Origin of the sequence: Bacillus sp. FSL R5-0416, from assembly GCF_037975425.1 — a bacterium.
Classification (GTDB): Bacteria; Bacillota; Bacilli; order Bacillales; family Bacillaceae; genus Bacillus; species Bacillus subtilis.
On record NZ_CP150252.1, the window covers coordinates 2874245 to 2929302 of the forward strand.

Sequence of the window (55058 nt, forward strand, 5' to 3'; positions counted from 1 at the left end):
TTACCCTCCTACTCCTCGGCTGTTTCTTTGGCGTCAGACTCTTGTGTGTCCTCGGCTTCTTTTTTATTTGTGCCCTTGTCCAGCTTATATCCAAGTCCCTTATAAATTACCTCGAAAGCACGTTCCGTCACTTCCAAAGAGTCTCTCCCTTTCTTGATCCTAACCATTAGGCAGTGGCACCTCCATCAACAGCAGGGACTAAGGCTGCAAAGGCATCCTCTGCAAGAGTAGTGAATCCGACTTCCATAGTCGCTCGAAGTGCAAACATGTCACGCTCGAATAAGTTTAGAGGTTCGCCGGCTTCATCTACAGTTGTTGTCAACGTTGCGTCCTGAGAAATGGTATATTCAATGTCCTGAAGAATACCATAACGCGCATAGTCCCAAGCCCCTGTAATAAGGTCAGCTTTTGTTTTATCCCATGATTTGCTGTCAACAAACCCAATAGGCAACCCAAGAGCTTGAGGTGTTGCATCTGCTGTCACTTGGTTAAATAGTGGCAACCCGTTATTATCTTTTGCAGCGCGTAACTTTTGACGGAAACGTCTAATAGTTGTAAATGCATCAGGATCTTTGTCTGCATCTTCTACAAGCGCCATTACTGCAGCGAGATCGTCATAAACAGTTGCCCCTGAACCCGCGCCAGTACCAGATGTGATCTTTTGGCCGGACTTGTTGACTCTTTCCATGATTGATACACCTGTCTCAAAAGGCGATCCCACCCCAAACAGTGCGGCTTGGTCAAACTTGATTGCAAAAGCTTCTCTAATAGCTGATTGCATTTGAGTAAAGAAGTCAGCAACTGTGTATCGTAAGAATTCCTTTGAAACTGGAATGATAACCGCAAGTTTCTTCGATGTCATTTTTGCTGTGAGCCATTTGGCGCTGCTTGTTTGAATGCGTTCACCTTCACCAACCCAGTAAGCGCCAGGTCCTTCTGCTAAGTACGTGAACGTCTTTACCGGTTTTGTCATCGGTTCATATTTAGCAAGCTGTGTGATTGCAGATGTCTGCATAAATTCTTTCAACACAATTTCTGCTTGTTCTTCTGGGATTTTCCCAGTTACCGCATCTTGTAGTAATACTGTTTTGGGATTAAATGTTGGCATAATAGCCCTCCTTATTTTCTGATATTTGCTTGGTTAGCGAGTGCCCCAATATCAACCGCCCCGCTAGTTGGTGATGGATCACCTTTTTCGAAGTTAGTGCCGCTCTCTTTGAATTTGATATCTACAGCATTTTGAACTGCTGCATTGAATGTCTCTTCAAACTTACTGAGATTGGCAAGTGTTGTTTCCTCGTCTTCGCCAATAAAATAGTCAATAACTCCTTTAGGCAGCTTCTTTTCATCCGCTACATTCAAGGCTTTATTGACCAATGCTTCACGATTTCTTGCTTTTTCTGCATCTTCTATTTGTTTTTTGAGCTTCTCAATTTCTAATTCAGCCGGAGATTTATCCGGATTGCGTTCACGGATTTTCTCTTCAACGATGCTATCCAAATTGTTTGCCTTCCATGTTGCAAGACCTTTTGTGAAGTAGGAATCCAGGCGTGGCTGAATGAATCGTTTTCCCTCTTCAGTTTCAAGGAACCCTTCCACCTTATCTGCTGATACGGCCGAAAGTTCTCCCACAAATGCTTTTACTTGTTCATTGTCTTTATTATCTTCGAGAAATTTTTTCACTTCTTCTAAAGTTGGCATTACGTTTCTTCCTCCTTCGCCCTCTACAGTGCGCGCCTGTTATGAGTGCATGAAAAATAAGCCTTTTTAAAGTCATGCTCAGGACAAATACAGATGATCACTTTGCAACCTCTTTGAAGTCATCATCATGTCGATTCTTATGCCAGTTTCTCGTTGTATTGTATTCATTTTTCGCTAATTCCCATTGCCATATATCTATTTCAGCAGGCGGATTCTCTCCATTTGACAACGCAATTGCTTTCTCCATAGCTTTTTCGAATGTAGGGTAGATTCCTACCTTATGGGGATAACAGTCATAATAATCATCACTCGTGTACTCAACTTCAAAGAACGTCATTACTTACACCTCGAATGTCATCATTGTCCTTTTCATCCTCAAAATCATAAGCATCTTGTTCAGCTTTCATTCTCTCAATCTCGTATTGCACATCATCGACAATAGAGAGTGTTGAAAGGCGTGTCTCTTCGCTTACCTGGCCTTTAAGTTGTCCGGATGTCTGAGCCTCTTCCAAGAGATTTGACGGCAGATTGCGCTTGAATGAGAACCATACCTTTAAATAATCACCTGCTGACACAAGACCTTTTTTCGCCCATGCTGAGCAAAGCAATTTGTACTGATACCGAAGGGCAGCAGTCGTTTTCCTCTCCATCGTAATGCACTTATTTTCAAGGGCCATCAGCTTGTATTTCATTGCAACGCCTGTCACATTCCCGCCGAATGATTCATCAGAGAAATTGACCGACTTTGCAAAACGAAGAATGTTTTCTTCAAGCCTGTTCAGATGGTTTTCGATCATGGTGTCATTAATGTCTTTTGTCAGGAATTTGGCATCATCATCTTTCCCAAACATTTCAAGCACACCGGTCTTTTTCAGTTCTTGGATGTCTTCATCATCCATACCAGCGCCCTTTAAAATCAAATAAGCTAGCCGTAGCTGTTCAATCTCGTTTGATGCATCTGAAAGTGTGCGATCGTATGCATCTATAAGTTTAATTACCTTTTCTACGTCGCCCATCTGTTCATCATTGTTAGGCAACCCGAATAAAGGACAATAATCAAACAAGTGGAGCTTCTTCTCTAATAAAGTCCAGCCACCTTTTTGTTTTTCAAAAAAATAGGCCATCTTGTCATCGTAAAAAGTGGCTTTTTCACGCTCTATGCTTTGATTATTAACCCAATCAAATACCTTATAATATCTAAGTGCGAAAGAAGGCTCTGTGATGTCATTCTCAGCAATAATGACAACTTCCCATGGATTTACATTCGCAACTCTTACCAAGCCGTCAGGAGCGATATACACAAGTCTAGCACCATATCCACAAATAGCTGCTTTCTTACCCCATTCGCTATCAGCATCAGCAATGTTATTTATGGTGTTAAAGTTATTGATTTGCTCTGCCAAGGCCGTATTTTTGTTTTCCCCGTCTTTCTCCGTCTCGTATGAGATTGGATGGCCGAACATATACCCAACCTTTGTATCCACTATCTCAGCATCAAAAGCATTATTCAGGCGATTGTTTACCAGATGGTCAATACGCCGAACCTTTCCTGTTTCAAAATCATCGAATTGAGCTGCCTCCCGCTGTAAGATCGGCACACCGGCAACACTAGCCATATATCGTTCATACTGAGCTATGGCTTTATCTTTGATCGGCTTATGCTCTTCAATAATCTGTTCAATGATTGGACCGTCTATCTCATTATTTCGAAGATAATTTAAAAACTTGTTCATGTTCTCACCCCTTTCCTTTGCGTCTCATAGGTTTGTTGTGTGTATAAATGGCATATCGGATAGAGTCGAGCACATCGTCCCACTCTTTAACTGGCTCGCCTGTATTTGGATTCCAAACATACATAAAGATCTCTTTTTTAAAGCGACTAACTTTATCTTCAACAATAAAAAGCAGATCCCGTTTGAACAGTCGCGCCACTTCTTCAATACCTGAAACAACTGCTTTATCAGCATCTAACGCACGAAGCTTCTCTCTACGAAAACGCACGATGTGTTCAGGCCGAGCTGTATCACAATAGAAATTAATGTTGCCATACCGCTCTTTGATGTCCTTTGCTACCTTCACCCAGTAATCTATCTCTTCGTGCTGCTTAGAATGTTCTTCGAGCAAATAAAAACACCCTTGGTCATCTTGTCCGATTACGACAATAGAACCCGGGTGCTCATATCCCCAGTCAACGCCAGCAAAGTATTTAGTGAAGTTGACTTGTTTATTTTCCATCTCTTTAGAACTGATATAGTGCTTGTCTTTGTTGAAATCCTTGTATATTACGCCTTCCGGAGCAACCCAGTAGCCGTAAATATCTCGGTCCGTAAACATGCCGCTTGGTGTTGAGGCAACAATACTTTCGACATATTCAGGATCAAGAAAGTTGTTATCGAACAACGAGAAGTGAAAAGAACGGATATTCAGCCGACCGTTTTTCAGCCGCTGCCCGTCTTTGTCGATATAGTCCGTTTTGACGGTGTGCATCGGGTTTTCAGGGTTTGTATCCATCATGACCATTGCACCCTTATAGGAGCAACGTGAAATGACTTCCTTCACGAATGAATCATGCAGGGCCGTCGCTTCGTTTAAGAATGCGCCAGCTGACGTGAAACCCCGCGCCTTTTTCCATGAGTCTGCATTTGCACCATCAAAGCAATAAACACGGTTGCCGAATATCTCAACGGCATTCGCTTTATCAAGGCGCAATTCTTTCCCTAGGATCAGCTCTAAATCATTTAGTATATTCCGCTTTATAGAAGCCTGAGTTGCCCCGCCGATGATAAAAGAAAGCCCCATGTTTTGATATTTGCTGATATGCCCGAGGAACGTCAAAAGGAGCACGAATGTTTTCCCTGCCCTTTTCGCCCCGCTGCATATTAAGATTTTCGGCTGTTCTTCAATAAAGCTATTCCATACCTCTTGTTGCTTAGAGTTAAGTTCCATGAGGTTTCACCATCTTCCGCAGCATGGCAGCAACTTCATTTTCTTTAGAGTTTCCGTTATCGCCGTTAATATCTTTCTTCGCCTTCTCGATATTCAAGCGCATTTGCTCCAATTTAAGGCGCCGTTCATCTTGTTCATGGGCCAGCTGATCAAATTGCTTTATCAAGCTCCTCAGCTCCCCCATTGCCCGAGATTGAGCGTTCAGGAAGGTTGCATGACGATCCCAACCGAATTGAAACTCCCATTCTTGCTCATCGCCAAATGCACCCGGTTTCTCTTTTTTCAAAACCTTAGTCATATCGTCTTTATCCTGTACGTGCATGATGCGCTGCGCCCGGATAATAGCCGCATATTGAATCTGAATTTGATCCCATATCATATCAGCTGGCGAACGCTCCTGAATCTCTTCCATGATCTTAAGTGTTTCTTCTGGCAAGAATTTAGAGAAAAAGCCGTGAGTAACAGCGTTTTGATTCTTCTGTGGTGCGCCGCCGTTGTTCCCTAATGCATTTTTGTTGCCCGGTTGCCCGCCTTTTTTTGTGTGCACACTTTTTTCAATGGGTGCACCCTTTTTCCTTTCCCAACCATGCCGCTGCTTCCACGATTTTATGGTGTTCACTGACACCCCGTATTTTTCGGCAAGGTCCTTGTATTTCATGCCTTTGACGTAATCCTTATACGCCTGAATGTGCTTTTCGGCCATCTACATTCACCGCCGCCCCCTTCTGATTCGTGTTGTTTTGGAAAAGATATTCCCTCTAAACCACCACCGTGCTCAAGCCGTTAACCGCCAATAGTCTATCCTGAGACTTACCGGAAGCAGTTTACAGGGAACAAAAAAAGCACCCCGCAGGATGCTACCTTTATTTCTTCAGTTGACTTGCTCTCCAGTCCATATACTCATGGAATACAGTAGGACCCGATACATTGTACTTATTTCCAATTCGCCACAACTCATCTTGCATTTCTTTTTCTATATCGTCCCATGATCTATGCCCTTGCTTCTCTAAAAAATCATGAAATTCTTTCACCATTGGCTTCAAGCTATTCACCCCCCTACCTTATTATCGGTTAAGGAGTATGACAATGGTAACATTCGCAAAATTTGTCGAACGAAAGCGCTCTTCATAAATAGGTGGCAACCGTAAGACGAAAGTCCTCATAAGATACTCTTGTTCATTTAATCCAATCCCTTATTTCTTTAATAGTTTTATAAGTCTTGGACCAAGCGCCATTCTCTTTTAAAAAGTTTTCACCCTTTTCAGTTAGTTCAGGACCTAGTTTATATAAATGCGGACGATTATCTGAATAAAAAACACCGATTAAATAATTTTCCCGTTTTAAAAAGTTCACTGCTTCATCAAAATGATCTTCGGAAACTTCAAAGTCCTTTTCTGTCAAAGGGGTGTTACCTTCATATATCTCTTTAGCTATAGCATATCTCAATTTTTCTTTATTCAATATCTTCTCTCCCAACTATCCTTTTATAAAATTTGTCAAACGAAGACTCAAGAGTCTCACTTTTTATTTCTTTTTTTTCTGTTCTTTTTTGTTTGTTTTTCTTTTTTTATATCTTCTGTTTGTCCATTTTTCTTTTCTTCAGTTTCTGATTCCTCTTCAATTATTTCTTCCAAAAGCATCTTATAACATCGTAATTTTGATGAAAATTCAGTTCTTTTTGTAGTGATTCGAAGCCAAATTCCCATTATTATAAAATACAGAAGAACAGCTAAAATAACAGCAACAGAACCTAAGTCTAATCCTCCATCTATAATCATTTGAAATAGCTCTGAAGGCTTGATTGTTTTCTTTTCATCTATGTCTAGTGCTATCTTTGAAAATGAATTAGCTGTTGCAGTGTAAAAAGCAATTAAACTTGTAATAATACTCACCGTACTTGTCATTACTGCTGTATTTATAGCGAAAGGAATCGGGGTTAAATTAGAAGTATCGTTAGAAACTTCTAAACTACCATCTAATTTATTAATTAATTTATTTAGCTGATTTTCTTTAAGCTTTTCTAGCCTAATTTTTGTTTTGAAATCTTCTTCATCCTTGATTGTAGATCCTTTTTTATAAGGTTTACCAAAGAATTCAAGATATTTTGTTACTTCTGTTATCTCATCAAAGGGTATCTTCTCAACCTCATTTTTCTTTCGGTTGTATATCTTTCTCCAGAAACCCACAAAAAAGTCCTTCATTTTTCCACCTCTTTTTATACCTGGGGGCTTATTAATTTAGTCCTCTTTAAGGTATATCAGGACATAAAACACACCCATTATCCGGGTGCTCATTTCTTCCTATGCTTTTGGAATTCCAATATATCCTCTTTTATAAAAAGTCTGTCCCTCGGCATTTCTTTAACCGGTTCAAGTTGACCCGTTTTAATTAGCCGATTGAGATATTGACGAGTAAAGCCCAATATTTCAATTGCTTCGCTTGTATTAACGATCTCCTCATTTAAAAACCTTTTAATTGCATCACGTTCTTTTAGATTGTACATCAACAGCGCCCTCTTTAAATTCCCTAATATTGAAAAAGTAACCAATATGATTATAACTATATCAAAAGTAGTTTTAAAGGATTTTTTCTTACTTTTAAATAAAACAAAAAGCCTATTCGGCTAAACAGAATAGGCTGTGTTCTGCTCTATTTTTCATTTTCAAACGGGAACGCTCAATGTTTTTCTGCACTGTTCCTTTTTTAATGTTCAGCAGCTGGGCGATCTCTTCAAAAGACATGTTTTGCACAGTGTGCATGATGAAAATGTCCTTTTCTCTTTCGGTAAGGACAGAAAGAGCATCAGCAATTCTTTCTTTGTCCCAATCGCTTACCTCTCCTTCTGGCTCCTGATTGATCGCATATTCTTCTGGCATTGCATCAATGATACGTGAATCAGCAAGAATCGTTCTTTGATAAACGTCCCTTCTGTCAGCTCCCCGGCGTGCTCCTGGTTGTCTCCCGTTCTGCAGCCATTCGAGAGTGAATTCAATATCGCTGATCATATTACCAATGATTTTCTTGTCATTCTTTTGTCCTGCTTTCATTTCAATTTCTGGCGTTTCCGAGTATGCCCGGTACATCTTTCTCACTTCTTTTAACGCTCTTTTATATTCAATGATTAAATCTTGCATGTTTATCCTCCTCTTATTTACGCTTAAAAGCGCCGCCTTTGCCGCGTCTGAGTGTTTGCATGTTCGTGTTCATCATTTGTTGCCAGAAACGATCTGAGCGCTCCTGTTGCTTCTGTGATGGCTTCTTTTTGGACTGTTTCATGTCTCATCACTCCTTTCATCACTAGTAATCGCGATAGACATCCAGATAGTTGCGAAATAAAAAAAGGACACCGACCAAAGCACAGATTTCTCTGTACAGCGATCAGTGTCCGCAGGCTTTCCGTCTTGGACCATTTATTTAGTTATCATCCCTAATTCTTTTCTAATCGAATTAAATTTATTTGTTACATAATTATAAAGTCTGCTATCCCCATCAACTTTTGACGGTTCAGAATATCCCATTTTAGCCATGTCATCTAATCTTGCTGAATCATCAAACAGATGATTTACTAAATGAATTAATTCTGCTGTGCAATATTCAGGGAAGTTATCAACAAAACCTTTTACCTGAGTGATTTGTTCATGATTTAAACCGTCATATCCTTTTGCCGTATATAATTCTTTCGTAACTATTCTATATATAGGTGTATAAATTTTGCTCAATGCTTCTTCTTTGTATTTCACTGATGCATTTTCATTACGTATTTTCTTTTCTTTTAGATATGTTGCGAAATTTGCAAAGAGCGCTGATAAAATTGCAGTTAACGCTATAGTAAAGAATTGTGCCCAGCTCATAATAAACCCCTTTTTAGGTATTATTATACTAGACTCTATATATTGCTTTCTATAATTTAAAGAATTTGCTGGTATCAACTTTGCCTCTATATTTGGTTTTTGAAATCTCAGCTAAATAAAACAAACCAGCAAAAATATTTAAAATTGGAATAAACACAATTACAGCATCTGAAAAGTTTGGTGATATGCTTTTAAAAGCAATTTGATGCCCTAACTTTGTCATTAACCATGCAAAAGGTATGGATGCTAGATATAGAACTAGAACCAGAACTAAAATCATTTGTCTTCCCTCTTCTCTATATACTTATCAATATCTTTAAAGTAAGCCGCAGCCGTGAATGAAATGATTGCCCCGATCAAAGCAAGGTTCGCTTTCATGTCCGGCCTGTAATCGTGTTGGAAATATATCCAGAATCCGCATCCCATCAATAGAAATAGTATTCTAAGTGCCATCCAATCCCCCTATTGTTCACAAATAATTAACATTTATTTACAGGTTTATTTTTAACCTAGGACGAATTCTTTAGGTGTATCAAAAAACTAAAGGAGTGTTGATAATGAATTTTAAAAAGTTAGTAACAACCACCTTATTAACTTCAGCTATTTTAGGATCAGGCTCAATTGCCAGTGCTACAAGTTTAGATAGTAAAGGGGAGGTCTTGCCTGTCCCTAATAAATTTCAAACTGACTCTATTTTCACCACAAATGGGAAAGCATCGATAGCTGCAAGTGTTGTATATGTTGGTGGCAGACTAGAAGCTAATGGTTCAAACAAGGATTATTTAGACTCACAAGTGTTTACCCTATCAAATAATACTGGAACAAATTATAAAGGGTGGCAAGAATCTGAAAGAGCCAACGCAGCTGCGTATCTTAAGTACGAATTAAAAAATGCATCTACCGGTAACACGGTGTCTCAAGTCAGTTATTATGGTGAAGTTAAAGCAAGTGATGGACGTACTTGGCCAACTTTATCCTTTACCAGCTCCAATATAAAAGTTACAGATAAATACTATGTTAGGGTTACCAACCTTGGCAGTTACCCAGTGAATTTCGCTGGTAATGTTTACAACTAATTGACTTCTGGAAAAAGCAATCTATTTTTGATTGCTTTTTTTCATTTTAAAAGCAGCATCTGGGCGGATTTTTATATCTAATTCGTTGTGACCACATTCAGGGCAGCTGTATTCGATCATGCTCACCTTCCCTTTTGTAATGAAGATTTAACAGAAATTCACTCTTCCATTTGTTACTATTGAACTAATCAAGTATGTTTGGAGGTAAGTTTTTGGACTACATAAGATTTGTTCTTGAAAAACCACTGGCTGGAATTTTATTCAGTGTTTTAGCAACTGCAGCCATTCTTTATGGTTTAACTCACTTTCCTTACGGGGCTTTATAAAAAGTCCCTATCCCCCTATTCCCAGCCGACTGCGATTGCAAAGAATAAAACCAAAACCATCGCCCCAATGAGCCAACCGTTTGTCTTATCACGCTTTGCGATGATAGTTTCATCACCGATCATTTTCAGATCGTCTGATTTTGCCACGAGCACCGGTATGTAATCTGGATGCACTTTCAAATGTTCCGCCGCCTGCTCAACTGTCATCGCTTCGTCTTTCGTGGCTTTGACTGCCCGCTGAAGCTCTACTTGTAAAGGAATCATTCCGCATCACCTACTAATGCTTTTTTTGCGGTATCTCCCCAATCCATATCAATAGGAGGCGGACAGTCTTCAAATTCTACTGTGTATGTTGTTTCTTCCGCGTAAAATTTTAATGCGTTTTTATAACGCTTGTTCTCCTCTTGTAGCCGATGTGATTTATTGGCCTCCTCAATTAGAAAGCCGAATTCTTCGTCTTTTATGGTTATCTCCCTACCACCGCTAGTGAGTTTACAATGATCACAAATGCTTTGAATTTTATCGCTCAACTCCGACTCACCTAAAAGATATTCATATCGCGCATTTTCCTGTTTAAGCAGCCGAATCTCTTCCTGTGCCTGCTTGAATTGATGAACCGCTACTTCCTGCTGACGCTTGTTTTCCTTGATGATTTCCTGACGCTTTTCAGCCAGTTCAGCTTGTTCAATCAGAAAGTGCCAAGCTTTTTCTAAACCTTCCCCGCATTCGGCGTATTTCTTTAACCAACTCGTGAAGATGGTAATTTCAAATTTTTTAACTTCCTGTAATTTATCCATGTCCGTTCCTCCCCCGCAGGGGAAAGCCCCTGCTATTTGATTTTGAAACCTATTTCATGATCAACTCGAGCAAAGCTTCCCTTTGCCGTTTGAATGATTGTTTTGCCATGCTCCGGGGCTTCCAAGACATGTGCGGTGCCCTGGCTCCCGTCTAAAACGATGATCTGTATTTTGCCCGGCTCAATTGCCTGTTCGATTGTTGTATCTTTGCTTAAATTAATTTCTCTTGGGTTGTACATTCTTAGCGCCCCCTGTGCTATGATAGAAGTACCAGTTCATATCAAAGCGCCGGGGCTCTGCTTCGGTGCTTTTTTTGTGTTTAATAGTGATCAGGTTTCCATCCGGCCATTGTGAATGTTGGCGATGGTTTCAATTCCTCCCGGTAAACGATCGGATGCTTTTTCACGTATTCCGCCAGCTGTTCCGGTGTCATCTTCCATTCCTCAACCGGTCCTGGCAGGTAAGGATTGATGCTTTGCTGTTCCATGGTATCTACCTCCTGAATTGATTTTGGGAATTTCCGTGCCGCCGAGCTTCTTACAATCAGAACCCATTCGGCTGGCGCATGCCTTAAACTGAGAGCAACGTGTCATACAGGCCATGAGATTATCTTCTTCCTGCACCCACAACGGCCGATCGTCTGCGATTACCACGTTTAACAGTGGACTTTTCCGCCTTTCTTTTGAGTTTTTTCAGCTCGTCCAGCTCGATGAAGCCAAGTGACTTATCCAGAGCCAGCACCTTGAGTGGCGTATCATAAAGCCGCTCATACAGCTTGCGTTTGATGGCAAATTCCTTTGTTTCCACGCCCTTGATGTCAATGATCTCGATGCTGCCGTCCAAGTTATGAACCTCAAAGTCTGCAATATATTCAATCTTCCGAAAAGTTTTGCCGTTCTTTTTGAATGCCTCTTGCAGCAGGAACCGTGGCTGCAGCTTAAAATCTTTGATCTGCTTGCTCACCTTGAGCCATTTCAGCTGCTCATAGTATTTGGCTTCGGCCCGGCTATCGAACGTGATGCCGTCCACCTGTGTTTTCCTGGCGCCATATTTATTTGCTGGCATGTGAAGCCTCCCGGATAGCCGCTGTAATCATTTGTTTTGTTTGTTGAATTAGCGCCTTCAATTCCTCAAAGGTGTTCGCATGCCCTGTTAAAATCTCCGTGTTAAGGATCCGGATGCAGGCTGCCTCTAAGTCTCTGAAATAACCAATAGGCTTATAATCAATCTGGCCTGTCGGGTTTCCCTCCTTGTCTTGCTTTTCGTATGAAACGCTTAGAATAACGTTCATTGGATCAGATGTAATTCTGTATTTACCGATGTGCAAATTCATTATCCTTACCTCCCGTCATTTTCTTCCCATTGCTGAATCTGCTTTTCTTTTGCTGGCGCCGTTAGTATAATGGCCGGCAGCAGGATCACCGCTTTAAGCACTGCGCATCAGCTCCATTTGTCTGATCTTTTCCTCAAGCACCCTAATAGCTGGTGTGAGATCCTTGCCGCCCTTTTGTTCAGCAGGTCCGAACAAATACATTCCTTTGGATCCTATAACGTTCGTTTTCTCCTTCAATCCCAATCACCCAATCTATGGTTTAATTCCATCCGGTTGCCCTGAATGATCACCGTGTAATACTTGCACATCTGGTAAATCCGAGAGCCCAGCGCCTCGTCAACGTCCAGCAGATCGTCCGTTGTGAGCTCAGAAGAGATCAACAAAGGCTTATGATTCAAGTAGCGATAATTCACAACTGACTGGATCTGTTCGACTTGCCATTCGGTTGCCCTTGGCTTCCCATCAACTGGCTTGAATAAGTCATCAATGAACAGCACATCTGCTTTTCTCATGGCATTCAGCTTTGTTTCCAGCTGGTCAAAGTCATTTTTCAGATCACTCATGCCCTCAACGTAAGGAAAGTACAGGCAGTGAGTCGATTTCTTTTTAATGAGATTGTTCATGATGGCCGTTAACAGATGGGTTTTGCCGCTGCCCGGCTGTCCCAGCAGAGCAATGCTATTGGCACGCTCTCCCTTGATGTTTTCAAAGTCTTTGAAGTATTCGACCGCACATTCATAGGCATCTTTGATCATTTGGGGCTTACCGTCTAATTTGAAGTTGCCGAACAGCAGCTGCTCGAATTTCTCAGTAATTCCGCTGGCTGCCATGAGGCGCGCTATTTTCTTTTGTTTCACACACTCACATTGTTTGGAATACGTCGTTTTCCATTCCCGAGCCTTATCTGGCGTGCAAACCTTTCCCGCAAGATAATCTTCTTCAAGAACCATTTCATCAAGTGATAGGCTGTCCAATGGCTTGTGTTCTTTTCTCAGCCGCAGCTCAGTATCCTTGTGAACCCGATAAATTACAACGCCGCGATCCTTGCACTCGGAACACTCATACTCAACCTTTTCTTCTGATGCGGCCTGTTCTGTTTCCCAGGAACGCGATCTTGCTTGAAGACCCTTCATCATTGCTTGGAACGCTGTGTCTATACTGACTGCTTTGTTTATTGCCATACTGTTGTTTCTCCTTTCTCTTTTGGCTTAATGGATTGGACAGGATTGCTTCAATGTAGCTCAAGCCAACGTTGCTGCCTTTATTTCTGAAAGCCTTTTTCATTGCCTCGATGACCTTCTCTTCGCCGTAATCATCCACCATGTAGCCGATTCTTTGCGCTTCGATGGTACCAATAGAACGAGCGACCTTATTTTCAAATAGCTCAAAAGCATTTTTCATTTTGGGATCAACCTCCTGCGTTTCTTGTGGTGCCGGTTCAGGAATAGGCTTTTCAGATGGTTCCTGCTCCGTTACAGGCGTTTCAAATGAAATCAGCCTGTATTGCCCTGCTTTCCTCCCCTGCGGCTTATATTCGATTCTTTTAAGATCAATCAGCATCTTTCGGTGTTTGATCAACGTGTTTTCGGAAATCTCAATCTTTGCTTGCAAAGTAGTATTCGAAGTGGTGAACCACTCCCGCCACCCTGCCTTGTTGTTGATGTGCAAAAGATGAAACCATAATGCTTGAGTTGTAGCAGACAACGGATTCGTTTCTAACCAATTCATGAAGCCGTTCATTTCTTTCAGGTAGTTCATGGCTCACCTACTTCCTTTCACACAGTGCTGTCATTCCGCTGATGCGGACTAAACGTAAGCCAGGTTCATTTGTTCTGAGATAGCCTTCAACATAAGCACGGAACAGCTGCGCGCGATTTGGCGCCCCTTCCGTCAGCCATTTGTAACAGAAGGGGATGCCGACTTTAATCAAATGGGAGGTCATCGTCACTGATATCTACAGGTTTGCCGTCAAAAGGATCAGCATCCTGCGCACTTGGTTTTTCATTTGGCTGTTCAGGCTCACTCAAAAGCTGATTTCCGCCTAAATCTAAAACATTATCGTCATATACGGATTGAGCTTCTGCTGTAATATCTTTTCTAACCGTCTCGTCTTGAGCTACTTGTTTTTGAATCTCAATACTGATCGGCAGATACTTCCACATCCTGCGAATAACTGTTTTCTTCGCCATTTCTTCATAGTCTGTTTGCCATGGCCCGTTATCTTTTGATTTGCTTCTCAAGCGAACATTTTCAATATCTTGTTTGCTGAATACATCGAATTGATAACCGCCGTCTTTAAAGTGAGCAACTGCATAAACATGAGTCATTTCGCCCCTGTGTCCCGTGCTCGGCTTATGAACCAGCTTAGGATGCAAACCCAATTCGTAGTCAAATTCGTCTTTTTCATAAACTGCATGAGCATATATGCTTTCGATATGTCCCGAGCGCCTGGCGAGATCAATCATTCCTTTATAGCCGATTATGAATTGAACCTCTTTTACCCATTGATCCGGTGCCCCATTTTGCCCTTTGATCTTTTTGTTGAACGGTACAAAATAACAATGTCCAACCAATCCGGGTTCGAGTCCTAATTGAGCTGACTGCATGACTGCACCGAGCAATGAAGCTGGGGAACACTGCTGTAATCCCGGGTTGCTTCTAATAGTTGTTAAAGCAATCCTTGTGATCCGTTCAGGTGTGATATGTTCAGGTAAAGCCTTTTGAAGCTCCGGTTTCATATCATTGAGATAATCAGCTAACGTTTTAGGCTTATCCTCTTTTTGAACGCTATTCACTTTGTTCGCTAACTGATTGCGAATGTCGTCATTTTTAGCCATTGTCTTTTAACTCCTTCACATTGAATCGTCTATGAGTCGATACTTTACTGAATTTTTCAAAGAGCTCAGGGTGTTCAGCAGCAAATGCTTTTGCATCAAAACGGTTTGTCGTTACGGTTTTCCAAGTAACAAGCGCTTTTTCAGCATTGCCTACCTCATACTCCCCGAGCATCCCTTTTAATTGGTTCTCAGCTTCTTTGAGCCTTTCTTTGGCTTCTTTCTCCTCAGCCTTAGCTGATTTGTATTGCTCAATAAGTTTATTTGCTGCCAGAGGAAGCTCTGTTTCATCTTCGAATCCTACAGGGTACATATGCGTTAAAAGCTCAGCAGAAGCCTCAGAACCATCAAACATAGGAGGGATCTCATTCTCAATATGGTTTTTCCAAAAGTCCTGTTCAATTTGAATCAGGTATGCAATGAGCTCTTCGTCTCGTTCAACCTTTTTGTAAACGAACTTGTTGCCGCCAATCAGAACAGCGATCCACCAAGCACTTAACCCGGTAACAGCCATATAATGCTGACATTGAACTAGATACGCGTCCGGTACCTCTTCGCCGTCCCATTCACCTTTCAGGTATTCTGATGCTGTTTTGCATTCCAGTCCTGCTCGTTCGCCGACTACTAATCTATCAACGTTTGCAAGCATAAACGGATAATCAGGATGCTGTAAGATTGCCTTCCGCCGCCGAACCTTCTTGCCTGTCCGCTTTGAAAATTCCCGGGCAACGGTTTCTTCGTGAATGTGCCCCCAATATGCAGCCTCATTGGTTATATGCTCTTGAGGTGCCTGTCCGAGTTTGTCCAGATAAACTGACATTGGCGTTTTCCACTTACTCAGCCCAGCAATTGCCGCAGCATCGGAACCCCCGATGCCAGCACGCCGAGCCTCAAGCCATTGATCCTCCGTCATGTTGTCCGTAGGCATGTAAACTTGTGCAAGCATCAGAGCAGTCCCACCTTTCTTTTGTACTCTTCCGCGCCAAGCCGCTGCCATTCCCGGTAGTGATCCATTGAAGGGAAACTAAACTGTGCTTTACCATTTTTGGCGAATACAATTGAACCGCCGACCTGTCTTAAACGTTGCTGATCCTCCGCGCGCTCGCTGAATGCCACTTTTACTGCTTTAGCCATATATAAAACCTCCATTGATTTTCTTGAGGCTATCTGGTAGAATATAGTTATATGAGTTTTCAGATAGCCTTTAATTAAGTCCACTTGCCAGAGTGGGCTTTTTTATTGCTCATTTTTAAATTCAAAACCAAGATGCTCCTTTAGGTACCGCTCAAGGTTTTCCCTCAAGATGACCTCACCCTCAGTGCTATCTATTACGTAATCGTCGAAAGGCGTTACTTCATCCCCGAAAAAATCCTTTTGCGTTTCCGGCTCAGTTAGCCCGTCATGCCAGTTGTTCAGAATCATTGGGTTCTCGACTTCCATTTTCCTCAGCTCCTTCTTTTGCTTTAGCAAGTTCAGCAAGACTGTCGATTGCATTTTCTAAAGAGTAAAATTCCTTATGCAGAATGCTCACAGCTCCTTTGATATCTTCCTCTGAATATGCCGCCTTTTGGGCATGTCGCAAGAAGCTTGCCGCGAGCTCAAATTTTCTGAGATTCATCCCAAACACCTACTTATCACTGCCAAATTGATGCCCCGCTGTTGCATTTTCATAGCTGTTTCATACAACCGCCCTTTATTCGCCAGTCTGCTGATATCCTCTGTAAGAACTTTGATACTTCCGGCGAGACTGATTGCCTCTTCATAGTCACCATCACGCAATGCCTCTGAAAGCATGATAGAAAGCTCTTCCGCTGATTCTATTTTTCTTTTTGCAGCATTTATATCTGACTTCAAAAATTGATTAGTTTTCATACCAAAACCGCCTTTCTTTCTTCTTGTTTTGCCATTGCAACCCGATCAACTAATGCTTTGCGCGTCCACCTATCGGCCAGCTCTTGCATGCTTAAACCGTGACTCCGCACTAATGAATAAATCAGCGTTTTATTTGCTGGGATCAGATCAAATATTTGTTTGATGTCCCCCATCGGTATATCATCTGACCTTCCAGGCCGATCATTTGCCAGCCAGCGCGCTAGATGCTTTGTAGCTTGCAATGCTTCTTCGAGCTGATGAATCATATTGATAACCGCACTACTTGCACTCTCATTTAACGCTGGATCAATAGGCGCCGCCGCTGTCGGATGAAGCTTAAACAAGAAATGCACTAGATCAATGTGTTCATAGGCTCCGCAAGCTTCAAACCACTTGATACACAGATCAGGCGTAAGAGGAAAAATACCGTTTTCCACATTGGAGACATACGATTGATCTCTATTCCCAATCACCTTGCCAATTTGATACTGCGACAATCCTGCCCTTTTGCGTTCTCGCCTGAGAATGCTTGGTAAATTGTCCATATTGTATGGATTGTTCGACATATGTTTGCCCCCTGATATATTTAGTTTTAACTGGTAAAATTTAAGTAATGAAGGAACTAGCTGGCTTGCTGTTTTTTCAGCTTATTGATGATGAAGGCTTGTCCCTTCGGAGTGATGCGCATTGTCAGCCAGGATTTCGGCGTCCCGTTTACTTGGCGCACCCCCTGTGCGATCTCAAAGAAACCTCGCTCGATGTATTCCTGGTATGGCTCATTCTTGTTGGCCATGATCATCTTCCATTCGCGCAGCTTCTGAAACAGTCGCTTTTCACCAATCATGATGCCATTTTTCGAAGCAAGCTTTGCCAGTTCTCTCACAAGCAGTGATTTTTCAGCCGCCATGCAACTCTGTGCAAAGTTGACCAGTGGCTCCTGAATCTTCAATGTTTGTTCAAGTCTCTGCCGTTCTTCCTGTTCGCTAATCCATCGCTTTGCCCGGCTGACTGGATCTTCGATCATGTAGGACGGTTGAGTCATTTTTTGAAGCTCGGCTTCCATCCGATTAAATTCAGCAATGTATTTTTCTTTGAACACTGCTGCTTTTGCACCCGTATAACCAAAAACCAAAAATGCGAGTCCATCACGTTTGATCAGATATTTTTTCAATAATCGTCCTGTTGGATCTTCATATTCACTCAACGAAAAATTTCGTTCAGTAAAATCTTTAGAGCAATTCAGTGTTTCAATGCTTTTTATTACATCGGCGTGTCGTTTTCCGAATACCTCAGCCACTGTCAGGCTGTCTGTTACGGCTTGGTTGCCTTCAATAAAAACAATTTGATTCATGCTGTTACCTCCTTGCTTGTCCACCAAAAAAAGGTGAAGCAGAATATTAAGCGTGAAGCCTTAATTCTTTTTTAGAAGTGAAGTACGGCTCAAGAGCTTTACGGAAACACTCTTCTCTGTCCATCGTTCCGTAATATTCTTTGCCCATCTTGATGTTTGTTGTTTTTTTCTTAGTTTGTTTCGCCAATGTGATCACCTCACGTCAGTGTATTCGTGTTGGACGGTTGGACTAACCAAGAATTTTGCTTGCTTTGGTAATCTATCAACCTTTCACTTGTGGTAAAATCTTCTACGTGAAAGGTGGTGGAATTTATGGCTACTCATGTATATGCTTGTCTTTGCGGTGAGTGGGTTAACTTGTCAAGTGACCCTAACTGTAAAATGGGTGAAAATATGACTTCTCCTACCGTGTGGTGGGAAGAAGATGCGAAGATTTGGAGTCCTAATAACAAAGAACAAGAACATACGATGTATCAACAGGATTATGTTTATATCAATTACAAAAATGCTGATTATCGTATTCACCCAATGTTCATTCAGATCAAGCATTCCTAAATTCACGTTTTAAGTTAATTTCTAATAGTTCTGAGTCGTCAAACTGCACTTTGGCGACTTTAGAACTGAACAACATATCTACATGTTGTTTGATCCGATTCCATTCAGACTGAGACATACCATTCAACAAATCGTTTAATTGATCTATCTTCTTTTGATTCATGTTTTCACTCCTATGCTGTGTGCGTTTTTAAATTACACGCAATGTGACATTCATCCTCAAAAAAATATGTCCAATCGAAATCAAGAACACCCGCAATGCTTTTAGCAACTTGTGGCGTCGGATTCCTAGATCCTGATTCAATCATTGCATATGTTGTTCGTGCAATTTTTGCTTCTTCCGCGACTTGTTTTTGAGTCATTTTGTGTTCTTGTCTAAGTTTTTCTAGCCATTGACGTTTTTGTTTAATATACATTTTCTCACCTCCATGTCACGTATCGTGTAACCATATAATAATACACACATCGTGACTTGTAAAGAGAAAATTACACAATTTGCGAAATTAGTGTATTGTCACAAATTGTGACGTTATAATAATCAGGAAAGGAGCGTTTATTATGCTTGGTATGCGATTAAAAAAACTCCGTAAGTCAAAAAGCTTAGAACTAAATAAAGAAATTAAGCAAGAAGAAGTGGCAAAAAATATAGGAGTTGGCAGAACCACTTATGCGATGTATGAGCAGGATAAGCGCCAGCCTGATTATGAAACTTTAATTAAACTTGCTGATTATTATGAAGTCACAACTGATTTTCTCTTAAGAGGAGAAAGTCAGGAGGCTAAAGATAAAATCTTCAACGAAGAAGCAAGAAGGATTCTTGAAGATCCAGATACTCTGGTAGCTGCTGCTGATGGAAAAATAACAGCTTCAATTTTAGAAGCAGCTCAACGAATTATTGCTGAGCAATTAAAATCAGGAAGACAACCCGGAGATATAAAAAACGGGAACAAAAAATAATTACATAACGATCTCTTTATCTTTATTTATTATTATTGTTTAGTTTAATTAATGCTGAACACTTCGCCTCAAAATTTGAGGTAAACTATTCAGTTGAAACCATTTCAACCTCAATTTTTGAGGTGATCCATGAGGTTATTTCTGCATTCAACCGCAAATTTTGAGGTAAAACATTCAGGGTTTTTCACTCAGATTTTAGAGAGAAAAAGTAAAAAAATCCTTTATTTAGACGATACAAAGAAAGAGATTGCACTTCATTATAAAAGGGGAAATTACAATTGAAAAAATGGTTATTAGGTATTGGAGCATTGACTCTTAGTTTTTCTTTAGCTGCATGTAGTTCTGACTCTTCAAGTAGTAATGAAAAATCTTCTTCAAGCAAGACAAGCTCACTTAGTGCTGAGGACCAGTTTAAAAAAGATGCAAAATCATATGCCTATGAAAAAGTAAATAGCGCCGGCATTAAGAAAGGGACAAAAATTGTCATTGAAGGCGATGTTACTTATGCAGATAACGTCAATGATGATGGGGATACAGTTTCTAAAAATGTTGAGTTTACTGTAAGTAAAAATAGCGATGGATCTGAAGTTTACACAGTAAGCAATAAAAGCGCTGATAAGTTCAAACTAAACGATACGGTTAAAATTTATGGTACATATGAAGGCAGAGCTGAAGGAAGTGCCCTTCCTAAAGTGAAAGCCGTTTACGTTGAAAAAATTGATAAAGAAAAAGAGCAAGCTAAACAAGATGCTGCACTAAAAGAACAGTTTGAAAAAACTGGCGAAGGTGATATTGAAGGACTGGGCCACGTTAAAGATATCGGCGTTGGATATAACGACGAAGTCGGAATTGACGGTAAAGACACTCCTATAAAACCTGTTACGATGGGCAGCATGAAGCTTTATATTAACAGTGTCGACGTTCTCGAAATTCAACCAGATGATGATGCAAAATCACTTTATTTTAATGATCAAGATAAGGTTCGGGCTATTGTTGTCGATATGAAGGCCGAAAACACTTCTTCTAAGGACGTAACGTTTGACCCTAACCAAGCTGTTATTGTTACAAATACAGGAGAACAGCTTGAATCTGAAATGGGATTAATGGGTGAAGTAGGCGGAGACTTCTTAGGAAAAGTTAAAAAAGAAGGCCAGGCATGGTGGATACTTAAAGATAATTCAAAAGATATCACTAGTTTGAAAATGATTATTTCTCCTCCAAGTGATGCAAAAACCTATGATGATTTAGGAAGCGAGAAAAGACTAGATTTTGATATCTTGAGTTTTGAAGAAGCTAAGAAAAAAGATTCAAATTAAATTGAGCCCCTAAAGGGGGCTTTTCTTTTCGCTAAAAAAGGAACATATGTTTGTTCACCTTCGACAAAATAGGTGATAAGATACAATAAAGACCATGATAAAAGTCACATATTTGGTTATTTAAGGGAGGTTTCATCTTTGAGATACACTAACAGCCATTTAGAAGATTGGATTGAACAGCTTTACAGGGAGATCAATATTACAAAGCCACATGAGATTAATTTTGATAGAATTGCTCAGGCCTTGGACATCTTAATTGTTTACAATCCGGAAACGAGTTTTGCTCTGCGATTCAACGGCATGTATACAATTTCTTTAGATTCACGAAAGACACGACAGGAACAGTGGCTGGATTTTGCTCATGAGGTTTGCCATGATTTTAGACACATGAACGATGATAAGATCATGCCTGCTTCGTGGAAACGATATTTAGAGTACCAGGCCAATTATTTTGCGTATCACTTTTGTATACCTACTTTCATGCTCCGAGCAATGGACATCCCCCGTAATCTATACGACGCAGTTCAAGTCATTGCCGATGCCTTCAAGGTTCCAGATTCATTTGCGATGACCCGCATCAATATGTACTTCAATAAAAAACGACTCATCATATAAAAAAAGAGCCTCTAAAGGGCTCTTAGTTTGCGACCGGTATGCATACCATTTGAAATATGGTTTCGAACGGTTTTCTCACTGATAAATAGCTCGCTTGCAATCTCCTTTGTTGTCTTATCTTGAACGAGCAATTCGAACACTTCTCTTTCTCTTTTCGTTAGCAGCGGCTTCGATTGAAATTCTTTCTCCTTCAAGTATTGTAACCCTCCTTGCTAAGGTGAGAGCGAATCAGAAACGAATGGGTTTTGATATAGTCGAGATATCATATGTAAGAAGGGCGCAGGAGGTGACGTTTACAAGATAATTAGTTTATCGTGTATGAAGGAGCGTTTCTTTCTCCTCATCTGTCCAGCTGACAGCCTTGCCGCTTTCCTTTGAGACTTGAACCATCACGACTGCCCCGGTGAAGCAGGGTTCGCCTTCGAGGTTCTCTCCGAGATAGTGCAAGGTAAGAGATGAACTGCCGACTGCGCTTGTTTTCACATAGATGCGCAACTCTTCATAAGGCATGACTTGGCGCAAATAATCGCATTGCTGGCTTGCCACGACTGTCATGGTCTGTTTGTTTTCACTCATCATATTCAGCTTTTTAAAATAAGAAATCCGCGCCTCCTCAAAATATATAAAAGGGGTTACATTATTCATATGCCCAAACATGTCTGTCTCGGAAAATCTTACGGATACCTCATTGAAAAAAGAAAAGGATGTTTTCCATTCTTGAAACGGCATATCAATATAAGCGGGAAGCTTCATCTTTTTTCATCTCCTTATTGTTTAAAAAAACCTCTCCCATGCGGAAGAGGTTTTTTCTTCTTATACTCTGTCGCTTCCGAAGAAATTGCGGAACGCTTGTAAGTTTGTATCTCTATTCAAGGCTGCAATCGAAGTGGTAAGCGGAATCCCCTTCGGACAGGATTGAACACAGTTTTGCGAGTTACCGCAATCTTGAAGGCCGCCTTCATCCATTAATGCTTCTAATCGTTCAGATTTATTCATAGCGCCTGTCGGATGCGCGTTAAACAGGCGGACTTGCGACATCGGTGCAGGCCCCATGAACTTCGATTTGCTGTTCACATTCGGGCAAGCTTCGAGGCAGACGCCGCATGTCATGCATTTTGATAATTCATATGCCCATTGACGGCGTTTTTCTGGCATTCTCGGCCCTGGTCCTAAATCGTACGTACCGTCAATCGGTATCCATGCTTTAACTTTTTTCAATGAATCAAACATTCTGCTGCGATCAACCTGCAAATCACGAACGACTGGGAATGTTTTCATTGGTTTTAAACGGATCGGCTGTTCAAGCTGGTCGATAAGCGCCGTGCAAGATTGGCGGGGTTTTCCGTTTATGACCATTGAACATGCGCCGCATACTTCCTCAAGACAGTTCATATCCCATGTGACAGGGGTTGTCTTCTCACCTTTGACATTAACCGGATTCCGGCGGATTTCCATCAGAGCGGAAATGACGTTCAGATTCGGGCGGTATGGAATCTCAAATTCTTCATCGTAAGGCGTGCTGTCGGCTGTATCTTGACGTGTGATAATAAATCGTATGGTTTTTTGTTCACTCATGATTATTTCGCCACCTTCTTCTTCGAGTAATCCCGTTTCCGAGGCGTTATCAGTGATACATCGACATCCTGATACTCAAATTCCGGCGCTTCATACGGGCTTACATGTTTAGCCATTGTTGTTTTGAGCCATTCATCATCATTACGTTCAGGATAATCCGGTTTATAATGGGCGCCCCGGCTTTCATTACGGTTGTATGCGCCAAGGGTAATCACCCTAGCAAGCTGAAGCATGTTTGAGAACTGGCGTGTGAACATCGCTCCCTGGTTGCTCCATTTTGTCGTATCATTGATGTTGATCTTTTTGAAGCGCTCCATTAACTCCTGAATTTTGTCATCCGTTTTCAAAAGCTTGTCATTATGGCGGACAACCGTTACGTTCGCCGTCATCCACTCACCGAGCTCTTTGTGAAGAACATAGGCATTTTCGGTTCCGTCCATACTCATAATATCAGCCCATTTTTCTTCTTCTTTCTTAACGTGAGCGTCGAATAATGATGAAGACATGTCTTCCGCTGAAGATTCTAAGCCGTTTACATATTTCACCGCATTCGGTCCGGCCACCATGCCTCCGTAAATCGCAGACAGCAAGGAGTTCGCTCCCAAGCGGTTGCCGCCGTGCATAGAATAATCACATTCCCCAGCCGCAAACAGTCCAGGGATGTTTGTCATTTGATCGTAATCCACCCATAAACCGCCCATAGAATAATGGACCGCAGGGAAGATTTTCATTGGAAGCTTACGCGGGTCGTCTCCCATGAATTTCTCATAAATCTCAATGATGCCGCCAAGCTTAATATCAAGCTCTTTCGGATCTTTATGAGACAGATCGAGATATACCATGTTTTCACCGTTAATGCCGAGCTTCTGGTTCACACACACATCAAATATTTCGCGTGTCGCAATATCACGCGGCACCAGGTTTCCGTATGCCGGATATTTTTCCTCCAGGAAATACCATGGTTTGCCGTCTTTATATGTCCACACGCGCCCGCCTTCACCACGCGCTGATTCACTCATCAGTCTTAGTTTGTCATCGCCCGGTATGGCTGTCGGGTGGATTTGAATGAATTCTCCGTTTGCATAATACGCTCCCTGCTGATAAACGATTGATGCAGCAGATCCTGTATTAATCATGGAGTTCGTTGATTTTCCAAAGATGATTCCCGGTCCGCCCGTCGCCATAATGACAGCGTCTGAACGGAAGGATTCAATTTGCATGTTTGTCAGGTTTTGTGCAACAATTCCACGGCAGGTTCTGTCATCATCTAAAACAGCGCCAAGGAATTCCCAGCCTTCGTATTTTGTGACCAGACCCGCAACTTCGTATCTGCGCACTTGCTCGTCCAGTGCGTAAAGCAGCTGCTGTCCCGTCGTCGCACCAGCATAAGCAGTTCTGTGGTGCTGTGTACCCCCGAATCGGCGGAAATCAAGCAGGCCTTCAGGCGTCCGGTTAAACATGACGCCCATCCGGTCTAATAAGTGGATGATCGAAGGCGCCGCTTCACACATCGCCTTGACCGGCGGCTGGTTGGCAAGAAAGTCTCCCCCGTATACCGTGTCATCAAAATGTTCCCACGGAGAGTCACCTTCCCCTTTTGTATTGACCGCTCCATTTATGCCGCCTTGCGCACAAACTGAATGAGAACGTTTGACAGGAACGATGGAAAACAATTTAACCGCCATTCCTGATTCCGCTGCTTTAATTGTCGCCATGAGGCCGGCAAGACCCCCGCCGACTACGATAATGCTTGATTGACTCATGATAGCCCCTCTCCCTCTAGTAATCTAGTACTCTTAAACAAATGCGAAAATCGCTTTTAAGCCTACGTATGACAGTGCAACAAAAATAATCAGCGTAACGTATGTCGAAATTCTTTGAGAACGAGGCGTTACCGTGATGCCCCATGTAACAGCGAAAGACCATAAACCGTTCGAGAAGTGGAAAATTGTTGATAAAACACCGACAATGTAAAAACCAAGCATAGCCGGAGAGCTCAAAATATTCGCCATCATGTCGAAATTGACCTCAGCACCCATTTGCGCGGCAATGCGGGTTTCCCACACGTGCCAGCTGACGAAAATGAGGGTGATGATACCGGTTACACGCTGCAGGACGAATAGCCAGTTTCTCATGTAGCTGTATTGGCCTGCGTTATTTTTCGCAGTAAACGCTATGTACACACCATAAACTGCATGATAAATTAATGGTAAGAAGATAATAAAAATTTCCAAGGCATACCTGAAAGGCAGACTATCCATAAAATGAGCAGCGCTATTGAATGCTTCAGCGCCCCTTGCGGCAAACTGGTTGACGACTAAATGCTGAATAAGAAAGATGCCGACCGGTATGACGCCAAGCAAGGAATGCAATCTTCGAAAATAAAACTCTCTGTTCCCAGACATTACTTTACCCCCTGTTTGATAAGTGCGAAATGTGCTAAATCTCTTCCCCCACTTCTTTCAATTGTAAGCACTTTATTAAGATTTATTGACAATTTCATTTTACTCCTCCCTCAAAAGGGCGTCAAGAAAACGCGTACATAAATTATAATTTTCCGAATTGATTAGTTGATTGAAAAATTTTATTTTATCAATATATATTTCTTGCTTAATTTTTCATAAGAATTACAGGATCATTCTGTAATCCTCCCCCCTGTTTGAGCTATAATATACGCAGGAGAGAGGGGAGACAGATATGAAGTCTAAATTTGAAGCATCTATTGACAACCTAAAAGAAATTGAAATGAACGCTTATGCCTACGAACTAATACGAGAGATCGTTCTCCCAGATATGCTTGGCCAAGATTACTCTTCCATGATGTATTGGGCAGGAAAACATCTCGCCCGTAAGTTTCCTCTTGAATCATGGGAGGAATTTCCGGCCTTCTTTGAAGAAGCGGGCTGGGGAACCCTCACCAACGTAAGCGCTAAAAAACAGGAGCTTGAATTTGAACTTGAAGGGCCGATCATTTCCAACCGGCTTAAACATCAGAAAGAACCATGCTTTCAGCTGGAGGCTGGTTTTATCGCTGAACAAATTCAATTGATGAATGATCAGATTGCCGAATCATATGAACAAGTGAAAAAGAGAGCCGATAAAGTGGTTCTGACTGTGAAATGGGATATGAAAGACCCAGTGTAATCAAAAAGGCGGTGACTGCATAGTCCCGCCTTTTTGATTGTCATTACACAGCTGAAGGGTGTTTTGAAAGCTCAAATGCATCGTGAAGCGACTCGACTGCTTTCACCATGTCATTTTCGCTTACGACTGTTGACACTTTGATTTCAGATGTGCTGACCATTTTGATTAAAATGTTTTTTTGCGCCAGTACAGCAAACATTTCAGCCGCTACACCAGGATTTGAGACCATGCCGGATCCAACAATAGATACTTTAGCCAATTTGCTTTCTGTCTCGATTTTCTCAAATTCCAGCGCGTCTTTATACTCTTCAAGCACCGCAACGGTTTGGTCTGCATCTTCTGTTTTGACAGAGAAGGAAATTCCAGTCTTGTCCTCGGCCTGCGTTTGGATAATGATATCCACGTTTATGTTTCTTTTGGCAAGTGTCGTAAAAATAGTAGACAAAGTTGTCAGGCCGCTAGTCAGCCCGTAAATGGTTACTCTTGTGATTTGATCTTCAAATGCAATGCCTCTGACAATTAAATTCTGTTCCATGGATGATTCCTCCTCAATTAATGTTCCCGCTTCGGTTTCTGTACTTGAACGCACTTCTAACGGCACTTGGTAATTTTTCGCGAACTCAACTGCTCTTGGATGAAGAACGCCGGCGCCTAAATTGGCAAGCTCAAGCATTTCATCGTATGAGATGCCCGCAAGTTTTCTCGCTGATTTCACATAGCGCGGATCGGTTGTAAACACGCCTGGCACGTCTGTGTATATGTCACATTTATCAGCTTTTAAAGCGGCAGCCAAAGCAACTGCTGTTGTATCTGAACCGCCCCGGCCCAATGTCGTAATTTCACAATCCTCTGTCATGCCTTGGAATCCTGCAACAATGACAATTTTTCCTTTTTCAAGCTGGTCTGCTAAAACCGAAGTGTCGATATCTGTAATCCTGGCGTTTCCGTGAATGGCCTCCGTACGGATTCTCGCCTGCCAGCCAGTATAAGACACAGCGTCATAGCCTTTTTCCTGCAATGCCATTGAAAGGAGTGAAATCGTGACCTGCTCGCCTGTCGCCAGCAGCATATCCATTTCGCGTTTGCTCGGCTGGTCAGAAATAGCTTTTGCAAGGCTGACCAATTCGTCAGTGGATTTTCCCATTGCTGAAACGACGACAACGACTTGATGGCCTTTCTGTTTTTCTGCAATTGCGCGGTTTGCCGCATTTTGAATTTTTTCGACTGAGCCGACGGAAGTGCCTCCGAATTTTTGTACAATAAGACCCATGTATTACCACCCTTTACATTTTGGTTCGTGCGGGTGAGGAGAAAGAGCGCTTTGTCCACAATAAAAAAAGCAATGAGAGGAATACTCTCATTGCTTATCAATTAATCATCATAAATGATTATGAACAACGAGATAGCCCTCCAAGAAAATGATTTCTTGACAGCCTTACATTTATTCAATGCACGGCCAGCAAATAATACCGATGGGGTTTTATTTGCTTCGGCGACGCTCCCCTTTCAGCCTTTTTCACAGAATCCATCTTTCTCCAAAGGCATACTCTTGAAGTTCGCACCTCTATCTTCACCATATAACACGATCTAACTATGAAATTAGTTCACATTTTATCAGATCTTATTTAAAAGGACAACATTATTTTTGCAATTTGTCGTAAAGGAGCTGAGCCGCCGCTGCGGGAACACCGGCTTTTTTGATGTCCTCAAGGCTTGCTTCCTTCATTTTTTTAACGGAACCGAAATGCTTTAACAGCATTTTCTTTCTTTTCTCTCCGATACCCGGGATGTCGTCCAAAACGGATTGAAACGCGCTTTTTCCCCGGATTTGCCTGTGAAAACTGATTGCAAAACGGTGCACCTCGTCCTGAATGCGCTGCAGGAGGTAAAATTCCTGGCTGTTTCGTTCCAGATACACCACCTCCAGCGGCTCACCGATCAGTAAATTTGAGGTTCTGTGTTTTTCATCTTTCGCTAAACCGGCGATCGGGATATCCAAGCCGAGTTCATTTTCAATGACATCCCTTGCTGCGTTGATCTGCCCTTTTCCTCCGTCAATGATAATCAGATCAGGCAGCGGCAGATTCTCACGAAGCACTCTCGTATAGCGTCTTCTGACAACCTCTCTCATAGAACTGTAATCATCCGGCCCTGTAACGGTTTTGATTTTATATTTGCGGTATTCCTTTTTGTATGGTTTGCCGTCGATAAACACAATCATCGCGGAAACCGGGTTTGTCCCCTGTATGTTTGAGTTATCAAACGCTTCAATTCTGTGCGGCGTATAAATATTTAATGCCTCACCTAGTTTCTGCACAGCCCCGATTGAACGCTCCTCGTCGCGTTCGATTAAAGAGAATTTTTCTTTCAATGCGATTTTCGCATTTTTATGGGCAAGCATGAGCAGTTCTTTTTTAGGGCCTTTCTTCGGCTGGTGAACGTTTGTTTCCAGCAGCTGCTCGATCATGGATTGATCTACGCTGTCCGGAACTAAAATCTCCTTCGGAAGGAAATGGTTGTTTTTTGAATAGAACTGCCCGATGAACGTGAGGAACTCTTCATCTGCTTCCTGATAAAGCGGGAACATGCTGACATCGCGTTCAATGAGCTTCCCTTGGCGGATGAAAAAGACCTGCACGCACATCCAGCCCTTATCGTACGCATACGCGAATACATCACGGTCGACTAGATCGTTCATCGTCATTTTTTGTTTTTCCATCGTTGATTCAATATGGGCCATTTGGTCACGAAGCTCTTTTGCTCGTTCAAACTCAAGATTCTCAGCAGCTTCATGCATTTTCTCTTCAAGCTCTTTTTTGACCTCATTATAGCCGCCCCTTAAGAAACGTGTAATGCTTTCAACCAGCTCTCTGTTCGTCTCTTCGGAAATATCCTTTACACACGGAGCGAGGCATTGGCCCAGATGATAGTAAAGGCACACTCTGTCCGGGAGCTTGGAGCATTTTCTGAGAGGATACAGACGGTCGAGCAGTTTTTTTGTTTCCCTTGCTGCCTGTACATTCGGATACGGCCCGAAATAGCGCCCTTTGTCTTTTTTGACATTGCGGGTGACAATCAGCCTTGGGTGGCGTTCATGGGTGAGTTTTATGAAAGGATAGGTTTTGTCGTCTTTGAGCATGACGTTGTATTTCGGATCATGCTTTTTGATCAGATTCATTTCTAAAATAAGCGCTTCAAGATTGGAGGACGTCACGATATATTCAAAATCCTCGATTTCCGTCACAAGCCTTTGGGTTTTCGCGTCGTGAGAACCGGTGAAGTAGGAGCGCACTCTGTTTTTCAGCACTTTTGCTTTCCCTACGTAGATCACAGTCTGCTGCCGGTCCTTCATGAGATAACAACCCGGTTGATCAGGAAGGAGGGCGAGTTTTTCTTTCAGTTGTTTGTTCATATGTTACCCTTCCTTATGTTTAATCCTTTATTTCCAGTTTAACACGAACGTTTGTTTTTCTCTATGGTTCACAATTGGCGAATAAAAAAAGCGATCCCTCAATCGGAATCGCTCTGGCATGTAAGCAGCGGAAAATTAAAGATGTTTGTTTACAAGCTCTTGAAGCGCTTCTTTTGGTTTGAAGCCGACTGAAGTTTCAACTACTTCGCCGTCTTTTAACACAAGAAGAGTCGGGATGCTCATAACGCCGTATTTTCCGGCAGTTTCTTGGTTTTCGTCTACATCGATTTTTACGATTTTCAGTTTGTCTCCCATTTCTTGATCCAATTCTTCAAGAACAGGCGCAATCATTTTACAAGGTCCGCACCAAGGAGCCCAGAAGTCTGCCAGTACGACGCCTTCGCTTGTTTCAGCTGAGAAAGATTGATCAGTTGCTTTTACGATAGCCATTATTGAATTCCTCCAATGTGAAATGATGATTTTTAGTATAGCATCTCCCATTCGTTCACGCTATTTTAATGCTTACAAATTATTTTTTCCTGATCACAGCCGGTTTACTCATTTTTATATGGTTGAATGGGATATGCTCTTTTTTTAAAACACAAATCTGATAATGGCCCCGATCACTACAATTGCCCCAATAATCATTAAAATGGTACGAAGCATAAGATCACATCTCCTCTTCACTGTCATGTACTTTACCATGCCCTGCCGGAGCTGTTTTAAAACCTGAAAAAGAGCGCCGGCATGAAGCTCCGGCGCTCTTGCGCGATTAAGAATCAGCACGCAGCGTAAGTAAGACGACTGACATTGGCGGGAGTTTTACTTTCAGTTTGTTTTTGCTGAGCGTGTATTGCCTGAAGGATTCCGGTTTGACATGATGAGGATCGTCAAACGTGTTATGCGCATTCATTTTTTCTGCCGTAAGAATGACTCCGGAATGGTCCGCTGCCTTGTGTAGGCCTCTCAGCTCGATTTCCGCCTCAGCTTTGTTTTGGTGATCGATGTTGCAAATTGTGATATTGATATCGCCTTCAGCTTGTTTCGACGCTGAAATGCTGATTTGCGGAAGCGTTTCACCCTTCCATTCATAGTCGGCAGACATTGTCTCTGTGGCTAAAAGAGAAGCGTCCTGGTGCACCTTAAACATATTGAATACATGGTACGTCGGTGTCAAAAGCATCCGCTCGCCCTCAGTCAAAATCATCGCTTGCAGAACGTTTACTGTTTGGGCGATGTTGGCCATTTGCACCCGGCGGCAATGCTGATGGAAAATGTGGAAATGAGAAGCCGCCACCAGTGCATCACGAATGGTGTTTTGCTGATATAAGAAACCGGGATTCGTGCCTGGCTCGGGATCAAACCACGTGCCCCATTCATCAATAATCAGCCCGACCCGCTGCTCCGGATCGTACCGGTCCATAATCGTGCCGTGTTTTTGAATCAATTCATCGATGTATTTGGCTTTTTTCATCGTAATAAACCATTCATCTTCCGTGAATTCTGTGGCTGATCCTTTGCCCTTCCAGAAATCCCCCGGAATCGTGTAATAATGAAGACTCAACCCGTCCATCAGGCCAGCGGCTTTTTTCATAAGCACGTCCGTCCAATTAAAATCATCCACATTTGCGCCGCCTGCAATTTTATAAATGTCATTCCCGCTGTAATTGCGGACATAAGTCTGAAAACGCCGGTACAGATCTGCGTAGTATTCGGGATGCATGTTGCCGCCGCAGCCCCAGTTTTCATTGCCCACGCCGAAATATTTCAGCTTCCAAGGTTCTTCTCTTCCATTTTGCTTTCTCCAGTCTGACATCGGCGTGCCTTCTTCAAATGTCATATACTCAATCCACTCCGCCATTTCCTGAACGGTTCCGCTTCCGACATTGCCGCAAATATATGGCTCGCATTCAAGCAGCTCGCAAAGCATCATAAATTCATGCGTTCCGAATTCATTTGATTCAATTGTACCGCCCCAGTGAGTGTTCAGCATTGTCTTACGGTCACCGACACCGTTTGCCCAATGGTATTCGTCCGCAAAACACCCGCCCGGCCACCTGAGGACAGGAATGTGCAGCTGTTTGAGCGCCTCCAGCACGTCCTTTCGTATCCCGTTGATATTGGGGATGTCTGAGTCCGTTCCGACCCAGATCCCCTCATAAATCCCTCTTCCTAAATGCTCAGCAAAATGACCGTATATATTTTTGTTAATGGTTCCTTTTACGATATCTGTTTGAATCACTGCTTGATGTTCAGTCATGCCTCTGATCATTCCTTTCATACGGATATGAAAAGCACCACAGTCAAATATGTGATCTGTCTTTTGCCTGAGGAGTCAGCATGAATGTAAGCGCTTTTAAAGTAACCATATTATATATGTTCGTACATGTCAACGACATTTTCTATTGTTTTTATATTTGTACGTATGTATTTATAAATATGAAAAAATCCCGAACTTTTAAAGTCCGGGATTTCCTTTATGAGTGTATATTCAATTGTTTGAATTCCTCAGTTAATAACGGGACAACTTCAAATAAATCACCGACGATGCCGTAATCCGCTATTTTAAAGATATCGGCTTCGGGGTCTTTATTGATGGCGACGATCACCTTGCTGTTTGACATGCCGGCCAAATGCTGGATGGCACCGGAAATGCCGCATGCAATGTACAAATCCGGAGTGACGACTTTCCCGGTCTGCCCGATTTGGAGAGCGTAATCGCAATAATCAGCGTCACATGCCCCGCGAGAAGCCCCGACTGCGGCCCCTAGCACCTCTGCAAGCTCCTGCAGAGGCTGAAATCCCTCCTTGCTTTTGACTCCTCGGCCGCCCGCAACGATAATTTTTGCTTCGGAGAGATCAACGCCGTCAGCTGTTTTTTTCACGACCTCTTGGATAACAGTGCGGAGGTCAGTAAGAGAAACATCAATGCTTTCGATGCTCCCCGATCTGCTGGTGTCTTTTTCTGAAGCTTGAATGTTATTGGGGCGAATTGTTGCAAAGATCATCGGATCGGTTGAAATGACGCGTTCAAAAGCTTTCCCCGAGTAAATCGGCCGTGTGAACACAACATTTCCTCCGGTAACGCTTACATCTATAGCATCAGAAATTAAGCCTGTTTGCAGCCGGGCAGCAAGCTTCGGTGAAAGATCCTTGCCCATTGCCGTATGCCCGAAGATGACTGAATCAGGATTTTCTTGCTCGATAACACCTCTCATGACCTGACTGTACCCGTCTGCCGTGTATGTTCTCAGCTTCGGGTCCTCAGCGGTAAGAACTTTATCTGCTCCGTAATGAATAAGCTCTTGTGCAATGCTTTGTACATTTTCACCGATGAGAACACCGATGACTTCCCCATCTCCTGATATGGTTCTTCCTGCAGCTATTGCTTCAAAGGTGACATTCCGCAATTCCCCATCGCGTATTTCTCCAAGCACGATCACTTTTTTTCCCATTCTAACATCCCCCTGTTTCTTTGAATGTCCAAGCTTTAAATGACTTTAGCTTCGCTGCGGAGCAATGAAACAAGCTCTTTTGCCTGTTCAGCAGGCTCACCTTGGAGAAGCTTCCCGGCTTCTTTTTTCGGCGGCAGAAAACGTTCAATGGTTTTCAGCTTTGGTTCAGCATCCTCTTCGTCCAGGTCAAGATCATCAAGTTCAAGCTCTTCAAGCGGCTTTTTCTTAGCCTTCATAATTCCCGGAAGCGATGGATAGCGCGGCTCGTTTAAGCCCTGCTGAGCTGTGACAAGCAATGGGAGCGTCGTTTTGATTTTTTCAACATCCCCTTCGACGTCCCTTTCTGCTTCTGCATCAGTGCCGTTGATTTCGAGTTTGGTGATCGTAGTGATACACGGAATGTCCAGTAGCTCGGCAAGCCGAGGCGCCACTTGTCCTGATCCTCCGTCAATGGCAACATTTCCGCCGAGAATCAAATCAAACTCCTGATCCTTCATATAGTGGTATAAAACTTGAGAAATGGAATATTGGTCGGGTTCTTCAAGATCATCTTCTATGTTGATTAAAACAGCTAGGTCACAACCCATGGCAAGCGCCGTACGCAATTCTTTCTCCGCTTCTTCACCGCCGACCGTGACGGCGGTGATCGTGCCGCCATGCTTTTCCTTCAGCTGGATGGCTTCTTCTATCGCGTACTCATCATATGGATTAATGATCCATTCCGCTCCGTCATCCTGAATCTTTCCTGTTTCAATGACGATTTTTTCTTCTGTGTCAAACGTCCGTTTCATCAGTACAAATAGATTCATGATCATATCCCCTTTTATTCGCCTTTGAACTGAGGCTTTCTTTTTTCGAGAAATGCCTGGATGCCTTCCTTGGCGTCCTCTGACTCAAATGCTTCCCCAAATCGCTTTGCTTCAAGCTTTAAGCTGCCTTCATAGGAATACACCTTGTTGGAATAAAGAAGCTCAAGCAAAGATGCCAGCGTTTGCGGGCTTTTCTCTGCAAACTTAGCGGCAAGTGCCTTTGCTTTTTCAATCACTTCTGCCTCATCTTTCCCTCCAATTGAGACAAGTCCGAGATCAAGCGCTTCTTTTCCGGATATCGGTTCTCCTGATCCGATGAGCTCTAATGCTTTGGCTGTACCGACATATCTCGGAAGGCGCTGTGTCCCCGCAAAACCCGGAATGATACCGAGATTAAGCTCCGGGAGCCCCAGCTTAGCATCTTCTGTTGCGATTCTGATATGACAGGCCATCGCAAGCTCCAGCCCGCCTCCGAGAGCAGCGCCGTGAATCGCTGCGATAATCGGTTTTGGAAAGCTTTCGATTCTCTCCATTAACTGCTGGCCGCGCTCAGCGAGCAATGAGGAATCCTCATTGCCTTTAAGCGATGTAAATTCTTTAATATCAGCGCCGGCTGAGAAAAATCTTCCCTCGCCGTGAATGATAATGCTTCGTACGCCTGCATCTGTCTCACATTGATCAAGACAGGAAGACAGCTCTTCTAATATCCGGCTGGAAAGCGCATTTGCCGGCGGATTGTGAATCGTCAAAACTGCCACAAATTGATCAACTGCCAGTGATATTGCATTCATAGGACAGAACTCCTTTACTTATTATGAATTCCGGACACCAATAATTCTAAAACGCTGTCTGAAAGCGCAGCAAGATCGTACTTTTGGTCATTCATCACCCATGTTGTCACGGTTTCGTCAATCGTTCCAAAAATCATCTGCCGGGCGAGGCGGACGTCGAGGCCTTCTTTTAATTCGCCTGATTGTATGCCTTCCGTCAAAATGCCATCCAAAATATTTAAGTAGCCTTTTAATATTTCGTTGATTTTTTGGCGCAGCTCCAAGTTGGATTGGCGGAGCTCAAGCTGCGTGACAATTGCGAGATTATGGTCACCCGCTAAAAGGGAAAAATGCTTTGAAATCACAAGCGCCAATTTCTCTTTCGCTGTTGCTTTTTCTTTAATGTCCTCTTCCATCCGCTCAATAAATTGACCCATTTTTTCTTTGAAAAGAGAAATTAAAATATCTTCTTTGTTTTTAAAATAGAGATAGATGGTGCCGTCCGCTACTCCGGCTTGTTTGGCAATTTTGGATACCTGTGACTGGTGGTAGCCGTTTTCTGCAATGACTTCTACTGCTGCATCAATAATCTGCATATACTTTGGCCGTTTTTGCTTCAATGTTCATCGTTCCTTCCTATAGAAATGAATGACTATTCATTCATAATTTTATGATAAGAAGGATTTTCAGGTTTGTCAAGTTTATTCATAGACGTTCTCTTTTTTTATTTGATATGATGATTTTCGGTTCCTTCTTCAAGTAAACGCCTTCTTAAAATTTTTCCCACCGCCGTTTTCGGCAGCTCTTTTCTGAACTCATAGGCTTTGGGCACCTTATAGGGAGCTAGTCGAGATCTCGCAAAGGCATCCAGTTCTTCTGCATCGGCTTTTGCGCCTTTCTTTAATACGACAAATGCTTTTACTGTTTCTCCCCTGTAGGAATCGGGAACGCCTGCGACAACAATTTCCTGGATGGCTTCATGTTCATAAAGCGCTTCTTCTACCTCACGCGGGTAAATATTGTAACCGCCGGCAATGATGATATCCTTCTTCCTGTCAGCAATATAGAAAAAGCCTTCTTCATCCATATAGCCCATGTCCCCGGTGAACAGCCAGCCATCTCTCAGCACTGCGGCGGTTTCCTCTGGTTTATTCCAGTATCCTTTCATGACTTGCGGACCTTTTACAATGATTTCTCCATGCTCATACGGAGCGGCAAGCTCACCCGTCTCTTCAGAATAGATCGCAGCGTCCGTACTCGGCCAAGGACAGCCGATACTGCCCGGCTTGTTTTTTCCCCAGATAAAGTTGGCGTGCGTCACTGGGGATGCCTCAGACAAACCATAGCCTTCCACAAGCTTTCCGCCAGTCACCTTTTCAAATTTCTGCTTTACCTCCACGGGGAGCGCGGCTGATCCGCTAAGACAGCTTTTAATGGATGACAGATCATAATGCTGCAATTCGGGGTGATGCAAAAGGCCAATGTAAATTGTCGGTGCGCCAGGAAAGAGCGTCGGTTTGTGTTTGTCGATGATTTTAAGTGTTTCGAGCGGATCAAACTTAGGAAGAAGAATCATTTCGAAGCCTAGTTTAATCGAATAGTTCATGACTGCCGTCAGTCCGTAGACATGAAAAAACGGGACGATGCCCAGCACTTTTTCAGCGCCTTCTTTCACGTCATACATCCAAGCGGCGCACATTTCAGTATTTGCCAAAATATTTTGGTGCGTGAGCATGACCCCTTTTGGAGCTCCGGTTGTTCCTCCGGTATACTGGAGGACAGCGATATCATGCTCAGGATCGATCTTCGGGATTGTCAGGAGTTCAGTTTTTTCCTGCTTCATACTGGAAGCGAACGTGTGAATGTTAGCTGTTTTGTCAAAGTCGATATGCACTTTTTGTTTTTGCGTCAGCGGGTAAAGAATATTCTTCGGAAAAGGCAAATAGTCTTTTACGCTGGTTATCAAAATCTGGTCGACTATTGATAACGTTTTCATTTTTATTGCCTTCGGGAAAAGCAAATCTAAGGTGATGATTACACTTACCTGAGCATCTCTAAGCTGGTATTCAAGCTCATGCTCGGTATAAAGCGGATTCGTCTGCACCACGATGCCACCGGCAAACAAGACGCCATAATAAGAAATCACTGTTTGCGGGCAATTGGGCAGCATAACAGCCACTCTGTCTCCTTTTTGCAGGCCATTGACCTGCAAAAAAGCTGCAAGTTTAAGAGCATCCGTCAGAATGTCATGAAAGGTGAGTTTTTTTCCATAAAACGATATTGCGGTTTTATCAGGGAATCGTGCGGCGGAGTCTGTCAGGATGGATTGCAGGGTTTTATTCGGCAACGGAAGCTCATGCGGGATATCGTTGGGATACTCGGCAAGCCACGGCTTTTGAGACTGCATAAAACCTCCCCTTTCGATTTTAGAGATCCACCTTATCATTATAGCAGATGGACGGCAAAAAAAAGAAAAAGAAAGGTAAATCTTTCTTTTTCTCATAATATGAACAGATATATAAGACCAATTAACAAAAAGATTCCCGCTGCGGCGAGCAGTATTTTCGCAAGCTTTTCCATCTATTCTCCGTCCCCTTATATTCCGGCTGCCACTACAAATGAAAGCCCGACAGAAATGACAAATGAAATAAAGCCGACAGCCCGGTTATCATTTTCGATTTCCTGATCAATTTTAAACCGCGGAGTCAAAAACTCAAAAATAAAGTAGCTGATCAGAAGCATAACAAACCCGTAAACGCCCCAGCCGATCATTTGCAGCAGCGAATTATGCTGGGAGATGGAATGCTGAAATACGTTTGCGATTCCCAAAATTTTTCCGCCGGTCGCCATTGCCACCGCAAGATTTCCTTTTTGAATCTCTTCCCAGTTTTTATAAGCCGTCACCAGCTCAAACACAGTCAAAAAGAGGACGAGGCAGAGAACCGCGACACTGTAATATGCCGCGATTTCCACAAGCTCGTTTTCCCAAAAATCACTCATGGCCATACTCCCTTTTATTTTAGTTCAACAACCGTAACGCCTGATCCTCCCTCACCTGCTTCACCGAAACGGGAACTTTTGACGCTGCGGTGGTTTTTCAGAAGATCCTGTACGCCTTTTCTTAAAGCGCCGGTTCCTTTTCCGTGGATGATTGACACTCTTGGATATCCGGCTAACACCGCATCATCCAAGTATTTTTCAACCCGGCTGAGGGCATTTTCATAGCGTTCGCCGCGGAGATCAAGTTCAAGAGATACGTGATAGTCCTTTCCCTTGACCGCTGTAATGATTTTTTCTTTTTTTGGCTCCGGAGCTGATTTGATAAACTCCAGATCTTTTTCTTTTACTTTCATCTTTAAAATACCGATTTGAACATTCCATTCATTGCCGCCTGTTTTTTCGAGCAATGTTCCTTTTTGCCCGAAAGTGAGGACTTTCACCTCGTCGCCAGGCTTAAAGTCGCGTTTTTGCGCTTTCGGCTTTTCCGGTTTCTTGGACTTTTCAAAAGCCGGCATAGCGCCTTCTAACCGTTTCTTCGCGTTAATCAGCTCGTGATCCTTGAAGGATTTGTGTTCTTCTTTTATGGAGCGCAATTCATGAATAATGTCCTCGGCTTCTTTCATTGCCGCTTTTACTTTTTCAGCAGCCTGCTGTTCTGCCTCTTCAAGCATTTTGTCTTTTTTGCTGTTAAGCTCGATGATTTGCTGCTGCAGCTCTTTATGCAGTTTTTCCGCTTCTTTTCTGATTGATTCTGTCTCAGAAAGCTCTTCTTCCGCACGTTTTTTGCTTTGTTCCAGCGACGCAATCATCGTATCGACTTCGTTATGCTCGGCCGTCATTTCTGACTTCGCCTGCCCGATGATATGGTCCGGGAGCCCGAGGCGTTTTGAAATTTCGAAAGCATTGCTTCGACCCGGCACACCAATTAAAAGTTTATAGGTCGGTGACAGCGTTTCGATGTCAAATTCAACGCTGGCATTCATGACGCCTTCTCTGTTATAGCCGTACGCCTTCAATTCCGGATAATGCGTCGTAGCTAACACTCGTGCATTGGTGCGATGCACGTCATCCAAGATGCTCATGGCGAGGGCCGCCCCCTCCTGCGGGTCTGTCCCTGCACCAAGTTCATCGAAAAGCACAAGGCTGTTTTCATTGACCTGTTCTAAAATGCCGACAATGTTCACCATATGGGATGAGAACGTACTTAAACTTTGCTCAATCGACTGTTCATCACCGATATCAGCGAATACGTGCTCAAATACTGCCGCTTCTGACCCTTCATCTGCCGGGATATGAAGACCTGATTGCGCCATTAAGGTTAGCAGGCCTAACGTTTTAAGGGTGACTGTTTTCCCCCCGGTGTTTGGCCCTGTGATGACAATGGTTGAAAAATCGCGGCCAAGCTCGATGTCATTGGCAACAACCTGGTCAGGCGGAAGCAATGGATGGCGGGCTTTTTTCAAACGGATAAAGCCGGTGTCGTTCATAATCGGTTTTGTCGCTTTAACCGCTTTTGCATATCTAGCTTTTGCAAAAATAAAGTCAAGCGTCTGCAGCACTTGCAAATCTAGAAATAGCTCCTCTGTATGCTCTGCCGTTTTCTCTGTCAGCACACGCAAAATCCGTTCAATTTCTTGCTTTTCTTTCACTTTCGCCTGCTGAAGGGAATTGTTCATATCTACAATCGCCTGCGGTTCAATGAATAGTGTCGCACCAGAGGATGAGGTGTCGTGCACAATTCCTCCATAGCTGGATCTGTACTCCTGTTTGACCGGGATCACAAAGCGGTCATTCCGAATCGTAACAATCGTATCAGACAGCATTTTCGATGCGGAAGAGGAACGCAGCATCGACTCTAACCGGTCTCTGACTCTTGATTCGAGTGTTCTGAGCTGTGTGCGGATTCCTCTTAAAGTTTCCGATGCATGATCAAGCACTTCTCCGTGATCATCAATGCAGGAATTAATGTCCCGCTCTAAATCGGACAGCGTGATAAGCTGTTCAGCATGCTGATGGATCAGCGGAATGTCGACACCGTCTTCAGCCATTTGGGTGATAAAATGTTTCATTTGTTTAACTGCATAAAGCAGGCCTGAGATTTCAGTGAATTCAGAAGGACTGAGAACGCTGCCGATTTCCGCCCGTCTTAACGCTCCTCTGATATCTACAAGGCCGCCAAATGGCGCTTGGCCTCTCAGCCGGATAATGTCAGAAGCTTCGTCTACTTCATCCAGCTGTTTTTTGATTTCGTCTATAGAAGCAGAAGGCTTAAGCTCGAGAAGCATTTCTTTTCCGAGCGATGAAGCGGCATGCCCAATAACCTGTTCTTTCACTTTATGAAATTCAAGAGCTGATAATACTTTTTGCTGCACGATTGTGTGAGCCTCCTTACTTAATCGTTGCGCTTCAGAAATGCCTCTACGTCTTTAAGCGACCGGGCATTCAGAACGTTTTTCGTTTCCGTCCATCCTTTGCGCGCGGCAGTAACGCCAGTTTTCATATCGTCTAACATCTCAATATTATGGGCATCAGTATTAATCACCAATGTAACCCCTTGTTCGTTTGCTTTCATTAAATGCTCTGTGCGCAGATCAAGGCGCGCAGGGTTGGCGTTGAGTTCAAGCGCCGTATTTGTTTTCCTCGCAAGCTCAATCAGCTGATCAATATCGATTTCGTAACCGGCCCGTCTGCCGATAAGGCGCCCGGTCGGGTGTGCGATAATGTCAACATGCTTGTTTGTCAGTGCCGTCTCAAGCCGTTTCATAATCACGTGTTCCGGCTGATTAAAACTGGAATGAATCGATGCAATAACGATATCCATTTCCGCAAGCACATCGTCATCATAATCGAGCGTACCGTCAGGCAGGATATCCATCTCAACGCCTTTCAAAATACGGAAGTTTTCAAACTCTGCATTCAGCGCATCAATTTCTTTTGCCTGCTGCTTAAGTCTTTCTGCAGTAAGGCCGTTGGCGACCTTTAAATATTGTGAGTGATCGGTGATCGCCATGTATTGATAGCCTTTTTTGATGCAGGCTTCAGCCATCTCTCTGATCGAAAATGCACCATCGCTCCACGTTGAGTGCATGTGGAGATCACCTTTGATTTGCCCGAGCTCTATCAGTTCAATGCTGTCGCTGTAAGTTTCCACTTCCTGTCCGCTTTCACGAATTTCCGGCGGAATCAGCGGCAGGCCGAAGTGCGCATAAAATTCACGTTCACTCGGAAATGTTTTGATCTCTCCGGTTTCAACTGTCTCAACGCCGTATTCACTGATCCGCTCGCCGCGTTCTTTGGCGATTTGGCGCATCTTAATATTGTGATCCTTTGATCCCGTAAAATGATGGAGTGTTGTCGGAAACTGCTCTTCCGTCACAAGACGGAAATCGACGCTTGTTTCATATTCAAAGGAAAGGATGACGGACACCTTCGTATCTCCGCTTGCGATCACGCTTTTGATGTTTGGCAGCTCAAGAAGCTGCTCTCTTACTTCAGCCGGATGATCTGTAGCAATGATATAATCCAGATCCTTCACCGTTTCCCGCGCTCTGCGGAGACTTCCGGCACGAGAAAATTTGATGATATGCGTAAATTGAGAAAGATGCTCCTCAATTTCCCGCGCGATCCGGAGGGCGTAGCCGATCGGGAACCGTTCAGGCTGTTTTCCGGCTTCCCCGAGCGCCTGTAATATTTTTTCTTCCGATTTTTTGCCGAAGCCCGCAAGACCTTGTACCTTTTGCTGTTCACAGGCTTCCTTCAGAGATTCTGCATCATGTACGCCGAGCTCTTTATATAGCTTTGCGATTTTTTTGCCGCCGAGCCCCGGCAGCTTCAATAAAGGCACGAGTCCTTCCGGCACTTCTTTCTGAAGCGATTCGAGCGTGCTTGACTTTCCTTCATCTATATACTCTTTAATGACGCTGTACGTTCCTTTTCCAATGCCGGACAGCGACATCATATCGTCCATTTCTGATAAGCTTCGGTCGTCCTGTTCCAGGGCTGCCGCCGCTTTTCGGAAGGCGGATACTTTAAACGGGTTGTCCCCTTTTAGTTCCATATAGACTGCAATGGTTTCAAGCAGCCGGATAATATCTTTTTTATGCATATCATAACCCCCAGACGTTCACATATGTTTCCATCATACTTGAAAAAAACTTCTCCGGACAAGAGAAGTTTTTTTATGCCCCGTACTGTGTCCACAGCTCTTGTAGGAGCCCTGACAAGTATGGTGTATGGTTAATGATCACATTTGCGAGGGACGATTGCCCCATCATTTGCTGCAGTGCATCTACCGGCAGAACGGATGCGACATACAGCAGCACAAATGTAAATAAATAGACTTCTAGAAAACCGAGAACGGCGCCCAGCAATTGGTTGATTTGTTTGATCACCGGAATGCCGGCGACAATACTCAAGAACGAGCCGATGATTCTCAGTAAGATTTTAGCAATGATAAATAAAACGATAAACGCAATCGCATTATAGTACGCTGCTTCCAAATTCCCCGTAAAAAAAGAAAGAGCCGGCTGTCCCGCTGAAAAATCGGGTGCGGGAATCCAATGTAAATGCGGTGCCACGTTTTTATAGAATAAAGCCGCAAAGGCAATTGATAAAATAAAGCTCGTCAAGCGGATAAACTGCAGGATAAAACCGCGTTTTAACCCCAGTAAAGTCCCCATCAGGAGCAAGATTAAGATGATGATATCTAGCATAGTTGTTCAATCCTTTTCTTTAAGCTGACGCTCCAGTTTTTCACATTTCTCTTGTAATTTGACATAATCGTGCACCACATTTACCGCTGTCAGCACTGCAAGTTTATTTATATCAAGGTATGGATTTTTTTCATTGATTTCTCTCATTTTATCATCAACAATTCCGGCGACATACCTCATATGGGCTCTGCTTTCTTCACCGACAATCGTGAAGTGCTGGCCGTAAATGTCAACGGTTGTTTTTGTTTTTTTGCCGTCAGACAACGTTTCTCCTCCATTCCGCGAGAATCCTAGTTCTTATCATAACACGTTTATTAAATGAATGGAAAGACGAGCCTCCCGCTGTTATGATACACTGGTATATACAGCGAAAAGTGTAAAAAAAGGAGATTATTACGTGTCCCATTCAGTGATAAAAGTATCGTTGTCTGCTATTGACCAAATGAAAATGACATACAGCGGTTCGCTTACAGCCTCTGTTCCGCAGGGAGCCGTTTTTCAGGCGAAACCGCCCGGCTGTACCATTACAGCATATAAATCAGGCAAGGTCTTGTTTCAAGGCAAAAACGCAGCGGCAGAATCCGCGCGCTGGGGAACAGCAGAGCCGGAAAAGAAGAAAATGGCCAAAAAGCCGGCTGATCCCCGCTATGCCCCTCCGGCAGATATCGCCGGAATGTCTGTTATCGGTTCTGACGAAGTCGGAACCGGAGATTACTTTGGCCCAATGACGGTTGTATGCGCGTACGTCGACAAAACCATGCTTCCTTTAATGAAGGAACTCGGTGTTAAGGATTCTAAAGATTTAAAAGATCCGCAAATCATCGAGATTGCCCGAAACCTGATCAAAACTATTCCATATAGCCTGCTGGTTTTAAAAAATGAAAAGTATAACAGCATGCAGGAAAAAGGCATGAGCCAAGGGAAAATGAAAGCTTTGCTGCACAATCAGGCGATCACACATTTATTAAGAAAATTGGATGGAGTAAAGCCTGAAGCTATTTTGATTGACCAATTCGCTGAGCCAGGCGTCTACTTCAATCATTTAAAGGGCAGAGACATTGTGAAGGAGCGGACCTATTTTAGCACAAAAGCTGAAGGTATTCACCTGGCTGTCGCCGCTGCTTCAATCATTGCAAGATATTCGTTTTTAATGGAAATGGATAAACTATCACGCGAGGCAGGAATGACGCTTCCAAAAGGGGCCGGTCCTCACGTCGATGAAGCGGCCGCCAAGCTGATCCTCAAAAAAGGGGCATCTGCACTCAGAACCTTTACAAAACTCCATTTCGCCAATACGCAAAAAGCGCAGCGCCTTGCTGATAAAAAACGTTCATAGAAAAAAGCTTGCAGATTTCTCTGCAAGCTTTTTTCATCTTTTCAGCGTGATTGAAAACCCTTGAAGTCTAGGAAAGGCGAGCATTGGAGCACAGCGAATGTTCTAATGCGTGAGCACCAACGCGCAGACCTGACAACGAATGCGGGGGTTTGCCGACACGCTGAGCCTGCATTTCTCTGCAAGCTTTTTTATCAGCCTCTTAAAACAGCTTGATATGTGTCTTCCAACGCTTTCAGCACTTTGCTGTGCGCCTTTGTCACTTCTTCTTCAGTCAGTGTTTGTTCAGGATTGACATACTGGAGTGAGAAAGCGACTGACTTCTTGCCTTCCTCCATATGTTCGCCTTCGTATACGTCAAAGACGGTTACCTCTTTCAGAAGCTTGCCGCCAGCCTCTTTGATGACGCTCTCGAGCTGGCCGCTCGTGACGGTTTTATCTGTTACAAGAGCGATATCACGTGTCACAGACGGATATTTTGGAATCGCCGTGTAAACAAGCGGTGCTGTTTCTGCTGCGAGCAACGCATGAAGATCGAGCTCAAATACGTATGTTTCCTTTATATCCAGTTCTTTTTCCAATGAAGGGTGGACTTGGCCGATGAAGCCGATCAGAGAACCATTCAATAAAATGTTCGCTGTTCTGCCCGGATGCAGCTGTTTGCGTTCAGACTGTACAAATTCAATGCTGTCTAGGACGTTGAGTTTGTCTAACAGCCCTTCCACAATTCCTTTGACAACAAAGAAATCAACTGGTTTCTTTTCACCCTGCCATAGCTGCTTGCGCCATAATCCGGTAACAGCTCCTGCTACGCGTTCTGTTTCAACAGGTTTTGTGTCCTCTTCCTTCGTTAGGAAAACGGAGCCGACTTCGTACAGTGCAACTGAGTCAGTCTGCCTCGCAAGGTTGTAAGAAACAGAATCAAGCAGATTCGGAACAAGACTGTGTCTGAGAATGCTTCTTTCTTCACTCATTGGAAGCGCAAGCACAGTATTCAGTGATTTTTCAATCGCAAACGCTGCCGCTTTCTTCTCGTTTGTCAGTGAGTAAGTGATGGCCTGTGATAAGCCTGCGCCTTCAAGGAAGCGTCTGACTTTACGGCGTTTTGCCTGATATGGCGTTAATCCGCCTGTAGTTCCCGCTGTCTCAGGAAGCGTAGACGGAATGTTATCGTAGCCGTACAGTCTTGCCGCTTCTTCAATTAAATCCTCTTCTATTGTAATGTCGCCGCGGCGTGATGGGACAGTCACAACGAGAAGTTCATCCGCTTCACCGACCGTAAAACCGAGACGTTTATAAATGCTGATCAGTTCTTCTTTACTGATCGTCAGGCCTAGAACGCTGCTCACTTTGTTAGCAGATACGTGAATGTTATTTGCTTCGATTGTCAGGTGATCTTCCTCAACTGTTCCAGCAAGCACCTCACCGCCGGCATACAGATGGATCAGCTGCGCAGCCCGTTCTGCTGCAAGACGTACGCGCGCCGGATCAATTCCTTTTTCAAATCTTACGCTTGATTCACTTCTCAAACCAAGGTCTTTGGAAGCCTTGCGAACCGTCTGCCCGTTGAAATACGCAGCCTCAAGCAAAATCGTTTTCGTATCTTCCTGAACCTCTGACTCTGCTCCTCCCATGACACCCGCAACGGCCTGCGCTTTCATTCCGTTTGTAATGACAAGGTGATCGGCGGACAGCTTACGTTCTTGATCATCAAGAGTGACGATCATTTCATTCTCAGCTGCTTTTCTTACTACGACTTCCTTAGAGCCAAATCTGTCATAATCAAACGCATGAAGCGGCTGTCCGTATTCCAACAGGACAAAATTTGTGATGTCAACGACGTTGTTGTGCGGACGAATGCCTGCATTCATCAGCTTTGTCTGCATCCAAAGCGGTGACGGAGCAATCGTGACATTTTTAATGATTTTTGCAGTGTACAGCGGGTTCGCTTCTTGATCTTCAATTTTGACTGAAATGTAATCAGACGCTTGTTCTGAAGCAGCCGGGTAATCCGTTTGCGGAAGCTTTACCTCAGTGTCTAAAATTGCGGCAACCTCGTAAGCAACACCAAGCATGTTCATGGCATCCGCGCGGTTTGGCGTTAAACCCAGCTCAAGAATCGCATCGTCAAGCTGTAAAGCCGCTAAGGCATCGCTTCCTGTTTCAGCGTCATTAGGGAATACGAAAATGCCTTCTGCATACTCCTTCGCCACAAGTTTGCTTTCGATACCAAGCTCCTGTAAGGAACAGATCATGCCATTTGATTCTTCACCGCGAAGCTTGGCTTTTTTGATTTTGAAATTGCCCGGCAGCACCGCTCCGACTGTTGCAACTGCGACTTTTTGTCCCTTATCCACATTCGGCGCGCCGCAAATGATTTGTACAGGGGCTTCAGCTCCGATATCCACAAGGCACTTATTCAGCTTATCAGCATTCGGGTGCTGCTCGCGCTCCAGCACATGGCCGATGACAATGCCTTTGATGCCTTCTCCTTTGTATTCAATTCCTTCAACCTCAATACCGGCTCTTGTAATTTTTTCAGCAAGAACAGCCGGGTCCATGCCTTTTAAATCAACATAATCCTCTAACCATTTATAAGAAACAAACATCCTTGCATCCTCCTCTTACGCCTGTTTAAACTGCGAAATAAATCTGACATCGTTTGTATAGAAGTGGCGGATATCATCAATGCCGTATTTCAGCATCGCGATGCGCTCAACACCCATTCCGAATGCGAAGCCCTGATATTCCTTCGGATCAAAGCCAGCCATTTTAAGCACGTTCGGGTGAACCATTCCGGCGCCGAGGATTTCAATCCAGCCTGTTCCTTTACATACTGAGCAGCCGTTCCCACCGCATTTAAAGCATGTCACATCCACTTCTACTGAAGGCTCAGTAAACGGGAAGAAGCTTGGGCGGAGTCTGATTTCACGGTCTTGCCCGAACATTTTTTTCGCAACAAGTTCAAGCGTTCCTTTTAAATCACTCATGCTGATGTTTTTGTCAACGACAAGCCCTTCAATTTGCATAAATTGGTGAGAGTGCGTCGCATCATCGTTATCACGGCGATATACTTTACCCGGGCAAATGATTTTAACGGGACCTTTGCCTTCATGCTTTTCCATCGTCCGTGTTTGGACAGGGGAAGTTTGCGTTCTCATCAAAGTCTCCTCTGTGATGTAAAAGCTGTCCTGCATATCGCGCGCAGGGTGTTCTTTCGGAAGATTGAGCGATTCGAAGTTGTAGTAATCCGTTTCAACCTCTGGCCCTTCCTCGACTGTGTAGCCCATACCGATAAATAAATCTTCAATTTCTTCAATGACAACAGTGAGCGGATGGCGGCCGCCGACTGCAACAGGGTTCCCCGGCAGCGTGACGTCAATTGTCTGTCCTGCAAGCTTCTGTTTCATTTCCTCTTCTTCAAGCTTCTCGTTTTTGTCAGCAATCGCATTGGCAATACGCTCCCTTACTTCGTTCGCGAGCGCCCCCATTTTTGGACGTTCCTCAGCAGAAAGCTTGCCCATTCCGCGCAGCACTTCTGTAATCGGCCCTTTTTTTCCGAGATATTGCACCCGAATATCATTGACAACCTTCAATGAGCTTGCCGCTTCTACTTGTTCTAAAGCTTCTTGTTCCAGCTGTTTTAGCTTTTCTTCCATTTTGCATCCTCCTTTTATGTAAACAAACCGTCATATGTCTTTGGAAAATAAAAAAAACCCGTCCCTTGTACAAGGGACGAGTTGTGGCCGCGGTACCACCCTTATTTCAGACAGACTGATGCTGTCGTCAGCTTCATTGACATAACGGAATCAGATTCCGGTTCACCTTTACGCGCAGTGTACGCGGTCCCGGCGACAACTCAAGAGGTGAAGCCAATTTCCGGCTGCGTTAAAAATGCTCTCAGTCAGCGGCATTTTCTCCCTGGAAAGCAGTTGATCAGAAATTGAGGTCCTCTGTCACGGTTTTTGAAATATTATGTTCTATTATAGAGAAATCCAACGCTTGGCGCAACACTATCCTCGCAAGTGATACACGAGGATGGCAGCCGCAACCGCAACGTTTAGTGATTCAGCCTGTCCGTAAAGCGGCACGTACAGGTTCAAATCCGTTTTTTCCAGCAATGAAGCATCCACCCCTGCACCTTCATTTCCTACAATGAGCGCAAAGGATTCAGACTGAGGGATCTCCTGGTAAGGCGCTCCGTTTTGCAGCGCCGTGCCGTATACTTTTACGCCCTCTGCCTTCAATTCGTCCACATATGAAGGCAGGTTTCTTCTCACAACAGGAATATGGAAGTGAGATCCTTGAGCAGATCGCAGTGTTTTTCCGTTAAAGGCGTCCGCCGTGCCGTCACCGAGTACAACCGCATCCAAACCGGCCGCATCAGCCGTTCGAATCATTGTGCCAAGGTTTCCCGGATCTTGAACAGCGTCAATCAGCAGCACCTTGCGTGCCGTTGCCAGCTTTTCTTCAGGCATATGGCACACAGCGGCAATCTGCTGCGGCGTTTCGGTTTCAGTCACAGCTGAAAACGCATCTTCACTCAGCATATAGCACTGGATACCAGTCTCAAGATCTGAAGGAATCTTCGTTTCATCCTTTACAAGGATTTCTTTCACAATGCCCGGGCTTTTCAACGCCTCTTCAACGAGGTGTTCTCCCTCTATCAGAAATGTATTTGTTTTTGTTCGTTCTTTTTTTGTGTGAAGCTTTTTCCAATCCTTCACTTTTTGGTTTTTTGCCGATTCTATTTGTTTCACTGTCTATGTGGCGCTCCTTTTTTTAACATGATGTTATTATATCGCAAGAACAGCACATAATAAACCAGGTGCAGGGTTAGAATATACGTATTACATTTTAGAAAAAGGAGCGTTTTACATGGATCTTAATTTACGTCATGCCGTCATCTCCAATGTCACCGGTAATAATCAGGAGCAGCTTGAGCATACAATCGTAGATGCGATTCAAAGCGGTGAAGAAAAAATGCTTCCAGGGCTCGGCGTTTTATTCGAAGTCATTTGGCAGCACGCATCCGAAAGTGAGAAAAACGAAATGCTGAAAACGCTTGAAGGCGGATTAAAACCCGCCGAATAAGACATGAAACCGGGTGACAGCGCCCGGTTTTTTTCTTATATAATAAAAACATGATGAGGGGGAACGCCATGTTTTTACAGCCGTTATTAGCGAAAAAAATTATTGCTGAAGTTAAAAAAATGTACGAACGTGAAGTCATTATTGTAAACACGGACGGTCTTATTATGGCAGGCACAAACGATGAGCGTGTCGGACAATTTCATGAGGGAGCGCTTATCTGTGCAAAAGAAAGACGCAGCGTGATTATTACAAAAGAAGATGAAACAAGGTTAAAAGGAGTGAAAGCAGGCATAAACCTCCCTGTATTTTTTGACCATGATGTGATTGCCGTCTTCGGGCTGACAGGTGAGCCTGCAGAGATTCAGCCATTCGGAGAACTGCTTCGAAAAATGACAGAGCTGTTCATTAAGGAATCGCGGCACTTAGAGCAATCCCAGTGGCGTGAGAGAATGCTGGAGTCCTTTATGATCGATTGGCTGCAACTAAAGGAGTGGTCTCCCAGTTTTCTTGAGAAAGCTCAACTTCTTGGTGTTGACCTTTCCTCCCGGCGCCAAATGATTCTTATTCAGGGGTATGAGTGGTCACGTCATGATATTGAAAAAATGGCACGCATCTGGAAATCATCGTACCCTGCGGATTTGTTCATCAGGTGGGGAAATGAACGGATTTTGATTAATCATGAAGTGCCGCAGCATGAACAAAGGGATCGGCTTTTACGGAAAATCCTTCACATTTGTTCGTTTGCCAATACCGCAAGCAGCCAATATACAGCAGCTGGCGCCGGAAGGGCTGTCGCAAGCTCCAGCCTGACAGAGTCATACGAGCAAGCGGAAAAAGCGCTGGCTGTCAGCCTCAAGCGAAAAACGCCCATATTTGAAGAGGATCTGAAGCTTGATATGTGTCTGACGGAGATCAGCCCGGGAACCCGAAACGAATTTCCGCAAAGAGTATTAGGAGAGGCGCTAGAGCATCAGGAACTTATGAATACGATACGGACTTTCTTTCATCACGATTTGTCTTTGAAACAAACCGCTGAAGACATGCATATACACATCAATACATTGCGTTATCGTCTGTCTAAGGCTGAACAGCTGACGGGTTTACGTTTTGACCGTACCGAGGACGTCGTCACGATGTACGTCGCACTCTATTTTTTAGATCAAGATACAAAATAGAGAGAGTTTCAGTTTCATTTTTTGTATGTTTCTCCATGGAAGGCTTTGCTTTTTTTCTTTTACAATAGATTGAAAGCGTTTTTTGACAGGGGGATGGGTGAAATGATCACCAAGGATGTAAAGGAACAGCTGATTCGGGTCTCCGGACCAGAAAACTTTGATGACTCGAATGCCGGCCGTCTCGTCTATTCATATGATGCGACGCCTCAGTATCAGTCTATGCCTGATGCCGTGATTGCTCCGAGGAATACTGATGAAGTATCACGCATTTTAACAATTTGCAGCGAACATCGAGTGCCGATCGTTCCAAGAGGATCAGGGACAAACCTGTGCGGCGGCACGTGCCCGACTGAAGGCGGACTTGTGCTTCTCTTTAAGCACATGAACCGGATTCTTGAAATTGATGAAGAAAATTTAACTGCCACAGTTCAGCCGGGCGTTATTACGCTGGATATGATCAAGGCAGTTGAAAGCAAAGGTTTGTTTTATCCGCCCGATCCGAGTTCTATGAAAATATCAACTATCGGCGGCAACATCAATGAAAATTCCGGCGGGCTCCGCGGATTAAAATACGGCGTCACCCGCGACTATGTTATTGGACTGGAGGTTGTGCTCGCAAATGGTGACATCATCCGCACCGGCGGAAAACTCGCAAAGGATGTGGCCGGATACGATCTCACACGTCTTTTTGTCGGCTCAGAAGGAACACTCGGCATTGTGACAGAGGCAATCGTCAAGCTCGTTCCAAAGCCTGAAACAAAAAAGACGCTGCTTGCCCTATATGAAAATATCGATGCCGCTGCTCAAACGGTATCAGACATCATTGCCGCAAAAATCATACCCGCCACGCTTGAATTTCTCGACCAGCCTACACTTTTGGTGATTGAGGATTATGCCAAAATCGGACTTCCGACAAGCGCAAAAGCAGTTTTGTTAATTGAACAAGACGGGCCATTTGAAACTGTTGAACGGGATATGGAAAAGATTGAGGCGATCTGCAAAAAAGGCGACGCCGTTTCCGTTCAGACCGCACAAACAGAGGAGGAGGCATTCGCCCTGACTGAAGCACGGCGCTCTGCACTTTCTGCCCTAGCCCGCCTCAAGCCGACGACGATTTTAGAGGATGCGACCGTTCCTCGCTCAGAAATCGCCAATATGGTTAAAGCGATTAATGATATTGCTGCTAAATATGATATTTCCATCTGCACCTTTGGCCATGCGGGAGACGGGAACCTTCACCCGACATGCACGACAGACATAAGAAATAAGGATGAAATGGAACGTGTCGAACAGGCTTTTGCCGAGATTTTTGAGAAAGCGATTGAACTTGGCGGGACGATAACCGGAGAGCACGGAGTCGGGGAAATGAAAGCGCCTTACTTGGAAATGAAGCTGAAAAAAGAAGGCATTGATGCGATGAAAGCGTTGAAAGCGGCATTTGACCCCCGGAACATATTAAATCCGGGCAAAGTGTTTGCGAAAGATGCCAGAAAACGTGTGGTGGCGGAAAGATGACAACAGAAAAAGAAATGAAACAGATCCAAAATGAATTTAAAGAGCGTATGGATGAAGGCGAGTTATTAAATTGTATGCGCTGCGGTTTCTGTCTTCCTTCCTGTCCGACCTATATCGAATCGGGATTTCAGGAAACACACTCTCCGCGCGGGCGCATCGCCTTAATGAAAGCCGTAGCCGACGGTATGATTGAACCGGATGAAGATGTCGAACGGTCGCTGTCACTTTGCCTCGGCTGCCGCGCCTGTGAGCCTGTATGCCCGTCTGGCGTGAAATACGGGCAGCTACTTGAGGAAGCCAGAGATATTATCCACCAAAATAAAAAACACTCGCTTGGTGAACGTGTCATGCGAAAGACGGCTTTTCACGAGCTGTTTCCGCATCAAAACCGCATGCGCTCAGCTGTAAGCCTTATCGGTTTGTATCAGCGTTCAGGACTGCAAACCGCTGTGCGAAAATCAGGCATGCTTCGGGTCCTGCCTGAGCATTTGCGGACGATGGAAGCTGTTCTTCCTGATGTTCCAAAAAGCAAAGACATGAAACATCGGCCGCGTTTCCTGCCGTCCATTGGCCCCATGAAAAAACGGGTCGCCTTTTTTTCGGGCTGCTTAATGGATACAATGTTTTTACCGACCAACAACGCCACATTGAAGCTTTTACAGCTGGCAGGCTGCGACATTGTCATTCCGCCTGAACAGGCTTGCTGCGGGGCGCTTCATGGACACAGCGGTGAAAAAAACACAGGGAAAGAGCTCGCGAAACAAAATATCGCTGCTTTTGAAGCGTTAGACGTGGATGCTGTCATTACAAACGCAGGAGGATGCGGAGCCTTTCTTACCGAATATGATCATTTGCTGAAGGATGACCCGGAATGGTCGGAGCGGGCCGTCGCTTTTGTTCAAAAGCTGAAGGATTTTTCTTCAGTTTTGGTTGAACTCGATTTCCATCAAATGGACTTAGCGCTCGAGACACCTCAGGTCGTTACCTACCAAGATTCATGCCACCTAAGAAATGTAATGCATACGTCGCTTGAGCCCCGCCAGCTTCTTAAAAGCATCAAAGGGGCGGAATTCAAAGAAATGGAGAAAGCAGACAGCTGTTGCGGGTCAGCGGGAATTTACAACATCGTCGAAGCTGAAATGTCTATGAAAATACTGGACAGCAAAATGGCTGCCGTCAAAGCAACCGAAGCGATCCTCATTGTAACAGCAAATCCCGGCTGCCTGCTGCAGATGAAGCTCGGGATTGAACGCGAAGGACTAAGCGGTAAAGTCAGAGCCGTTCACCTGGCTGATTTGCTATTGGAAGCAGCCGGGCACAAAACATCATGAGAAAGCCCAAAACAGACATTGTTTTGGGCTTTTGTGCGTTATTCCATCGGACTGCAAATTTCTATATAATGTCCATCCGGATCAGCGATATAGGCGACCGTCTGCCCCCATGGTTTCACTTTTGGCTCCCCGATAATCGATACGCCTTGTTCTCTCATCCTTTTGATGACCGCTTCTACATTTTCAGTAACAAACCCGATTTCAAATGTGTTTGAAGCAGATGTATCCGGAATGTCCAGCGCCGTGATGTCTCTGGCGCTTTCCCGCGTATTAAGCGCCAATATCGTAGACCCTGTATCAAATTCGATATACGTTCCGTGTTCAGCACGAATCGGCAGTCCTAAAATATCCCGGTAAAAATGAATAGCCCGCTTGCTGTCCGATACGTATAGAATAAGATATTTCATTGATAGATTCATTGAAAACCCCCTCAACATTTTCAATAGTCCTTCTAGCCCGGTATAGACGCTTCCATCCTTAAGCTCGGATCTTTCCACATCTGCGCCCATTTTTTCACAGCCGCCACGATAATAATGAAGCCTAACACCAGCATGATGATAGATAATACGCCATTCAATACACTATATCCTGCTGCTTCAGGATTGAGATACACATTGCGCACCATCCAATAGCCCGCATAATTGACAGTGACATATAAATAGGCAAGCGGGATAAGGCAAGTCAGAATGTATCGACGTTTATCAGCGATTTTCAGCACGATGGTCGCTCCGATAATCAGCCCCACTGAAGCCATCAGCTGATTAGAAACGCCGAACAGCGCCCAAATGGAACCGATATCTCCTGAATACAGCAAGTACCCCCACATCAAACAGGCAAGCGCGCTGGCAAATACAGAGCCCGGAATCCAGTCTGTTTTCTTCAGCGGCTTATACACCTCCCCGAAGAAGTCCTGGATCAAATAACGGGCGACGCGTGTGCCGGCGTCAATCGCTGTTAAAATAAAGACCGCTTCAAACATAATGACAAATTGGAAAAAGTATGAGGCCAAATGGCTGAAAAACGGCATTCCGGTAAAAATATAAGTCATTCCCACCGCAAGTGTGACGGCTCCCCCTGTTCTTCCTTCTAAGTCCAAACCGATTTCCCTGCTCAATTCAGGCAAATGTACGACATTCATGCCAAGCGTACGGAAAACCTCAGGCGTGCTGTTAATCGCAAAGTAATCAGCAGGCTGTAAAGCGGTCGCTGCAATCAGCGCCATGATGCCGACAAGACACTCAACAAGCATTGCGCCAAACGCAACCGGCTTCATGTCACTCCATTTATTCAGCATTTTCGGTGTCGTTCCTGAGCCGACAAAGGCATGGAACCCAGAGATCGCCCCGCAGGCGATGGTTATTGAGATAAACGGCCAGACAGGTCCTGCCAGCACCGGCCCGCCGCCTTTTACGAATTCTGTAAACGCAGGAAACGGAATGGACGGATTGACGACAAACACACCAACAATCAAAGCGATAAAAACACCGATTTTCATAAAGCTGCTTAAATAATCACGCGGAGCAAGAAGCAGCCAAACGGGAAGCGCCGCCGCAAAAAACGCATAAACAGGAAGCGCGATTGCAAGCGCTTTCGTATCTAGCGTTAAAAAGTCACCGAGCGCGGTAGTCTGTACCCATGGACCAATAAAGACTCCTGCCATTAAAAAGAGAAAGCCGACCGTTGAAGCGAGCTTTAAATTTCCCGTTTTCTTATAAAATAAGCCCACACCCATCGCAATCGGAATCGTAATCCCTACCGCAAATGTTCCCCATGGATTACGTTCAAGCGCATGCAAGACAACCATCGACAGGCCCGCCATTGTGATCGTGATGATAAACAGCATGGACAGTCCTGTACAAAATCCTGCAACAGGGCCAAGCTCATCCTTCGCCACTTCCGACAGCGATTTTCCGTTTTTGCGCATCGATGCAAACAACACCACAATATCATGGACGGCTCCCCCAATTACCGCCCCGATTAACAGCCACAATAATCCCGGCAAATAGCCAAACTGAGCCGCCAGAATTGGTCCAACCAGCGGCCCGGCCGCTGCGATTGCGGCAAAGTGGTGGCCGAACGAAACCCATTTATTTGTAGGCACATAGTCTTTCCCATCCTCAAGCGCATGAGCAGGTGTTGGCTTGTCATCATTCACTTTGAGAACCTTCACCATCATAAATGTTCCGTATAAACGATAGGCAAT

The 55058-nt window shown here is 43.9% G+C and carries 72 protein-coding genes, 1 pseudogene and 1 riboswitch (1 of these 74 cut by a window edge); of the genes and pseudogenes, 12 read left to right on the plus strand and 61 right to left on the minus strand.

Going from position 1 to position 55058, the window contains the following annotated elements; translation table 11 throughout:
• Window positions 1–8: 8 nt before the first annotated feature.
• From NYE20_RS15355 to NYE20_RS15430, 16 genes are all read right to left on the minus strand, one after another.
• A complete protein-coding gene (locus NYE20_RS15355; RefSeq protein ID WP_257437960.1) occupies window positions 9–137 on the minus strand; it encodes a hypothetical protein in 129 nt (42 codons plus the stop codon).
• 29 nt (window positions 138–166) lie between these two features.
• A complete protein-coding gene (locus NYE20_RS15360) occupies window positions 167–1108 on the minus strand; it encodes a phage major capsid protein (RefSeq protein WP_017696635.1) in 942 nt (313 codons plus the stop codon).
• A gap of 11 nt (window positions 1109–1119) precedes the next feature.
• Complete coding sequence (locus NYE20_RS15365; RefSeq protein ID WP_144527343.1) at window positions 1120–1701, minus strand: DUF4355 domain-containing protein; 582 nt, start codon at window positions 1699–1701, stop codon at window positions 1120–1122.
• A 97-nt stretch (window positions 1702–1798) separates the two neighbouring features.
• Window positions 1799–2038, minus strand: a complete 240-nt coding sequence (locus tag NYE20_RS15370) for a hypothetical protein (RefSeq protein WP_032722291.1) — start codon at window positions 2036–2038, stop codon at window positions 1799–1801.
• On the minus strand, window positions 2025–3434 hold the full coding sequence (locus tag NYE20_RS15375; protein ID WP_144527338.1) for a phage portal protein: 1410 nt from the start codon (window positions 3432–3434) through the stop codon (window positions 2025–2027). Before NYE20_RS15375 ends, NYE20_RS15370 begins: the two co-directional genes overlap by 14 nt.
• A gap of 4 nt (window positions 3435–3438) precedes the next feature.
• The gene (locus tag NYE20_RS15380; protein ID WP_144527335.1) at window positions 3439–4647 is read right to left on the minus strand and encodes a PBSX family phage terminase large subunit; all 1209 of its coding nucleotides are present in this window, start codon (window positions 4645–4647) and stop codon (window positions 3439–3441) included.
• The gene (gene terS / locus NYE20_RS15385) at window positions 4637–5350 is read right to left on the minus strand and encodes a phage terminase small subunit (RefSeq protein WP_161621498.1); all 714 of its coding nucleotides are present in this window, start codon (window positions 5348–5350) and stop codon (window positions 4637–4639) included. The genes NYE20_RS15380 and terS overlap by 11 nt, the downstream gene beginning before the upstream one ends.
• A 160-nt stretch (window positions 5351–5510) precedes the next feature.
• Window positions 5511–5690 carry a hypothetical protein gene (locus tag NYE20_RS15390; protein WP_061187548.1) on the minus strand — a complete coding sequence of 60 codons (180 nt, stop codon included), beginning with the start codon at window positions 5688–5690 and terminating at the stop codon, window positions 5511–5513.
• Window positions 5691–5823: 133 nt separating this feature from the next.
• Window positions 5824–6108, minus strand: coding sequence for a YjcQ family protein (locus tag NYE20_RS15395; RefSeq protein WP_061187547.1), 285 nt, complete (start codon window positions 6106–6108; stop codon window positions 5824–5826).
• A gap of 56 nt (window positions 6109–6164) precedes the next feature.
• Window positions 6165–6848, minus strand: coding sequence for a hypothetical protein (locus NYE20_RS15400; RefSeq protein WP_061187546.1), 684 nt, complete (start codon window positions 6846–6848; stop codon window positions 6165–6167).
• 89 nt (window positions 6849–6937) lie between these two features.
• Window positions 6938–7150 carry a helix-turn-helix domain-containing protein gene (locus tag NYE20_RS15405; RefSeq protein WP_061187545.1) on the minus strand — a complete coding sequence of 71 codons (213 nt, stop codon included), beginning with the start codon at window positions 7148–7150 and terminating at the stop codon, window positions 6938–6940.
• A gap of 112 nt (window positions 7151–7262) precedes the next feature.
• Window positions 7263–7781 carry a sigma-70 family RNA polymerase sigma factor gene (locus NYE20_RS15410; RefSeq protein ID WP_061187544.1) on the minus strand — a complete coding sequence of 173 codons (519 nt, stop codon included), beginning with the start codon at window positions 7779–7781 and terminating at the stop codon, window positions 7263–7265.
• Window positions 7782–7794: 13 nt separating this feature from the next.
• Window positions 7795–7923, minus strand: a complete 129-nt coding sequence (locus NYE20_RS15415) for a hypothetical protein (protein WP_061187543.1) — start codon at window positions 7921–7923, stop codon at window positions 7795–7797.
• A gap of 134 nt (window positions 7924–8057) precedes the next feature.
• On the minus strand, window positions 8058–8498 hold the full coding sequence (locus tag NYE20_RS15420) for a hypothetical protein (protein ID WP_061187542.1): 441 nt from the start codon (window positions 8496–8498) through the stop codon (window positions 8058–8060).
• A 49-nt stretch (window positions 8499–8547) separates the two neighbouring features.
• Window positions 8548–8778 (minus strand): hypothetical protein, encoded by a 231-nt coding sequence (locus NYE20_RS15425; protein WP_061187541.1) that lies wholly within the window; start codon window positions 8776–8778, stop codon window positions 8548–8550.
• Window positions 8775–8951 (minus strand): hypothetical protein, encoded by a 177-nt coding sequence (locus NYE20_RS15430; protein WP_163136108.1) that lies wholly within the window; start codon window positions 8949–8951, stop codon window positions 8775–8777. The genes NYE20_RS15425 and NYE20_RS15430 overlap by 4 nt, the downstream gene beginning before the upstream one ends.
• 104 nt (window positions 8952–9055) lie before the next feature.
• Between NYE20_RS15430 and NYE20_RS15435 the strand changes: the two genes are divergently transcribed.
• Window positions 9056–9574 (plus strand): hypothetical protein, encoded by a 519-nt coding sequence (locus NYE20_RS15435; protein WP_061187540.1) that lies wholly within the window; start codon window positions 9056–9058, stop codon window positions 9572–9574.
• 341 nt (window positions 9575–9915) lie between these two features.
• On the opposite strand, the gene NYE20_RS15440 is transcribed toward NYE20_RS15435, so the two are convergent.
• The 18 genes from NYE20_RS15440 to NYE20_RS15525 form a co-directional block, all read right to left on the minus strand.
• Entirely contained in the window at window positions 9916–10164 is a 249-nt protein-coding gene (locus tag NYE20_RS15440; RefSeq protein ID WP_061188400.1) for a hypothetical protein, read from the minus strand.
• Window positions 10161–10697, minus strand: a complete 537-nt coding sequence (locus NYE20_RS15445) for a hypothetical protein (protein ID WP_061188399.1) — start codon at window positions 10695–10697, stop codon at window positions 10161–10163. Before NYE20_RS15445 ends, NYE20_RS15440 begins: the two co-directional genes overlap by 4 nt.
• A gap of 32 nt (window positions 10698–10729) precedes the next feature.
• The gene (locus tag NYE20_RS15450) at window positions 10730–10936 is read right to left on the minus strand and encodes an XtrA/YqaO family protein (protein ID WP_017697395.1); all 207 of its coding nucleotides are present in this window, start codon (window positions 10934–10936) and stop codon (window positions 10730–10732) included.
• Window positions 10937–11016: 80 nt separating this feature from the next.
• Window positions 11017–11184 carry a hypothetical protein gene (locus tag NYE20_RS15455; protein ID WP_176720973.1) on the minus strand — a complete coding sequence of 56 codons (168 nt, stop codon included), beginning with the start codon at window positions 11182–11184 and terminating at the stop codon, window positions 11017–11019.
• A 119-nt stretch (window positions 11185–11303) separates the two neighbouring features.
• Window positions 11304–11762, minus strand: a complete 459-nt coding sequence (locus NYE20_RS15460) for a DUF1064 domain-containing protein (protein ID WP_339183353.1) — start codon at window positions 11760–11762, stop codon at window positions 11304–11306.
• Window positions 11749–12030: a hypothetical protein gene (locus NYE20_RS15465; protein WP_015715362.1), complete on the minus strand. Its 282-nt coding sequence runs from the start codon at window positions 12028–12030 to the stop codon at window positions 11749–11751. Before NYE20_RS15465 ends, NYE20_RS15460 begins: the two co-directional genes overlap by 14 nt.
• 93 nt (window positions 12031–12123) lie before the next feature.
• Complete coding sequence (locus tag NYE20_RS15470) at window positions 12124–12267, minus strand: hypothetical protein (protein ID WP_043857000.1); 144 nt, start codon at window positions 12265–12267, stop codon at window positions 12124–12126.
• Window positions 12264–13211: an ATP-binding protein gene (locus NYE20_RS15475; protein WP_339183358.1), complete on the minus strand. Its 948-nt coding sequence runs from the start codon at window positions 13209–13211 to the stop codon at window positions 12264–12266. Before NYE20_RS15475 ends, NYE20_RS15470 begins: the two co-directional genes overlap by 4 nt.
• Window positions 13096–13788 carry a DnaD domain protein gene (locus NYE20_RS15480; protein ID WP_339183360.1) on the minus strand — a complete coding sequence of 231 codons (693 nt, stop codon included), beginning with the start codon at window positions 13786–13788 and terminating at the stop codon, window positions 13096–13098. The genes NYE20_RS15475 and NYE20_RS15480 overlap by 116 nt, the downstream gene beginning before the upstream one ends.
• Window positions 13789–13952: 164 nt before the next feature.
• Window positions 13953–14867 (minus strand): recombination protein RecT, encoded by a 915-nt coding sequence (gene recT / locus NYE20_RS15485; RefSeq protein ID WP_268484602.1) that lies wholly within the window; start codon window positions 14865–14867, stop codon window positions 13953–13955.
• Window positions 14860–15810 (minus strand): YqaJ viral recombinase family protein, encoded by a 951-nt coding sequence (locus tag NYE20_RS15490; RefSeq protein ID WP_339183367.1) that lies wholly within the window; start codon window positions 15808–15810, stop codon window positions 14860–14862. Before NYE20_RS15490 ends, recT begins: the two co-directional genes overlap by 8 nt.
• Complete coding sequence (locus tag NYE20_RS15495) at window positions 15810–15998, minus strand: hypothetical protein (protein ID WP_017696664.1); 189 nt, start codon at window positions 15996–15998, stop codon at window positions 15810–15812. Before NYE20_RS15495 ends, NYE20_RS15490 begins: the two co-directional genes overlap by 1 nt.
• A gap of 102 nt (window positions 15999–16100) precedes the next feature.
• The gene (locus NYE20_RS15500; RefSeq protein ID WP_339183370.1) at window positions 16101–16304 is read right to left on the minus strand and encodes a hypothetical protein; all 204 of its coding nucleotides are present in this window, start codon (window positions 16302–16304) and stop codon (window positions 16101–16103) included.
• Window positions 16264–16482 carry a hypothetical protein gene (locus tag NYE20_RS15505; RefSeq protein WP_052478185.1) on the minus strand — a complete coding sequence of 73 codons (219 nt, stop codon included), beginning with the start codon at window positions 16480–16482 and terminating at the stop codon, window positions 16264–16266. Before NYE20_RS15505 ends, NYE20_RS15500 begins: the two co-directional genes overlap by 41 nt.
• On the minus strand, window positions 16479–16736 hold the full coding sequence (locus NYE20_RS15510) for a YqaH family protein (protein WP_063335838.1): 258 nt from the start codon (window positions 16734–16736) through the stop codon (window positions 16479–16481). Before NYE20_RS15510 ends, NYE20_RS15505 begins: the two co-directional genes overlap by 4 nt.
• Window positions 16733–17302 (minus strand): helix-turn-helix transcriptional regulator, encoded by a 570-nt coding sequence (locus NYE20_RS15515; protein WP_137200909.1) that lies wholly within the window; start codon window positions 17300–17302, stop codon window positions 16733–16735. The genes NYE20_RS15510 and NYE20_RS15515 overlap by 4 nt, the downstream gene beginning before the upstream one ends.
• Window positions 17303–17358: 56 nt before the next feature.
• Window positions 17359–18087 carry a phage regulatory protein/antirepressor Ant gene (locus tag NYE20_RS15520; protein WP_172480859.1) on the minus strand — a complete coding sequence of 243 codons (729 nt, stop codon included), beginning with the start codon at window positions 18085–18087 and terminating at the stop codon, window positions 17359–17361.
• 46 nt (window positions 18088–18133) lie between these two features.
• Window positions 18134–18274: a hypothetical protein gene (locus NYE20_RS15525; protein WP_017696669.1), complete on the minus strand. Its 141-nt coding sequence runs from the start codon at window positions 18272–18274 to the stop codon at window positions 18134–18136.
• Window positions 18275–18399: 125 nt separating this feature from the next.
• Between NYE20_RS15525 and NYE20_RS15530 the strand changes: the two genes are divergently transcribed.
• On the plus strand, window positions 18400–18642 hold the full coding sequence (locus NYE20_RS15530; RefSeq protein ID WP_041345249.1) for a hypothetical protein: 243 nt from the start codon (window positions 18400–18402) through the stop codon (window positions 18640–18642).
• On the opposite strand, the gene NYE20_RS15535 is transcribed toward NYE20_RS15530, so the two are convergent.
• Both NYE20_RS15535 and NYE20_RS15540 read right to left on the minus strand, forming a co-directional pair.
• Entirely contained in the window at window positions 18629–18805 is a 177-nt protein-coding gene (locus NYE20_RS15535; RefSeq protein ID WP_162835527.1) for a hypothetical protein, read from the minus strand. The two genes, NYE20_RS15530 and NYE20_RS15535, sit on opposite strands and share 14 nt — an antisense overlap.
• 10 nt (window positions 18806–18815) lie before the next feature.
• Window positions 18816–19058 (minus strand): helix-turn-helix transcriptional regulator, encoded by a 243-nt coding sequence (locus NYE20_RS15540; protein ID WP_339183380.1) that lies wholly within the window; start codon window positions 19056–19058, stop codon window positions 18816–18818.
• A gap of 142 nt (window positions 19059–19200) precedes the next feature.
• On the opposite strand from NYE20_RS15540, the gene NYE20_RS15545 reads away from it, so the two are divergent.
• The 3 genes from NYE20_RS15545 (at window position 19201) to NYE20_RS15555 (ending at window position 21530) form a co-directional block, all read left to right on the plus strand.
• Entirely contained in the window at window positions 19201–19599 is a 399-nt protein-coding gene (locus NYE20_RS15545; RefSeq protein ID WP_041345253.1) for a helix-turn-helix transcriptional regulator, read from the plus strand.
• Window positions 19600–19877: 278 nt separating this feature from the next.
• Window positions 19878–20915 carry a hypothetical protein gene (locus NYE20_RS15550; RefSeq protein WP_134982347.1) on the plus strand — a complete coding sequence of 346 codons (1038 nt, stop codon included), beginning with the start codon at window positions 19878–19880 and terminating at the stop codon, window positions 20913–20915.
• Window positions 20916–21053: 138 nt separating this feature from the next.
• The gene (locus NYE20_RS15555) at window positions 21054–21530 is read left to right on the plus strand and encodes an ImmA/IrrE family metallo-endopeptidase (RefSeq protein ID WP_134982346.1); all 477 of its coding nucleotides are present in this window, start codon (window positions 21054–21056) and stop codon (window positions 21528–21530) included.
• 11 nt (window positions 21531–21541) lie between these two features.
• Here NYE20_RS15555 and NYE20_RS15560 read toward each other — a convergent pair whose 3' ends face one another.
• The 5 genes from NYE20_RS15560 to sdhC all read right to left on the minus strand — a co-directional run bounded on the left by NYE20_RS15560 (window position 21542) and on the right by sdhC (window position 25510).
• Window positions 21542–21724, minus strand: a complete 183-nt coding sequence (locus NYE20_RS15560) for a LuxR C-terminal-related transcriptional regulator (protein WP_032722321.1) — start codon at window positions 21722–21724, stop codon at window positions 21542–21544.
• Window positions 21725–21839: 115 nt separating this feature from the next.
• Complete coding sequence (locus NYE20_RS15565; protein WP_015251520.1) at window positions 21840–22283, minus strand: thioesterase family protein; 444 nt, start codon at window positions 22281–22283, stop codon at window positions 21840–21842.
• Between the two features lie 60 nt (window positions 22284–22343).
• Window positions 22344–23105, minus strand: coding sequence for a succinate dehydrogenase iron-sulfur subunit (gene sdhB, locus NYE20_RS15570; protein WP_014477584.1), 762 nt, complete (start codon window positions 23103–23105; stop codon window positions 22344–22346).
• Between the two features lie 2 nt (window positions 23106–23107).
• On the minus strand, window positions 23108–24868 hold the full coding sequence (gene sdhA / locus NYE20_RS15575) for a succinate dehydrogenase flavoprotein subunit (RefSeq protein ID WP_003229567.1): 1761 nt from the start codon (window positions 24866–24868) through the stop codon (window positions 23108–23110).
• A 33-nt stretch (window positions 24869–24901) separates the two neighbouring features.
• A complete protein-coding gene (gene sdhC / locus NYE20_RS15580) occupies window positions 24902–25510 on the minus strand; it encodes a succinate dehydrogenase cytochrome B558 (RefSeq protein ID WP_003222512.1) in 609 nt (202 codons plus the stop codon).
• A 292-nt stretch (window positions 25511–25802) separates the two neighbouring features.
• Between sdhC and NYE20_RS15585 the strand changes: the two genes are divergently transcribed.
• A complete protein-coding gene (locus tag NYE20_RS15585) occupies window positions 25803–26249 on the plus strand; it encodes a YslB family protein (RefSeq protein WP_003222508.1) in 447 nt (148 codons plus the stop codon).
• Between the two features lie 43 nt (window positions 26250–26292).
• Here the strand turns inward: NYE20_RS15585 and NYE20_RS15590 are convergent, their stop codons facing one another.
• From NYE20_RS15590 to zapA, 14 genes are all read right to left on the minus strand, one after another.
• On the minus strand, window positions 26293–27519 hold the full coding sequence (locus tag NYE20_RS15590; RefSeq protein WP_103803805.1) for an aspartate kinase: 1227 nt from the start codon (window positions 27517–27519) through the stop codon (window positions 26293–26295).
• Between the two features lie 125 nt (window positions 27520–27644).
• A riboswitch (Lysine riboswitch) is annotated at window positions 27645–27824 on the minus strand.
• A 64-nt stretch (window positions 27825–27888) separates the two neighbouring features.
• A complete protein-coding gene (uvrC, locus tag NYE20_RS15595; protein WP_103803806.1) occupies window positions 27889–29661 on the minus strand; it encodes an excinuclease ABC subunit UvrC in 1773 nt (590 codons plus the stop codon).
• 135 nt (window positions 29662–29796) lie between these two features.
• Window positions 29797–30111 carry a thioredoxin gene (trxA, locus tag NYE20_RS15600; RefSeq protein ID WP_003222500.1) on the minus strand — a complete coding sequence of 105 codons (315 nt, stop codon included), beginning with the start codon at window positions 30109–30111 and terminating at the stop codon, window positions 29797–29799.
• Window positions 30112–30433: 322 nt separating this feature from the next.
• Entirely contained in the window at window positions 30434–31921 is a 1488-nt protein-coding gene (gene abfB, locus NYE20_RS15605; protein ID WP_339183391.1) for an alpha-L-arabinofuranosidase AbfB, read from the minus strand.
• Between the two features lie 217 nt (window positions 31922–32138).
• Window positions 32139–33116 carry an electron transfer flavoprotein subunit alpha gene (etfA, locus tag NYE20_RS15610; RefSeq protein ID WP_103803807.1) on the minus strand — a complete coding sequence of 326 codons (978 nt, stop codon included), beginning with the start codon at window positions 33114–33116 and terminating at the stop codon, window positions 32139–32141.
• A 35-nt stretch (window positions 33117–33151) separates the two neighbouring features.
• Entirely contained in the window at window positions 33152–33925 is a 774-nt protein-coding gene (etfB, locus tag NYE20_RS15615; RefSeq protein ID WP_103803808.1) for an electron transfer flavoprotein subunit beta, read from the minus strand.
• Between the two features lie 14 nt (window positions 33926–33939).
• Window positions 33940–34716 carry an enoyl-CoA hydratase gene (locus NYE20_RS15620; RefSeq protein ID WP_103803809.1) on the minus strand — a complete coding sequence of 259 codons (777 nt, stop codon included), beginning with the start codon at window positions 34714–34716 and terminating at the stop codon, window positions 33940–33942.
• 14 nt (window positions 34717–34730) lie between these two features.
• The gene (gene fadR, locus NYE20_RS15625; protein WP_014477593.1) at window positions 34731–35315 is read right to left on the minus strand and encodes a fatty acid metabolism transcriptional regulator FadR; all 585 of its coding nucleotides are present in this window, start codon (window positions 35313–35315) and stop codon (window positions 34731–34733) included.
• 104 nt (window positions 35316–35419) lie between these two features.
• Window positions 35420–37102, minus strand: a complete 1683-nt coding sequence (lcfA, locus tag NYE20_RS15630) for a long-chain-fatty-acid--CoA ligase LcfA (protein WP_103803811.1) — start codon at window positions 37100–37102, stop codon at window positions 35420–35422.
• Between the two features lie 188 nt (window positions 37103–37290).
• Entirely contained in the window at window positions 37291–37695 is a 405-nt protein-coding gene (locus NYE20_RS15635) for a DUF350 domain-containing protein (protein ID WP_003237674.1), read from the minus strand.
• Window positions 37696–37709: 14 nt separating this feature from the next.
• Entirely contained in the window at window positions 37710–40067 is a 2358-nt protein-coding gene (locus NYE20_RS15640; RefSeq protein WP_103803813.1) for an endonuclease MutS2, read from the minus strand.
• A gap of 20 nt (window positions 40068–40087) precedes the next feature.
• Window positions 40088–41800, minus strand: coding sequence for a DNA polymerase/3'-5' exonuclease PolX (polX, locus tag NYE20_RS15645; protein WP_003229538.1), 1713 nt, complete (start codon window positions 41798–41800; stop codon window positions 40088–40090).
• 73 nt (window positions 41801–41873) lie between these two features.
• On the minus strand, window positions 41874–42407 hold the full coding sequence (locus NYE20_RS15650) for a CvpA family protein (protein WP_014480505.1): 534 nt from the start codon (window positions 42405–42407) through the stop codon (window positions 41874–41876).
• A gap of 6 nt (window positions 42408–42413) precedes the next feature.
• Window positions 42414–42671: a cell division protein ZapA gene (gene zapA, locus NYE20_RS15655; protein ID WP_003229534.1), complete on the minus strand. Its 258-nt coding sequence runs from the start codon at window positions 42669–42671 to the stop codon at window positions 42414–42416.
• A gap of 133 nt (window positions 42672–42804) precedes the next feature.
• Between zapA and rnhC the strand changes: the two genes are divergently transcribed.
• Complete coding sequence (gene rnhC, locus NYE20_RS15660) at window positions 42805–43743, plus strand: ribonuclease HIII (protein WP_014480506.1); 939 nt, start codon at window positions 42805–42807, stop codon at window positions 43741–43743.
• Window positions 43744–43934: 191 nt separating this feature from the next.
• Here the strand turns inward: rnhC and pheT are convergent, their stop codons facing one another.
• Both pheT and pheS read right to left on the minus strand, forming a co-directional pair.
• Window positions 43935–46349, minus strand: coding sequence for a phenylalanine--tRNA ligase subunit beta (pheT, locus tag NYE20_RS15665; protein ID WP_137200915.1), 2415 nt, complete (start codon window positions 46347–46349; stop codon window positions 43935–43937).
• A 15-nt stretch (window positions 46350–46364) separates the two neighbouring features.
• A complete protein-coding gene (gene pheS, locus NYE20_RS15670) occupies window positions 46365–47399 on the minus strand; it encodes a phenylalanine--tRNA ligase subunit alpha (protein ID WP_004398818.1) in 1035 nt (344 codons plus the stop codon).
• An 81-nt stretch (window positions 47400–47480) separates the two neighbouring features.
• Here pheS and NYE20_RS15675 point away from each other — a divergent pair, with 81 nt between their 5' ends.
• Complete coding sequence (locus NYE20_RS15675; protein WP_004398812.1) at window positions 47481–47687, plus strand: hypothetical protein; 207 nt, start codon at window positions 47481–47483, stop codon at window positions 47685–47687.
• Window positions 47688–47753: 66 nt separating this feature from the next.
• On the opposite strand, the gene NYE20_RS15680 is transcribed toward NYE20_RS15675, so the two are convergent.
• Window positions 47754–48500 (minus strand): RNA methyltransferase, encoded by a 747-nt coding sequence (locus NYE20_RS15680; RefSeq protein WP_339183401.1) that lies wholly within the window; start codon window positions 48498–48500, stop codon window positions 47754–47756.
• Window positions 48501–48618: 118 nt separating this feature from the next.
• On the opposite strand from NYE20_RS15680, the gene sspI reads away from it, so the two are divergent.
• The 4 genes from sspI (at window position 48619) to NYE20_RS15700 (ending at window position 52855) form a co-directional block, all read left to right on the plus strand.
• Complete coding sequence (gene sspI, locus NYE20_RS15685) at window positions 48619–48834, plus strand: small acid-soluble spore protein SspI (RefSeq protein ID WP_021480275.1); 216 nt, start codon at window positions 48619–48621, stop codon at window positions 48832–48834.
• 68 nt (window positions 48835–48902) lie between these two features.
• Window positions 48903–50009 (plus strand): CdaR family transcriptional regulator, encoded by a 1107-nt coding sequence (locus NYE20_RS15690; RefSeq protein WP_072175575.1) that lies wholly within the window; start codon window positions 48903–48905, stop codon window positions 50007–50009.
• A 102-nt stretch (window positions 50010–50111) separates the two neighbouring features.
• Window positions 50112–51524 carry a glycolate oxidase subunit GlcD gene (gene glcD / locus NYE20_RS15695; RefSeq protein ID WP_038828004.1) on the plus strand — a complete coding sequence of 471 codons (1413 nt, stop codon included), beginning with the start codon at window positions 50112–50114 and terminating at the stop codon, window positions 51522–51524.
• Window positions 51521–52855, plus strand: a complete 1335-nt coding sequence (locus NYE20_RS15700; RefSeq protein ID WP_064670925.1) for a (Fe-S)-binding protein — start codon at window positions 51521–51523, stop codon at window positions 52853–52855. Before glcD ends, NYE20_RS15700 begins: the two co-directional genes overlap by 4 nt.
• Before the next feature lie 38 nt (window positions 52856–52893).
• Here the strand turns inward: NYE20_RS15700 and NYE20_RS15705 are convergent, their stop codons facing one another.
• The 3 genes and pseudogenes from NYE20_RS15705 to cstA form a co-directional block, all read right to left on the minus strand.
• A complete protein-coding gene (locus NYE20_RS15705) occupies window positions 52894–53262 on the minus strand; it encodes a VOC family protein (RefSeq protein ID WP_015384319.1) in 369 nt (122 codons plus the stop codon).
• Window positions 53177–53364: pseudogene (locus NYE20_RS15710) on the minus strand (hypothetical protein). The gene NYE20_RS15705 and the pseudogene NYE20_RS15710 overlap by 86 nt, the downstream one beginning before the upstream one ends.
• Window positions 53307–55058: the 3' portion of a carbon starvation protein CstA gene (gene cstA, locus NYE20_RS15715; RefSeq protein WP_032726361.1), read on the minus strand. 45 nt of this gene lie beyond the right edge of the window; 1752 of the gene's 1797 nt are visible here — the last part of the coding sequence; the start codon falls outside the window, past its right edge; the stop codon is at window positions 53307–53309. Before cstA ends, NYE20_RS15710 begins: the two are co-directional and overlap by 58 nt.

Bases quoted from the DNA above. Each gene is read 5' to 3' on its own strand.
- NYE20_RS15360 (WP_017696635.1), bottom strand. From the start codon at position 1,108: ATGCCAACATTTAATCCCAAAACAGTATTACTACAAGATGCGGTAACT.
- NYE20_RS15365 (WP_144527343.1), bottom strand. From the start codon at position 1,701: ATGCCAACTTTAGAAGAAGTGAAAAAATTTCTCGAAGATAATAAAGAC.
- NYE20_RS15370 (WP_032722291.1), bottom strand. From the start codon at position 2,038: ATGACGTTCTTTGAAGTTGAGTACACGAGTGATGATTATTATGACTGT.
- NYE20_RS15375 (WP_144527338.1), bottom strand. From the start codon at position 3,434: ATGAACAAGTTTTTAAATTATCTTCGAAATAATGAGATAGACGGTCCA.
- NYE20_RS15380 (WP_144527335.1), bottom strand. From the start codon at position 4,647: ATGGAACTTAACTCTAAGCAACAAGAGGTATGGAATAGCTTTATTGAA.
- terS (WP_161621498.1), bottom strand. From the start codon at position 5,350: ATGGCCGAAAAGCACATTCAGGCGTATAAGGATTACGTCAAAGGCATG.
- NYE20_RS15400 (WP_061187546.1), bottom strand. From the start codon at position 6,848: ATGAAGGACTTTTTTGTGGGTTTCTGGAGAAAGATATACAACCGAAAG.
- NYE20_RS15405 (WP_061187545.1), bottom strand. From the start codon at position 7,150: ATGTACAATCTAAAAGAACGTGATGCAATTAAAAGGTTTTTAAATGAG.
- NYE20_RS15410 (WP_061187544.1), bottom strand. From the start codon at position 7,781: ATGCAAGATTTAATCATTGAATATAAAAGAGCGTTAAAAGAAGTGAGA.
- NYE20_RS15415 (WP_061187543.1), bottom strand. From the start codon at position 7,923: ATGAAACAGTCCAAAAAGAAGCCATCACAGAAGCAACAGGAGCGCTCA.
- NYE20_RS15420 (WP_061187542.1), bottom strand. From the start codon at position 8,498: ATGAGCTGGGCACAATTCTTTACTATAGCGTTAACTGCAATTTTATCA.
- NYE20_RS15425 (WP_061187541.1), bottom strand. From the start codon at position 8,778: ATGATTTTAGTTCTGGTTCTAGTTCTATATCTAGCATCCATACCTTTT.
- NYE20_RS15430 (WP_163136108.1), bottom strand. From the start codon at position 8,951: ATGGCACTTAGAATACTATTTCTATTGATGGGATGCGGATTCTGGATA.
- NYE20_RS15435 (WP_061187540.1), top strand. From the start codon at position 9,056: ATGAATTTTAAAAAGTTAGTAACAACCACCTTATTAACTTCAGCTATT.
- NYE20_RS15440 (WP_061188400.1), bottom strand. From the start codon at position 10,164: ATGATTCCTTTACAAGTAGAGCTTCAGCGGGCAGTCAAAGCCACGAAA.
- NYE20_RS15445 (WP_061188399.1), bottom strand. From the start codon at position 10,697: ATGGATAAATTACAGGAAGTTAAAAAATTTGAAATTACCATCTTCACG.
- NYE20_RS15450 (WP_017697395.1), bottom strand. From the start codon at position 10,936: ATGTACAACCCAAGAGAAATTAATTTAAGCAAAGATACAACAATCGAA.
- NYE20_RS15455 (WP_176720973.1), bottom strand. From the start codon at position 11,184: ATGGAACAGCAAAGCATCAATCCTTACCTGCCAGGACCGGTTGAGGAA.
- NYE20_RS15460 (WP_339183353.1), bottom strand. From the start codon at position 11,762: ATGCCAGCAAATAAATATGGCGCCAGGAAAACACAGGTGGACGGCATC.
- NYE20_RS15465 (WP_015715362.1), bottom strand. From the start codon at position 12,030: ATGAATTTGCACATCGGTAAATACAGAATTACATCTGATCCAATGAAC.
- NYE20_RS15475 (WP_339183358.1), bottom strand. From the start codon at position 13,211: ATGGCAATAAACAAAGCAGTCAGTATAGACACAGCGTTCCAAGCAATG.
- NYE20_RS15480 (WP_339183360.1), bottom strand. From the start codon at position 13,788: ATGAACTACCTGAAAGAAATGAACGGCTTCATGAATTGGTTAGAAACG.
- recT (WP_268484602.1), bottom strand. From the start codon at position 14,867: ATGGCTAAAAATGACGACATTCGCAATCAGTTAGCGAACAAAGTGAAT.
- NYE20_RS15490 (WP_339183367.1), bottom strand. From the start codon at position 15,810: ATGCTTGCACAAGTTTACATGCCTACGGACAACATGACGGAGGATCAA.
- NYE20_RS15495 (WP_017696664.1), bottom strand. From the start codon at position 15,998: ATGGCTAAAGCAGTAAAAGTGGCATTCAGCGAGCGCGCGGAGGATCAG.
- NYE20_RS15500 (WP_339183370.1), bottom strand. From the start codon at position 16,304: ATGGAAGTCGAGAACCCAATGATTCTGAACAACTGGCATGACGGGCTA.
- NYE20_RS15505 (WP_052478185.1), bottom strand. From the start codon at position 16,482: ATGAATCTCAGAAAATTTGAGCTCGCGGCAAGCTTCTTGCGACATGCC.
- NYE20_RS15510 (WP_063335838.1), bottom strand. From the start codon at position 16,736: ATGAAAACTAATCAATTTTTGAAGTCAGATATAAATGCTGCAAAAAGA.
- NYE20_RS15515 (WP_137200909.1), bottom strand. From the start codon at position 17,302: ATGTCGAACAATCCATACAATATGGACAATTTACCAAGCATTCTCAGG.
- NYE20_RS15520 (WP_172480859.1), bottom strand. From the start codon at position 18,087: ATGAATCAAATTGTTTTTATTGAAGGCAACCAAGCCGTAACAGACAGC.
- NYE20_RS15530 (WP_041345249.1), top strand. From the start codon at position 18,400: ATGGCTACTCATGTATATGCTTGTCTTTGCGGTGAGTGGGTTAACTTG.
- NYE20_RS15535 (WP_162835527.1), bottom strand. From the start codon at position 18,805: ATGAATCAAAAGAAGATAGATCAATTAAACGATTTGTTGAATGGTATG.
- NYE20_RS15540 (WP_339183380.1), bottom strand. From the start codon at position 19,058: ATGTATATTAAACAAAAACGTCAATGGCTAGAAAAACTTAGACAAGAA.
- NYE20_RS15545 (WP_041345253.1), top strand. From the start codon at position 19,201: ATGCTTGGTATGCGATTAAAAAAACTCCGTAAGTCAAAAAGCTTAGAA.
- NYE20_RS15565 (WP_015251520.1), bottom strand. From the start codon at position 22,283: ATGAAGCTTCCCGCTTATATTGATATGCCGTTTCAAGAATGGAAAACA.
- sdhB (WP_014477584.1), bottom strand. From the start codon at position 23,105: ATGAGTGAACAAAAAACCATACGATTTATTATCACACGTCAAGATACA.
- sdhA (WP_003229567.1), bottom strand. From the start codon at position 24,868: ATGAGTCAATCAAGCATTATCGTAGTCGGCGGGGGTCTTGCCGGCCTC.
- sdhC (WP_003222512.1), bottom strand. From the start codon at position 25,510: ATGTCTGGGAACAGAGAGTTTTATTTTCGAAGATTGCATTCCTTGCTT.
- NYE20_RS15585 (WP_003222508.1), top strand. From the start codon at position 25,803: ATGAAGTCTAAATTTGAAGCATCTATTGACAACCTAAAAGAAATTGAA.
- NYE20_RS15590 (WP_103803805.1), bottom strand. From the start codon at position 27,519: ATGGGTCTTATTGTACAAAAATTCGGAGGCACTTCCGTCGGCTCAGTC.
- uvrC (WP_103803806.1), bottom strand. From the start codon at position 29,661: ATGAACAAACAACTGAAAGAAAAACTCGCCCTCCTTCCTGATCAACCG.
- trxA (WP_003222500.1), bottom strand. From the start codon at position 30,111: ATGGCTATCGTAAAAGCAACTGATCAATCTTTCTCAGCTGAAACAAGC.
- abfB (WP_339183391.1), bottom strand. From the start codon at position 31,921: ATGACTGAACATCAAGCAGTGATTCAAACAGATATCGTAAAAGGAACC.
- etfA (WP_103803807.1), bottom strand. From the start codon at position 33,116: ATGGGAAAAAAAGTGATCGTGCTTGGAGAAATACGCGATGGGGAATTG.
- etfB (WP_103803808.1), bottom strand. From the start codon at position 33,925: ATGAATCTATTTGTACTGATGAAACGGACGTTTGACACAGAAGAAAAA.
- NYE20_RS15620 (WP_103803809.1), bottom strand. From the start codon at position 34,716: ATGAATGCAATATCACTGGCAGTTGATCAATTTGTGGCAGTTTTGACG.
- lcfA (WP_103803811.1), bottom strand. From the start codon at position 37,102: ATGCAGTCTCAAAAGCCGTGGCTTGCCGAGTATCCCAACGATATCCCG.
- NYE20_RS15635 (WP_003237674.1), bottom strand. From the start codon at position 37,695: ATGAGTGATTTTTGGGAAAACGAGCTTGTGGAAATCGCGGCATATTAC.
- polX (WP_003229538.1), bottom strand. From the start codon at position 41,800: ATGCATAAAAAAGATATTATCCGGCTGCTTGAAACCATTGCAGTCTAT.
- NYE20_RS15650 (WP_014480505.1), bottom strand. From the start codon at position 42,407: ATGCTAGATATCATCATCTTAATCTTGCTCCTGATGGGGACTTTACTG.
- pheT (WP_137200915.1), bottom strand. From the start codon at position 46,349: ATGTTTGTTTCTTATAAATGGTTAGAGGATTATGTTGATTTAAAAGGC.
- pheS (WP_004398818.1), bottom strand. From the start codon at position 47,399: ATGGAAGAAAAGCTAAAACAGCTGGAACAAGAAGCTTTAGAACAAGTA.
- sspI (WP_021480275.1), top strand. From the start codon at position 48,619: ATGGATCTTAATTTACGTCATGCCGTCATCTCCAATGTCACCGGTAAT.
- NYE20_RS15690 (WP_072175575.1), top strand. From the start codon at position 48,903: ATGTTTTTACAGCCGTTATTAGCGAAAAAAATTATTGCTGAAGTTAAA.
- glcD (WP_038828004.1), top strand. From the start codon at position 50,112: ATGATCACCAAGGATGTAAAGGAACAGCTGATTCGGGTCTCCGGACCA.
- NYE20_RS15700 (WP_064670925.1), top strand. From the start codon at position 51,521: ATGACAACAGAAAAAGAAATGAAACAGATCCAAAATGAATTTAAAGAG.
- NYE20_RS15705 (WP_015384319.1), bottom strand. From the start codon at position 53,262: ATGAAATATCTTATTCTATACGTATCGGACAGCAAGCGGGCTATTCAT.